Origin of the sequence: Arthrobacter sp. RAF14 (genome assembly GCF_052114185.1) — a bacterium.
Taxonomy (GTDB): Bacteria; Actinomycetota; Actinomycetes; order Actinomycetales; family Micrococcaceae; genus Arthrobacter_E.
Map to the genome: position 1 here is coordinate 279931 of NZ_JBFREG010000001.1, position 55525 is coordinate 335455.

The window sequence follows — 55525 nt, forward strand, 5'->3', positions numbered from 1 at the left end:
CGCCCGACGACGGTGTTGCGGCGCCGGGCTGCTGGGCCCCGGACCCGTCGGCGCCGGGCAGGGGCACGGCGGGGCCGGACCCCTCGGAGCCGCCCGCGGGGATGCCGGGGATGGTCGGCGTGCCGGCGCCCGGTGCCGGGGTGGCCGGGGCGGAGGGCTTCGGCGTGCCGGGCGCGGGGCTCGGCGAAGGCGAGGAACAGGTGAAGAGGATGGGGAGGCAGAAGGCTGCGGGCTGGGATTCGGGGGCCTGGGCGGCGCCGAGGGCGAGGGGTGTCACCAGCACGGCGCCGGCCAGCAGCGCTCCGAGCCCGCGGCGGCGTGGCTGAGTCATGAGGCGGGTTCCCCCTGGGGATCGGGACTCCGTTTCATCCAGGCGGCCACCAGCACGCCACCCGTCCCGGCCAGCAGCATGCCGACCAGGAATCCGCCGAGGTTCACGCCCACCAAGGAGTACAGGGCCAGCGCCAAGGCGATGATGCCGTAGAAGACGTGGTGGTCCGGCATGGTCATCGCCAGGATGCCCAGCAGGAACAAGGCCAGGGGGATGACCGTGGCCTGGAATCCTTCGATACCGAGCTGCACGTGCAGATGGCCGATGTCGAGCTGTCCGGAGAAGAACATCTCCACGCCGCCCAGGGCCACGAGCAGGCCGCCGACGAAGGGGCGTTGCTTCCGCCAGGTCCGGAAATCACCTCCGCTGGCGGCGGCGGTGTCCATGGACGGGGCCGTAGTCTCCGCGGGGGAGTCGCCCGCCGGAACCGAGCCGTCCGCCGCGGGCGAGGAGGTCATAGCGGAGGCGCTCGCGGGGCCGGCGACCCGCCGGTTCGGCTGGGAAGCGCTGCCGCGGAGGGCCCGGCGTCGGGCTCCCGGTGCCATTCCGTCCTCCGCCAGGGTGCCGTCGCCGCTCAGAAGCATCCCTTGGACCCGTCCGTCAGCTCCAGCTTCATTCCGGTGAGGGTGAAGACGGAGGCCTGGGTGCTCCAGGCGGTCTGCTCCAGGTTCTTGATGGTCACCGTGTCCGCGTCCTGGGCGAAGTCCCCGGGGGTGCCCTTCGCCGACGTGTTGACCGTGGAGGCGTCCACGCCGATCCGGATCTTGCCGAAGGAAGCGTCGCCCTTGAGGCCGGTCATGCCGATCTGGAGGTCGGAGGCGGAGGCGGGGTTCCCGCCGCCGCCGGCCTTGATGAGGACGCCGACCTTGCCGAGGGGGGTGTCGGTAGTGACGGCCTGGCAGAGGTCGCTCAGAGTGGCGCTCTTGATGTTGGCGATCGCCACGGTGTGGTTCTTGCCTTCCGTGTCCCGGGCGACTCCGGCGTACTGGGAGAAGCCGGTGCCCTCGAGCGATGAGGCGCCGATCTGGAATTGGCTGCCGGAGACGGCGAAGGAGACGGGGACGGCGCCCTGGGCGATGCCGCCCATGAGGGTGGTGGCGACGAGGGCCGCCGGGACTGCGACGAGCACGATGCGCCCGGCATGTGAAGAACTGATCTTACGGAGACGCTCAGACCTGGGGAATTTCATCGAACCTCCTGGAACGGGCGCCGACCCCTTCGGCGGCGCGCATGTGACGAAGATAACGTTCTTGTTGACTGCGAGTCAATAGAGGGGGGTGAGAGCGACGGCCCAGCCCGCTCGGAATGCGCCCGGAATGCCCCGTGTACCGGGATGACCAGCGCACCCGGGATGATCAGTACACTCAGAGAGTGTCCGAAGTGCAGCGCGTCCGTCTGAGTCCCGAGGAGCGCCGCGCTCAGTTGATCGCCGCCGGCGTGAACTTCCTGGCCGACCATTCCCTCGACGAACTGAGCATGGACGAACTGGCCCGCCAGGCCGGTGTCTCCCGGCCGCTCCTGTTCCACTATTTCGAGACCCGCCAGGGCATGCACCTCGCCGTGGTGACGAAGGCCAGGGACAGCCTCCTGGTCGCCACCGCGCCGCGCCTGGAGCTGCCTCCCCGCGAGCGGATCCACGAGACCCTGCTGCGGATCACCCACTTCGTGCAGCAGCACCGGGGCACCTTCTACTCGCTGGTCCGCGGCATCGCCAGTGGAGACCCCGCCGTGCGGACCGTGGTGGACGAGTCCCGGGAGCTCAACGCCGAACGGCTGCTGGACGCGTTCATCGAGCTGGGATTCGAGGACACGGCCATGCTGAGAGTGGCCCTGCGCGCCTGGGTCTCCTACGCGGAGGAGGCGCTGATCAGCCTTGCGATCGAGCGCGACGTCGACGCGGACGCCGTCGTGCGCTTCCTGGAAGCCGGGCTGAGGGGCATGGTCGGTGCGACTCGGGAACTTCAGGCGCCGGATTACGCTTAGCCGGTGCGGAGATTCCTGGCTGACCTGACGCCCCTGCGGGAGAGCCCCGCCTTCAAGCGACTCTGGATCGGGACCGCGGTGTCCAACGCGGGGAGCCAGCTCACGGTGGTGGCCCTCAGTCTGGAGGTCTACAAGATCACCCAGGAGAGCTCTTACGTGGGCCTGCTGAGCGTCTTCGCCCTGGTGCCTCTGGTGATCGCGGGGCTGTTCGGCGGGTCGATCGCGGACGTGTATGACCGCCGGACCGTCGCCATCGTGGCCTCCGCCGCCCTCTGGCTGAGCGCGGTGGGGCTCGCCGTGCAGGCGTGGTTGCACCTGGAGAACGTTTGGCTGCTCTTCGCGCTCGCGGCCGTGCAGAGTGCCGCGCTGGGCATCAACGCCCCGGCCCGCTCGGCCATGATCCCGCTCCTGGTCCGGCCGGAACTGCTGGCCTCCGCCAATGCGCTCAACATGATCACCTTCGGCCTCGCCACCATGGTGGGGCCGCTTCTGGGTGGCTTTCTGGTGGCGTCCGTCGGTTTCGAATGGACCTACACGGTGGATGCGATCAGCTACTTCGTGGTCATGTGGGCGCTGTTCAGCCTGCCCGCCATGCCGCCGGAGGGCGCGCCCCGCACGGTGGGCGTGACCAGTGTGCTGGAAGGTTTCCGTTTTCTCGGAACCCGCCCCAACGTCCGCATGACGTTCATCCTGGACCTGATCGCGATGATCGCCTGTCAGCCGAGGGCGCTCCTTCCCGCCATCGGCGCCGTGATGCTCGGGGGTGGGGAGACCACGGTGGGCATCCTCCTGGCAGCCTTCGCGCTGGGATCCTTCCTGGCCGGCCTGTTCAGCGGACCTCTCAACCACGTGCGGAAGCAGGGCGCCGCGGTGGTGTTCTCCGTCATGGCCTGGGGCGCGAGTCTCGGCGCGTTCGGTCTCATGGTGGTCCTGGCCGGCGACGGCGGCCGCCAGGGGGTCACGGTCTGGCTCGTGCCGGCCGCGCTCTGCTGTGCCGCGGCCGGGGTGGCGGACTCCATCAGCGCGGTGTTCCGCAGCACGATCCTCCAGGCCGCCACCCCGGATGAGTTCCGGGGCCGTCTCCAGGGCGTCTTCATCGTGGTAGTGGCCGGCGGGCCGCGGCTGGGGGACATGCTGGCCGGTGGCGCCACCACCTGGTTCCGTGAGGGCTGGGTCCTGCTGATCGGTGGGATGGTGTGCATCGCGGCCACCTGGGCGGTGTCCCGGGCGCAGCGCGGATTCCTCGACTACGACGCGCGGAACCCGGTGCCCTGAACGCACGTTGGTGAATAGTAGAGACCAGCCGCCCGCCCGGAACCGTCCGGGGCTTTCGCGAGTGAGGAGCCACCCGTGCACAACCATCACAACGGCCTGAAGACCGCCGCGCTCTTCGGAGTGCTGTGGGCGGTGCTTCTGGGGCTCGGTGCGCTGATCGGCTTCTGGACGCGCAGCGCCGCCCCGATCTGGATCATGGCGCTGATCGGTGTGGGCACCACCTTCTACAGCTACTGGAACAGCGACAAGATCGCCATCCGTTCCATGCAGGCCGTGGAGATCCCGGAGTCGCAGGCCCCCGAGCTGTACCGCGTGGTGCGGGAGCTGTCCCAGTCGGCCGGGCAGCCGATGCCGCGGATCTACATCTCACCCACCATGACGCCCAACGCCTTTGCCACGGGTCGCAATCCGCAGCATGCCGCCGTCTGCGTGACGAACGGCATCGTCCAGCTGCTGAATGACCGGGAGCTGCGCGGCGTTCTGGGCCACGAGCTCATGCATGTCTACAACCGGGACATCCTGACCTCGTCGGTCGCCGCGGCGGTGGCCGGGGTGATCACCTCGGTGGCTCAGTTCATGATGTTCTTCGGCGGCGGCAGCCGGGACGGGGAACGGAACATGAACCCCCTCGCCGCCATCGCCATGGCGCTGCTGGCGCCGTTCGCCGCGTCCCTCATCCAGATGGCGATCTCCCGGACCCGGGAGTACGACGCCGATGAGGACGGTGCGAAGCTCACCGGCGATCCGCTGGCGCTCGCCTCCGCCCTGAGCAAGATCGAGCGCGGCGTCAGCCAGTACCCGCTCCCGGCGGAGCAGACGCTCGTGAACACCTCGCACCTCATGATCGCCAACCCGTTCCGGGGCGCCAACGTGGCCAAGCTGTTCGCCACCCACCCGCCGATGCGGGAGCGCATCGCCCGCCTGGAGCGCATGGCCGGCCGCTAGCCTCCCGCCGTCTCGCGAGAAGCCAGTTGAGCACAGTCCCGGAGGCCGGGACTGTGCTCAACTGGCTTCTCGCGGCGGGGAATCCTAGGAGAGCGGGGAATCCTAGGAGAAGAGCCCCTGGCCCACGTACTCGCCGGGCTTGATCCCGGGCGGCACCGCGAACAGGCCGGAGCCGGTGTGCTTCAGGTATTCGACACTCAGCCGGTCGCTGCGGGCCAACTGATTCTGCATGGGCACGAACTGCGTGCGGGGGTCCTTGACGAAGGCGATGAAGAACAGCCCGGCGTCCAGGCGGCCCAGCGAGTCGTTGCCGTCCGTGAAGTTGAAGCCGCGGCGGAGCATCTTCACGCCCTTGTTCGTGGCCGCGTGAGCCAGCCTGACGTGGGAGTCCATCGCGATCAGCGGCGCGTCGCCCCGGCCCTTGGCCTCGAAGTTCGGCTCGGTGAACTCCTGGCCGCCGGAGAGCGGGGCACCGGTGGACTTGGTCCGCCCGATCACGGCCTCCTGTTCGCCGAGCGACGTCCGGTCCCAGACCTCGATGTGCATGCGGATCCGGCGGGCGACCAAGTAGCTGCCGCCGGCCATCCACTGTTCGCCGGGCTTGCCGCCGGGGGCCACCCACACGTGCTCGGCCAGCTGCTCCGGCTCCTCCGCTTTGAGGTTGGCGGTGCCGTCCTTGAACCCGAAGAGATTGCGGGGTGTCTGCTGGCTGGTGGAGGTGGAGGACGTCCGCCCGAAGCCCAGCTGGGACCAGCGCAGCCGGGCGCGGCCGAAGGCGATGCGGGACAGGTTGCGGATCGCGTGGACGGCCACTTGCGGGTCGTCGGCGCAGGCCTGGATGACCAGATCGCCACCCGTGCGCTGTGGTTCCAGCTGATCGCCCGGGAAGTGCGGGAGCTCGATGAGCGCTTCCGGAAGGCGGCCGGACAGACCGAAGCGCGGCGCGCCGTCGTCGGTCACGAAGAAGGAGCGACCGAAGCCGAAGGTGATCGTCAGGTTCGACGCGGAGAGGCCCATGGCCTCGCCGGTGTCCGACGGCGGGGCCTCGTAGTCGCCGCCCACGGCGCCGCCCTCCCCGGCCTCCCGGCCGGCCGTCATGGCTTCCGCGGCCGCGGTCCAGTCCTTGAGGAGGCCGATCACGTCGTCGCGGCTCGTGGCGGTGACGTCGAAGGATGCGATGTGCAGGCGGTCCTGGACGGGCGTCACGATCCCGGCCTGGTGGTCGCCGTGGAAGGGGGCGACGGCGCTGACGGCCGGCTGCGCGTCGGCCTCGGACGGGCGCGTGGCGGCGTAGCTCGCGGCGGCGCCGAGGGCGCCCGCCCCGACGAGGGAGGCCGTGGTGAGGAGCCCCCGCCGGGTGACCCTGGGACCGGCGGAAGACGACGGAACGCCCGCCGTCTCCTGGGAGGTGATCTCCTGGGAGGCGGCGGGCGGGACCGGGGTGGAATCCTGCTCCGGCATGGTCAGAGGACCACCGCGGCGGTCAGCTGACCCAGTGGCTCGCCGAGGGCGTCCACGAGGGCCGCGAGCTGCTTGACCTGGTCCGGGGTCAGCTCGTTGTAGTACTTGAAGCCGTCGCCCACCTTGTACTTGTCCAGCTCGGCCTGCAGGGCTGCGAAGCGCTGGTCGAGGGTCTTGGCCAGCTCGGGCTTCTTCAGGGTCACCACGGGGCGCAGGTTCTGGTAGGCGATCCGGGCGCCGTCGACGTTGGCCTGGAAGTCCCAGAGGTCGGTGTGGGACCAGATCTCCTCTTCACCGGTCACCTTGCCGGTGGCCACCTCGTCCAGGAGCTCCTTGGCGCCGTTGCCGAGCTTGTCCGGGGTGAGCGTCAGCGTGCGGGTGCGCTCGAAGAGCGTCTGGGTGTCCGCCACGAGCTTCTGGGACAGCTTCTGGCGCTCGGCCGCGGTCAATGCGGTGTAGCCCTTCGGCGGGAACAGGTCCTTCTCGGCCTTGTGCCAGCCGGTCCACTGCTGGCCCTTCTCCAGGTCCGCCTCACGGAGGTCGAGGCTCGGGTCGAGGTCGCCGAACGACTCGGCCACGGGCTCGATGCGCTCCCAGTGCATGCGCACCGAGGCGTAGAGGCTGCGCGCCTTCGCGGCATCACCGGAGGCGTAGGCGGCGGCGAAGGCTTTGGTGCCGGTCAGCAGCTGCTCGGTCTGGTCCTTGACGTAGGAGACGTACTGCTTGGTGGCGGTGTCCAGGAGGGCTTTGGTGTCCGAGTCCACGGAGGCGGTGGTCCCGGAGGCCTCCACCGTGAACGCGGCACGGATGCCCTCACCCTGCATGCCGGGCTTGCAGGCCGTGAGGTACTTGCCCTCGGGTGCGGTCACCACGAGCTTGCGGGACAGGCCCGGGCCGATGTTCTCGACTTCGCCCACGATCCGCAGACCGTCCTCGGCCAGAAGGTAGAACTCGGTGACCTGCTGGCCGTCGTTCTTCACATCGAACGTCAGGTGGCCGCTCTTGGCCGTTGCAGCGCTGAGCTTGCACTCCTTGTCCGTGCTGCTCACGGAGATGGGCCCGTCGGTGGCGCCGGCGGCCGGCTTGGCGTTGTCGGTGCAGGCGGTCAGCGCCAGAGGGGCGACGACGGCGAGGGCCGCGAGGGAGCTGAGGGCGCGGCGGGAGGGAGCGGGCATGACTGTCCTTGGAGAGTTCTGGAGGAAGGGGATCAGGAAGTGGGGGCGACGGCGCGGGGGACGCCCGGCGTCGCGTCGGTGGGGACGCTCTGCGCCGCCGGCCGCGAGGGGGCGGCCTTGCGGGCGGCCTGGGCGCGGCGGTAGTTGCGCAGGTAGAAGTACAGGGTGGGGACCACGTAGACCCACCACGCGATCGCTTCCAGCCAGGTGGTGGCCGGGGAGAAGTTGAAGGTGCCCTTGAGGAGCGTGCCGTACCAGGAGTCCGGCGGGATGGCGCCGGAGACGTCGAAGGCCAGGCTGTGCAGGCCGGGGACCAGGCCGGCTTCCTGAAGGTCGTGGATGCCGTAGGAGAGCACTCCGGCGGCCACCAGGATCAGGAAGATGCCGGTCACCGTGAAGAACTTGCCGAGGTTGATCTTGAGGACGCCGCGGTGCAGCAGGTACCCGAGCAGGACGGCGACGGCCAGTCCGAGGACCGCGCCGAGCAGCGGGACGGTGCTTTCGCCGGTCGCCTGCGCGGCGGCCCAGAGGAAGAGGGCGGTTTCCAGGCCTTCACGGCCCACGGAGAGAGCGCCCACCAGGATGATGCCCCAGGCGGCGCCGGTGGCGGCGGCGTCGATTTTGCCGTGCAGTTCGGAGCCGAGCGTCCGCGCGGTGCGGGCCATCCAGAAGACCATCCAGGTGACCATGCCGACGGCGATGATCGAGAGCGATCCGCCGATGGCCTCCTGCGCCTCGAACGTCAGGCCGCGCGGCCCGAAGGTCAGGAGGGCGCCGAAAGCGATGGAAACGGTGACGGCGGCGCCGATTCCGATCCAGAGCTTCGGCAGGAGGCGGGAGCGTCCGGTCTTGACTAGGTAGGCCATGAGGATCACGACCACGAGGGTCGCTTCGAGGCCTTCGCGCAGACCGATCAGGAAGTTCCCGAGCATGCTGGATTCCTTGCTGTGTATGGGGAGCAGCGCGGCCCGGGGAGGGGTGCGCCGAGCAGAACATTACTCTCTCGGCTGAATTATGCAAACTTTATGTTGGCTATTGAAGTCAGGTGAGCTTGGCCTGTGCTGGCGGGCGGCATTGTGGCGGTGTCCGCCCTTCGCGAGACGCCACTTGGGCACAGTGCAAGGCCCCCGCACCGTGCCCAAGTGGCGTCTCGCGAAGGGCGACTGCGGAAACGGCGACGGCGGGCGCCTCCCGCGTAGGGAGGCACCCGCCGTCGTCGTCCGGCTGAGGTGCGGCGCGAGTGCGCCGACCGGATTAGCTGCGGAAGTTCACGAACTGGAGGTCGACTTCCTCGAAGTTCTTCAGCAGGGCCATGGTGGCCTGGAGGTCATCACGGGACTTGGAGGTCACGCGCAGCTCGTCGCCCTGGATCTGGGACTTGACGGACTTGGGGGCCTCGTCGCGGATGAGCTTGTTGATCTTCTTGGCGATGTCCTGCTCGATGCCTTCCTTGATGGAGGCTTCGATGCGGTACTCCTTGCCGGAGGGGAAGGGCTCGCCGGCGTCGAGGGACTTCAGGGAGATGCCGCGCTTGATGAGCTTGGACTCGAAGACGTCCAGGACGGCCTTCACTCGGTCCTCGGAGTTGGCCTTCATGAGGATCTTCTCGCCGCTGAAATCGATCTCGGCGCCGACGCCCTTGAAGTCGTAGCGCTGGGCGATCTCCTTCTGGGACTGGTTGAGGGCGTTGGCAACCTCTTGCTTGTCTACCTTGCTGACAACGTCGAACGTGGACTCGCCGGCCATGATTCTCCTTAGGCGGTGGATGGATTTCTTCCCCAAGTTTAAGGCCTCGGCCCGCGGAGCGCTCGGGAAAGCCCGCCCGGGTCTCACAGTTCACTCTCAGCTGATCCCTGGGCGGAACTCAAGCGGGCCGTGGAGAGTTGCCTCAGTAGGAACTCCACAGGGGATCCAGGATTCAGTGAAGGCAGGAGAAGTCATGACGGCGGAACGCAAGAAGTACGCGGTCCCAGCCTCGAACGGCAGGACGGGCGGTTGGACTGCCACCGCGATCAAGGGCGCTTCTGCGGCACTGGCATCGGCCGCCGTGGTGGCCGCTTCGGTGGCGTTCGCCCCGCAGGCCGCGCCGCAGGCCCGGGTGAACGGCATCCACGCCGACCTTCAGCGGGCGGTGGAGCTCAAGCAGCTCACCCCAGAGCAGGCCGCCCGCTTCGAAGAGCGCATGAGCCGCACGATCCTGGGCTCAGGCGAGGGCTCCGGCGAGGACGAGAATCAGGTCTGATCCGCCGTCCGAAGGGCCTGACGAGGCCCGATTCGATTCTGCGGAGAATCTTCTGTAAAGTTGTCTTGCTTCCACTCGCCGGAAACGACGGAGGGAAGTGCTTCTTCGTGAAGCTCGGCAGATTACCCGAGCGGCCAAAGGGGGCTGACTGTAAATCAGCTGGCACTGCCTACGGGGGTTCGAATCCCTCATCTGCCACCACGGAAAGGCCCGGAACCACATGGTTCCGGGCCTTTCGTGTTTCCTGGGGCGGGCCGCAGGCAATCGGCGCCGCCAGAGGCGCGGAACGGTTAGGAACGACCGAAGCGATCCTTGTGGAGATCGTCGATGGACCTGAGCCCGCGGTAGATCCCTATCAGGATCATCATGAATCCCAGGAATGAGATTGCTCCGGCGACGAGCGCCAGAATGGTTGCCATGCCGAGAGTACCGAAGGGGCTGGACCCCAGGCGCCCGGTGGCGGTGAGAAAAGAGATCACGCCGGATCCGATTGCTCCGATGAAGATCAGGATAATTCCGCTGAGGAACGCAGAACTCGATCCGTGCATGACGGTACCCCCAAGGTCCTAGTGCAGTGAGTGACGGCAGAAGCCTATCCGGATCTCAGCGCACGGCGGCCTTGTGACTCCTAAATGCGGTCGGAGGATTCAGTTCTCCAGCGCGTAGCCGTCCAGGTGGTGGACCAGACGGCGGCCCAGGCCGCCGTCGAGCTGGATCCAGAGCGTGGTGCGGTCGTGCGTCATGCCGTCCACATGCCCGACGATGCGGTCACCGCGCTGGTCTGCGAGAGCGATCGGCTGACCCGACGGGATTTCAGGCCAGAGGTGGTTGATTTCAGCGGTGCCCAGTGCACTCACGGCAGTCTCCTTTGCTGCTTGTTCTCTTCTTGATGCCCTTATTTTCCAGGAGCTGAATGAATGGCGGGTGAACATCTGCCGTGAATTGGCCCGCAGGTCGCCTTCGGCTTTCGTCCACATGCGATGCGCATTTCCTTGTGCCGGATCGTCGGATCGCCGAGCATGAATCCCATGAACACCCCGACCCTGGACACCGACGCTCTGGTGCTCCGTCTGCGCACCGCCGGCTGCGTCTTCGCCGAGGAGGAGGCCGCCATCCTGGAGGAGAGTGCGCTGGACGAGGCGCATCTCCTGCGCCTGTGTGAGCGGCGGGAACAGGGCGAGCCGCTGGAGCAGCTCGTCGGCTGGGTGGATTTCGGCGGTCTGCGGCTTTCCGTGGGGCCCGGCGTCTTCATCCCTCGGCAGCGGACCCTCTTCCTGGCCGGGCTGGCGCTCGCCGCTGCGCGGGAGCATTCCCACCCTGTAGTGCTGGAGGCTTTCGCCGGAGCGGCTCCTGTGGCCGCCTGGGTGGCGCACCACCTTCCCGGGTCGACGGTTCATGCGAGCGACGCCGACGCCGTCGCGCTGGCACATGCGGAGCGGAACCTCGGTTCCGGGGCCGCGGTGTCGCGGGGGACGGTGCTTTCCGCGGTGCCGCCGCGATTCCTCGGCGCCGTGGACGTCCTGGCTGCTGTCCCGCCCTACGTGCCGGAGGCGGAGGCCGCGTTCATGTCCCGCGAGTCCCGCGAACACGAACCCGGCGCGGCCGTTTACGCCGGCCCGGACGGGCTTGACTTCGTCCGGGCCGTGATCACCGAGGCGGGCCCGTGGCTCAGTCCCGCGGGGCGGATTCTGCTGGAGATGAACCGTGAACAGCTCGCCGCAGCGGCCGCTCACGCCGAAGAGGCCGGATACGTCGTGGAGCGCTTCGTCGCGGAGGACCGGCACACCGGGGTGCTGTGCCTGTCCCGGTCCGGGTCTTCCCCACTAAGTTACTGACAAGTAACATAAGGGCATGCACCTCATCTTCCGGACCCTCTGGCTGCTGTTCGCCTCGCGTCGCCGTTCACCGTTGAGCATCTGGGACACGTCCAGCCTGCCGATGCGTGCCCTGCCGACCGACGTGGATATCGCCGTCCACATCAACAACGGCATGTATTTCTCCCTGATGGATCTGGGCCGTTTCGACCTCATGGTCCGGGCCGGGGTGTGGGAGCGCATGCGCAGGAAGGGGTGGAGCCCCGTGGTCTCCGCCCAGACCATCAGCTACCGCAAGTCGGTCAGGCTGTGGCAGCGGTACACCATCGAATCCCGCATCATCGGTCTGGACGCCAAAGCCATCTACTTCGAACAGCGCATGGTCGCCGACGGCGAGATCTACGCCCGGGCCTACATGGCCACGCGGCTGGTCCACCGGGGACGTCCGGTGAGCAACGAGGAGATCATCGCCGAGGTCGGTCCCGTGCCCGAGGACCTCGTGCTGCCGGAATGGATCCACGAGTGGCGTTCGCAGGTCGCGCTGCCGGGGTCCCGCACGCCCACGCCGCACGAGTGGTGAGTGCCCCAGGACTCACCGTCCGACGTCGCGGGCTCGCAGGATGAGCGCGGCCAGGACCATCAGGACGATCGTCCCGCCCCACAGCCCGGCACAGACGCCCCAGTCGACCCCGTTGCTGAACGGGTCCGAGCCGAAGAACCAGTGGTACGGCGAGAAGTCCAGCAGCCACTTCGCGGAGTCGCTCTGTTTGCCCACGGCGTTGAAGATGTAGCCGAGCACCGCCACGGCGGCGCCGAGCATGAGGCCGTGCACGCGTCGGCCCTTCAGCGCACCGCCGAGCAGCGCCGCCGCGGCGCTCAGCGCCAGCAGTCCCGCATAGCCGAGGGCCGCACCCGCGACCTTGCCCAGGTCCAGGCCCAGCTGAGACGGTCCGTTGAGCACGGCCACGGCGCAGTACATGACCAGGACCAGGAACAGCAGCCGGGCCAGGATGGCCAAGGCGCGCCCCGCCACCAGCTGCACCCGCGTCACGCCATGGGCCAAGGTCAGTTCCAGCAGCCCGGACTCCTCGTCACCGCCGACGGCGGAGGCGCCCCATGCGATGGTGGCCATGCTGAGCAGCAGGAAACCCAGCAGCCCGAACAGCGTCGACTGCGTGTACCCCGGACCGCTGCCGAGCTGGTCGTAGTTCAGGGTCCGGACGAGTTGGGTCGGCAGCGACTTCAGCAGCTGCTGCATCTGCCCGTTGCCCACCATCGACGGGAACAAGGGCAGGTAGAGGGCCGCCGCAGCGACGAGGCCGATGGCCCAGGCGAGTGTCGCCCGCCAGCTGTCCACCACGCCGCGCGTGAAGATCGCGAACATCTCAGGACTCCTTCCGTGCGTGCCGCTCATGGCGGCCGCCCTGCCCGTCCGGAGCCGCGGGCCCCGCGGGCTCTGGGTGCGTGCCGTACAGCGTCAGCACCGCTTCCTCCAGGTCGGGCTCTTCCAGCACGACGTCGGTGACCGGCAGGGCGGCGAGCGCCGCGAGCAGGGGACGGACGCCGTCGTGCACGGTCGCCTCCAGCCGTCCGTCGGGCAGAGAGCGCAGACCGTCGACGCCGGGCACCTCGCCCAGCCGCCGCACGGCGTCTTCCCGCACCTGATCGCCGTCCTCAAGCCGCACACGCAGGGTGCGGACCGCATTGGCGCGCAGCTCCTCGACGCTCGCATCGGCGACGATCGCGCCGGCGCGGAGGATCGCCACCCGGTCCGCGCTCTGCTGGAGTTCGCTCAGCACATGGGAGCTGAGCAGCACGGAGCGCCCGTCCGCACGGACCTCGGCGACCATCGCGAGGAACTCCTGCTGGAGCAGAGGGTCCAGGCCGCTGGTGGGCTCGTCGAGAATGAGGAGTTCGGGGTCGTGCATGAAGGCCTGGATGAGTCCGAGCTTCTGCTTGTTGCCTTTGGAGAGCTCGCGGACCTGCTTGTCCAGCGGGACGTTGAGCCGATCGGCCAGTTCCTCGATCCGCCCGTGGCGCACGGGGCCGCTCAGCCGGGCGAAGTGGTGGAGAAGCTTGCGGCCCGTGACCCGGGACTCCAGGATCAGCTCGCCGGGCAGATAACCGATCCGGCGGCGGAGCCCGGGGCCGGCGTGCCGGGGGTCTTCGCCCAGGACGCGCAGGGTGCCGCTGCTGGGTCTGATGATGTCCACCAGGCATCTCAGGGTGGTGGTCTTCCCGGCGCCGTTGGGTCCGATCAGGCCGAGGACGGAACCCGGCGGCAGCTCGAAGCTGAGCCCGTGGAGCACTTCATTGCGGGCGAAGGACTTGTGCAGGGATTCGACGCTGATGCTGGGAGAGGGTGTGGATGACATGTCAGGCCTCCTGAGGGTCATCGGGGTCCGGGGTGGTGGCCTCCCGGTAGGCCGTGAGGAAGGCGTCCGTGGTGTAGAAGCCGTGGGTGTAGAGCTCCAGGCCGGGGGCGCCGATCCGTTGGATGACGCTCTGCCAGTCGCCGTCCACGCCGAGGGTCTCGGCGGCGAACGGGCCGAAGGCGAGCGACCCGACGCTGGTGAGAGCGGTGAGGACGGCGATGCCGCGGACATCGGCGAAGGGCCGGACCGTCCCGTCCTCGATGCCGCTGCGGATCACCGCCTCGCTCAGTTCCACGAGGTGACGGAAGAGCGAGGCGCTGGTGGCGGTGCCTTCCAGGAGGGCCTGGCGGAGGTAGTCCATCTCCAGTGCGTAGCCCTGCGGGTTGCGATTGAACTCCTCCATGAGGTGTTTGAGTCCGCCGGGCTGCATCTTGCTGCTGGCCCGTGCGCTGGCGACGCCCAGAACCTGCTCGTCGCAGGCCTCGCGCAGGCCGACTGTGGAGCCGAAGTGGTGGATGAGCAGTCCGGGGCTGACTCCGGCCTCTGCGGCGATGGCGCGCAGGCTCGTTTTGGCGAAGCCGTCGCGGGCGTAGAGCCGGATGGCCGAGTCCCGGATGCGGGCCTTGGTGGTGAGATCATCCTGAGGTGCTGAACGCATGTTTAAGATACTAAACACGTGTTCAAAAGATGGGAAGAGGTGTGGTCTACGGCCCGGTCCGGCCGCCCGTTCTCACCTGGACGCATGGCCCTCGCCCGGCCGGGAATCCGCACCGGGCCGCACCGCCCGGCGGTCACGCCCAGAGCGGAAAGCCGCTCGCCATGGTGGCCAGCCGCCGTCGGGGTGGCTACCGTGGAGACATGGCTACCGTAGACATCACCGGAGAACAGTTCACCGAGACCATCCAGGGCAACGACATCGTCCTGGTGGACTTCTGGGCCGATTGGTGCCGTCCGTGCAAGATGTTCGCACCCAACTACGCCGCGGTCTCGGAGAAGCACCCCGACGTCTTCTTCGCCAAGGTGGACACCGAGACGGAGCAGCAGCTCTCGGCCGAGGCGGGCATCACCTCGATCCCCACCCTCATGGCATTCCGTGAGCAGGTTCTGGTCTTCTCGCAGCCCGGCGCCATGTCCGCCCCGCAGCTCGAACAGCTCGTGGAGGCCGTGAAGGGCCTGGACATGACCGAGGTCCACGCGCAGGTGGCCAAGGCGCAGGCACAGGCTGAAGCCGGCGAGTCCGAGCAGGCCTGACCCCCGAATTTCCGGACCGACGGCCCGGCGAGCGTCCTGACGGGCGCCGCCGGGCCGTCGTCGTCCGTGGGCCGGCGAGGGCGGCCTTCTAGACTGTCCGCATGAGTCTCACCCCCGAGCAGGACGAGCAGGGCCGGCCCGGCCGCAGCCGGATCGCCACCGCGGCCATGACCATCGGCGGGTTCGTCCTGCTGCTCTGGGTGATCGAGGCGGTGGACACCGTCATGGGGCACCGCCTCGATTCGTTCGGGATCAGGCCATGGAACCCGGGCGGGCTGAGCGGAATCCTGTTCGCACCGCTGCTCCATCTGGGCTGGAGCCACCTGATCGCCAACACGGGGCCGTTGCTCGTGCTCGGTTTCGTGATCCTGCTGTCCGGGGTGGGGGCCTGGCTGCGCGTCACGGCGGTCGTCTGGCTCGTGGGCGGCCTCGGGACCTGGCTCACGGGTGGACCCGGTTCGCTGCACCTCGGCGCCTCCGGCCTGGTGTTCGGATGGATCGTCTATCTGGTCCTGCGCGGGGTCTTCACTCGGAGCCTGATCCAGATCGCGCTCGGTGTGGTGATCCTCCTGGCCTATGGAGCCATCCTCTGGGGCGTCTTCCCTGGGCAGACCGGGATCTCCTGGCAGGGGCATCTCTTCGGAGCGATCGGCGGAGGCCTGGCCGCCCGACTGGAAAAGCCCAGGAGGGACAGCCCGGAGGTCTGGTCGCCGACACGTACCAACCAGTAACCTGCCTCACATGGATTCCTACACCGCCGGGGACGCCAGCGTCCCTCTGCTGAACCGGACCATCGGCGCCGACTTCGAAGCCATGGTCCAGCGATTCCCCGACCGGGAGGCGCTCATCGAGGCGGGCCTCCCCGGGCATCCGCCGCGCCGGTGGACCTACCGCGAACTGAACGACGACGTCGACCTCCTGGCACGTGCGCTCCTGGCCGTGGGAGTCGGCGTGGGGGAGCGGGTGGGCATCTGGAGCGCCAATTGCGCTGAGTGGACCATCCTTCAGTACGCGACGGCGAAGATCGGGGCCATCCTGGTCAACGTGAACCCGGCGTACCGCACGCATGAACTGGAGTTCGTGGCCCGGCAGAACGGCATGCGAATGCTCGTGCTGGCTCCGGACGACCGGAACAGCGACTACGTGGCGATGTCCCGTGCGGCCGTGGAGCGCTGTCCTGAGCTGCGAGAACTCGTGTTTCTGCCCGGCAATGCCGAAAGCGATCCGCAGCTGCGGCTCCAAGCCGGCGCCCCGCAGAGTCCAGGGGAGCGGAGCTGGAGCGGGCTGCTGGAGGAGGCCGCTGCCGTCGCGCCCGAGGCGCTCGCGGAGCGGATGGCGGGCCTGGATCCGCAGGATCCCATCAACATCCAGTACACCTCCGGCACCACGGGTTTCCCCAAGGGGGCCACCCTCACGCACCACAACATCCTCAACAACGGCCACCAGATCGGCGCCCTGCTGAAGTACACCGAGGAGGACAAGGTGGTCATCCCGGTGCCGTTCTATCACTGCTTCGGCATGGTGATCGGGAACCTCAACATCTTCTCCTACGGCGGCACGGCCATCATCCCGTCGCGATCCTTCAACCCGGCGGCGGCTCTGCGCGCGGTCCAGGAATTCCGGGCCACCTCCCTGTACGGCGTGCCGACCATGTTCATCGCCGAGCTGGCGCTGCCGGACTTCGACAGCTACGGGCTCGACACCCTGCGGACCGGCGTCATGGCGGGGTCTCTGTGTCCCATCGAGGTGATGAAGCGCGTGATCGAGCAGATGCACATGAAAGATGTGGCCATCTGCTACGGCATGACCGAGACGTCGCCGGTGTCCACCATGACCCGTGACGGGGACACCCTGGCGCAGCGCACCGAGTCGGTGGGCCGGACCATGCCGCATTGCGAGAGCCGGATCATCGATCCTCTGAGCGGCGAGGTGGTTCCGCGCGGGGAGATCGGCGAGCTGTGCACCCGTGGATACGTGGTCATGAAGGGCTACTGGGACCAGCCGGACAAGACCGCGGAAGCCATCGACCCGGACGGCTGGATGCACACCGGCGACCTGGCCCGGATGGATCAGGACGGCTACGTGGTGGTGGAAGGCCGGATCAAGGACCTGGTGATCCGTGGTGGCGAGAACATCTACCCGCGGGAGATCGAGGAGTTCCTGTATCAGCATCCGGAGGTGCAGGACGTGCAGGTGATCGGCGTCCCGGACGAGAAGTACGGCGAGGAGCTCATGGCCTGCGTCATCCTGAGGCCGGGAGCCGAAGTCCTGACGGTGGAGGCGCTCCGGGAGTACTGCACGGGCCGCCTGGCGCATTACAAGATCCCGCGGTACCTGGAGATCCGGGAGAGTTTCCCCATGACCGTCTCCGGCAAGATCCGGAAGGTGGAGATGCGGGAGGAGGCCGTGCGGAGGCTGGGGCTGTAGGGCTGGGGTGGTTCAGGGGTGCTTCAGGACATCGAAGCGGACTTCGCCCTGGCAGATGGACGTGATCCGGATCCGGTATCCCCAGAACTCCAGTTCGTCGCCGAGCTTGGCATCCTTGAAGTCGATGTCCTTTCCCGGTGTCGGCTCCTCGACATCGAAGGTGATGCTGGCAGTGGCGGGTGTCCGCGTGAGGTCCACCGTGTAGATCCCGCCAGCCGGGGTCTGCCCCGCACCCCCGGGATGCTGCGGCAGAGCCGGGAACACCGCGTGGGCGGACTGCCGGAGGGCGTAGGCGCCCTGGGAGGTGCAGCTGGGGTTCTGGGCCATGGGAGTGCTTTCCTTCGGTTGTGGGGCAGGATTGGAGGGGGACGCGCACGCGGACGCCCCCAGAGTCAGGGCCACGGCCAGAGCGGCGGACGTGAGGGCCCGCCTCATCCGGTGATCACCGCGTTTCCGAACATGGACTCGTACTGCTCCTTGGTGATGTGGAGAGGCTCCTTATGAGGTCCCCAGGGGTTCTGCAGCACGAGTTTTCCAGAGTCGTCCACTCCTGTCACGAAGAATTCGTGGCCGGCCACGTAACCGTCCGGTGCCCCGGGAGGAGCCTCGCCGTGCGTGCCGATGATGACCGGACGGCCCGCGTCGGCGGCCTTCCACACGTCTGATGAACTATGCGTCTCGGACAGGTTTCCGTCGGTCAGGTACTTCATGGCGTCCGTGCCGTAGTTGCCTTCGATGGCGCGGTAGTTGCCTGGCTCATACCGCTTGTCATCCGGTGCGCCAGGATTCACCGGATCGTTCGCGTCGTCCTCGTTGTAGACCTGGGCGAGGGCCTTCTCCACGTACATGGGCCACGTGCCGCCGGCATTTCCCTTGGCGCCCTGGGGGTTGCCGTTCGCGTCGGCCGGAACGTCCTTGGTGACGGTGACCCAGCGTTCGTGGCCACCGTCGTTCAGCTTCACCGAAACCGTGCCGTTGCCGTTGTCGGTGACATGGTCGCGGGCCCAGTTCGGGTCCTGGTTGATCAGCGATCCCAGTCCCGCCATCACCACGCAGTCACCGTATCCGCCCTGCCGGATGTCGAGGATGGATTGAGAGGAAGAGATCACGGGACCCTGAGGCGTGACCCAGCCCTTCGGGGTCTGAGGACCGCCGTCCGGGTTGGCGGCGTCGCCGGCGGCGATGCCGTCCGGTTGCGCCCAGGAGATCTGGGCCTTGACCCGTTCCATCTGTTCGGGGGAGGCCTTGGCGAGCAGCTGGTCCAGGACGGCCTGCCGTTCGAACGCGGTGGTGCCCTCCCAGTTGAACAGGCCCTTCCCGTCGGAGGCGAGGCCGTGCCCGAGGGCCTTCAGCTCGTCGTCCGACAGTGTGCCGAGGAGCTGGTCGAGCTGCGCCGGAGTCAACCCGTCCAGTGCTTTGCGCAGGTCCTCGACGTCGGAGTCGTTGCCTTTGAAGAAGTTGTCCGAGTCGGCTGCCGCGTGGATCTTGTCCTGGAGTTCCTTGAGGCGCTCTTCCGAAAGATCGGGCTTCCCGCGAACCGGACAGCGAGGGACGGAGTGGTCCGGGCGGTCGCTCAGGATGTAACCCGTGCCATTTCCGGGAGGTGCTGCGCCGCTACCCGAGGAACCGCCCCGGCTGGCGGTCTCCTGTTCGTCGGCATTGCGGAGGATGGCACGCTCCGCCGTGCCCAGCAGGGTCCGTGCCTCGGCCAGCGCCTTGCGGTGGTTCGCCGACCAGTCCGCCCTGAACTGCCGACCGTCCGGACCGGTCCACTGCCGCGCCGCTTCGATGTTCTGACTCAGCGTGGCATCCAGTCGGGACAAGGTCTCACGGGAGGTCTTGAACCGTTGCCCCAGCTGTCGCAGCGCCGAGACATCGGCGCCATAGAACGTCCCCACGCGGTTCCTCCAGAGGTTGGTGTTATTCACACTGTAGAGTCCGGAACCGGTGGTGGGAAATGGGGAGCGCTGCCCATCTGGCGGTAGAGGAGGGTCAGACCGCTTCGGCGTCCTCGATCAGCGTCCCGACCAGTCCCCGGAGTTCCTCCGCCTCCACGTTCGCGCCGAAGGCGGGATGGCCGGGCTCGAGCAGCTCTCCGGCGGCGAGCGGGTTCAGGATCACCGGGTCGAAGCCGAGTGCGTCGACCAGGGTGGCGACCGCCTCCAGGTCCTCCTCCCGGTCACCTGCGACGGCGATCGCTTTGCGGCCGGGTGTGCCGGCGAGCAGGGCGCCCTCGTCCAGGTCGTGGTAACCCATGTGGTTGAAGGCCTTCACCACGCGGGACTCCGGCAGGAACTCCTGCACGATCTCGCTGGTGGAGGTGGCCGGGTTCCGCAGATCCTCCCGCAAGCCGTCCGTCTCCCACCAGTAGTTCATGGCGTCGATCACCGGTTTGCCGCGGAGCTCGTCCACCGGAAGGCTCCGGTACTTGCCCAGAGGTAGTGCGAGGATGACCAGATCCGCCTGGCGGGCCGCCTCCTCCGGGCGCACCGCGATGGCGCCGGGAGCCAGGACGGCCGTGATGAGGGAGATCTTGCCGGGGTCGCCGGAGCCTGAGATCAGGACGCGATAACCGGCGGCGACAGCCAGCCGGGCCAGGACGGTGCCCACCTTCCCGGCGCCGAGGATGCCGAGGGTGAGGGGGTTCTCCTGCTGTGCCGTCATGGCCGGGTGCCTTCCGCTGTGCCGATAGAATTGACATGTCAATAATCCGCTCCTACAGTTGACGTGTCAACTTGGGAGGAATCATGGCCCACGCACAGCGTCACCCCGGATCCGCCGGGAGGCACCTGCCCACCACGGAGGAACTGCGCATCTGGCGGAACTATCTGGAGACTGCAGAAGCCCTGCAGGCTCGGCTCGCGACTCGCTTTCTGAGCGAGACCGCTCTGTCCGCGGGTGACTACCAGGTCCTCCTGGCGCTGAGCGAGGCGGAGGGGAAGACTCTGCGGTCCTCCGAACTCGCGGGCCTGGTCGGCTGGGAGCGCAGTCGTCTTTCGCATCACCTGGGCCGGATGGAGAAGCGCGGGCTCATCAGCCGGAACACCTGCGCCGGCGAAGCGCGGGGCATTGACGTCCGCGCCACGGATCTCGGCCTGGAGACCTTCCGGGCGGCCTCCGTCCCCCACCTGCGGGCCGTTCACGAGCTGTTCGTCGATGCTTTCACGCCGGAGGAGCTCGCCGACGTCGGCCGGCTCACCGGCGCCCTGCGCCGGAACCTCGGACTCGGCCGGGATGGGACGGACCAGGACGGCGTCGGCCAGGACGGCCGGCCGTGAGCGGGGGCGAAGCCGTGCCCGGCGTGCGGCGCGCCGCCGTCGTCGTCATCGGGGCGGGGCAGGCCGGCCTGTCCGCAGGCCACCACCTGAAACGCCAGGGTTTCGCGAGCGCGCTCACGGACCCTGAGGCGGAGCGCACCTTCGTGATGCTCGACGCCGAGGAACGCCCGGGCGGGGCCTGGCAGCACCGCTGGGCGTCACTGACGATGGCGACGGTCAACAACATCTTCGATCTGCCCGGCCTCCGGCAGCCCGCGACCGATCCGGCCACGCCGAGTCGCTCAGCGGTCCCGGCATACTTCACCGCTTTCGAGGAGGCCGAGAATCTGCCGATCGTCCGGCCTGTCACGGTGCGTTCCGTGTCCCGGGCCGATGACGGTCCGGACGGCGAGCTGTTGATCGAGACCAGCGCCGGTCCGTGGCTCGCCCGCGCGGTGATCAACGCCAGTGGCACCTGGACCAACCCGGTCCTGCCGGACTACCCGGGGCAGGACCGTTTCCTCGGCCGCCAGCTGCACACCAGGGACTACACCTCCCTGGAGGAATTCGCGGGGCTCCGGGTGGCGGTGGTCGGGGGAGGGATCTCGGCGGTGCAGCAGCTGGAGGAGATCTCCCGGGTGGCCACTGTCCTCTGGTACACCCGGCGCGAACCGGTGTTCCGGGGCTCGGGCTTCAGCCCGGAGGTGGAGGGGCGGGAGACCATCGAGAAGGTCACCGCCGACGCCGAAGCAGGGAACCCGACCGGCAGCATCGTCTCTTACACCCAGCTCGCCTGGACGCCTTATGCCCTCGCCGCCAAGGCACGCGGAGCCCTGGAACGCCGGCCGATGTTCACTGCGATCGAACCTTACGGGGTGCGGGAAGCGGACGGGTCCTTCACCGGAGTGGACGTGATCCTGTGGGCCACGGGATTCCGCCCGGCCCTGGCTCATCTGGATCCGCTGGGGCTGCGCAACGAGCGCGGCGGGATCGAGGTCCGGGGCACGCAGGTGGTGGCCGAACCGCGGGTGCACCTGATCGGTTTCGGGCCCTCGCAATCCACTGTCGGCGCCAACCGGGCCGGGCGGGAAGCCGTCACGGGGATCATGCGTCTGCTGGACCGGGAGCGGGTCGCCGCGGCGGGCTGATCTCGGGGGTGCCGACTCCTGGGCGCTGATTTCCAGGGTGCTGATTTCAGCGTCGCGGGAGCGTACCGTGGCAGGAGGGCACGCTTGCACCGAGGAGAGGAACCCGTGATGGCCGACGCGAAGAGCCCGGGACCGCTGGACGTGACGTTCACCGCCACGCTGCTGACGAGTCCCGCCAAGGGCGGCTGGACCTATGTGCAGATGGAGGGCTCGGCGGAATACTTCGGGACCCGTGGGCTGGTGCGGGTCAGCGGAACCGTGGACGGCGAGCCGTTCGAAACCTCCTTCATGGCTCTCGGCGACGGCACACACAAACTCCCGGTCAGCGCGGCGCTGCGCGAGAGGATCGGCAAGAACACCGGGGACGACGTGACGGTGCATCTGAGTGAACGCAGGCCGTGACGCGAGCTGAGGTGCACGGCGCGGGCGCCGGGTTTCACCGGAGCTGATGTGGACCAGCGACGCTGGCAGGAGTCGGCCATCGGGCCGGTGGAGCCGCTTGTCAGTGGTTCCGGTGGTCCTGGATCGTCATCTTCGGGCCGAAACGCGGTGCCCGGACGCCTGCCGCATAGAGCATCCGGACCACCCGTTGCCGCTGCCCTTCCCAGGGCGCGAGCAGGCGCAGCATCCCGGCGTCGTCCGTCCGTTCGCCTGTGAGCGCGAAGCCCACGAACTTGGCCAGGTGGAAGTCGCCCACGGCCACGGAATCGGGATCGGCATGCGTGCGCTGGGTGACCTCGGCGGCCGTCCACACCCCGATGCCCGGAATGCTCTGAAGCCCTGCAGCGGCCTCGGCGGCACTCTTCGACGCCAGCCGTTCCAGGCCCGATGCCGACCGCAGCGCCCGCAGGACCGTTGCGGAACGCTGGGGGCCCACGCCGGCACGGTGCCACTCCCAGGAGGGCACGCGCAGCCATTGATCGGACGACGGCGCCACCATCAGCCCGGCGGGAGCCACCCGGCCCGCTTCCGGAGCGGGTGAGCCGAAACGGCGCACCAGGTAGCGGTAGCCCCGGCGGGCCTCGAGCGTGGTGACCTTCTGTTCCAGGATGGTCGGCACGAGTGCCTCGACGATCCGGCCGGTGGCGGGTGCCCGCAGGCCAGGGTTCCGTCGTCGCGCCTCACGGACCAGGGGAGGCAGCGAGGAGTGGAACGGGTCGGCGTCGAAGGAGTCCCAGTCATCGGTGAGCCCGAGAAGGGCGGGAACGGCGGCGATGGCGTGCGCTGCACCGTCACCCCAGGCCCGGGCGCGCAATTCGTCCCGCTGGTGGGTGAGCAGGAGGGATACCGTGCCTTCCGGGGTGCGGAACGCCATCCAGAGACCGCCCGGATGCGGGGCGAAGGCCGGATCGCCGTCGCCTCGCTGCAGCGGGAAACAGGTGGCCGCGAGCGAGTAGTGTGCGGGCGCTTCCCAGACCCCTTCGGCGTCGGCCATGACCGGGCGCGAGGCGGGTGCCGCAGGTCCGGAAACGTGGGACGCGGGGAGGACGGAGGTCACTGCAGCATCATGTCACGGGACACTGGACGATTCCTTTCGGTTCCTTGCGATGGCTGGGCTCTTTCGGGGGTTGGATCCTTTCTGTGGGGCGGCCTGCGCGGCGTCCGTCGGGCGTGATCCATCTGCGTTCACCGGAAGTCCCGGGAGGAGGTCTTGGCCCGCAGCGGGAGGGCTTCAAGCCGGTCCGCGACCAGATTGGTGACCCCTTCCTTGCTCCGCTCCACCAGGCCGCGGACCACCATGGCCTTGGCGCTCTGTGCCACACGCCGGTAGCGGGTCCACACCCCGATGCTGCACACCACGTTGAGGATCCCGGTTTCGTCCTCGAGATTCATGAAGGTGATGCCCTGCGCGGTCTGGGGTCTCTGGCGGTGGGTCACCAGCCCCGCGACCTCGACCCGGGTGCCGTCCTCCGCGGTGCGCAGAGCCGTGATCCGGAGGACTCCGCGCGCATCGAGAGGCCCCCGGGCATGCCGGACCGGGTGGTCGTCCGTGGCGATCCCGGTGGCCCACAGCTCGTACGCCACAGCCTCCTCGTCCCCCAGCTCCGGCAGGAGCGGCGGCTGGATGTACGGTTGCGTGCCGGGGAGCTGGCCGGGCCGTTCGAGCGCGGCCGAACCGGCCTGCCAGAGAGCCTCCCGTCGGCTGAGCCCCAGGGACTCGAAGGCCCCGGCCGAGGCGAGGGCCTCCAGCTGTTCCGCTGTGAGACCGGTGCGGCGGGAGAGATCCGTCAGGGTACGGAACGGGCCGTTCGTTTCACGCTCGACGACGATGCGCTCCGCGCGGTCCTTGCCGATGCCCGTGACGCTCGCGATGCCGAGCCGCACGGCGTGGGATCCGTCCCGGCGGTGTGCCGCGCCCTCGTCCGGAGCTTCCGGATCGAAAGGGCCGGCCTTCGGCTGGAGGTCGTCCAGGCAGGAGTCGAGTCCGCGGGATGGGGAGGGCCTCCCGGTGATGTGGTGGCCGGGGTCCGCGCCGTCCTCCGGTTCGCCGTCGTCCGGTTCCAGGCAGGCATCCGCCCGGGAGCGCAGGATGTCCGGGCGGAGTACCCGCACCCCGTGCCGGCGGGCGTCCGCCACCAAGGTCTGCGGCGAGTAGAAGCCCATGGGCTGAGCCCTCAGCAGCGCCGCGAGGAAAGCCCCGGGGTAATGCAGCTTGAGCCAGGAGCTCGCGTAGACGAGCAGGGCGAAGCTCAGCGAATGCGACTCTGCGAAACCGAAGTTGGCGAATGCCTTGATCTGCAGATAAATGGTCTGGGCCTCTTCGGGGCCCAACCCGTTCTCCGCCATGCCGGCGAAGAGCTTCTTCTTCAGGCTGTCGATCTTCTCGATCCCGCGCTTGGACCCCATGGCCCGGCGCAGGAGATCGGCGTCCTCGGCGCTGCACCCGCCGATCGCCATGGCCATCTGCATGAGCTGTTCCTGGAACAGCGGCACGCCGAGGGTCCGTTTGAGGACCGGCTCGAGGAGAGGGTGCGGGTAGGTCTCCTTCTCTTCCCCGGCACGGCGCCGAATGTAGGGGTGGACGGCGCCGCCCTGGATGGGACCGGGCCGGATGAGTGCGATCTCGACGACCAGATCGTAGAACTCCCGCGGACGCAGGCGAGGCAGGGTGCTCATCTGCGCCCGGGACTCCACCTGGAACACCCCCACCGAATCGGCCCGGCACAGCATGTCGTAGACGGCGGCCTCCTCTTTCGGCAGATCGGCGAGGGTCCAGCGTTCGCCGAAGTTCTCCTCCACCAGGTCGAAGCAGTACTGCAGCGCCGCGAGCATCCCCAGGCCGAGAAGGTCGAATTTGACGAGTCCCATCCACTCGCAGTCGTCCTTGTCCCATTGCAGGACCGTGCGGTTCTCCATGCGCGCGTGCTCGATCGGCACCACCTCGCCCACGGGGCGTTCGGTCAGGACCATGCCGCCCGAGTGGATGCCGAGGTGCCGCGGATAACCGAGCAGCTGCTCCGCCAAGGCGAGGACGTGCACCGGAATGACGGCGTCGTCCGGCTCCTCTCCGGATGACCTGGATCTGGACCGCTGCTCCGTTGTCCTGTTCCGGGCGGTAGGGGCCTGGCTCGCACTGTCTTGATCCGCGGCGCCCGCCGCCGTGGCGCCGGAGCCTGCCCCATCCGGACCCGTGGCGGACTCCCGTGCCTCCGCCAGGGCGTCCCAGCGATTCAGCTGTTTGGACCAGGCATCCTGTTGTCCCTGGCTGTAGCCGAACGCCTTGGCCACGTCCCGCACCGCGTTCTTGGGCCGGTAGCTGATGACGTTCGCCACCTGTGCCGCATTGGCCCGCCCGTATTTGGCATAGACGTGCTGGATGACCTCCTCGCGCCGGTCCGAGTCGAAGTCGACGTCGATGTCCGGCTCTTCCTCTCGCAGGCTCGACAGGAAACGCTCGAAGGGCAGTCGGTACATGATGCTGTCCACGGCCGTGATGCCGAGGAAATAGCAGGCGGCGGAATTCGCGGCGGAACCCCGGCCCTGGCAGAGGATGCCCCGGCTCTTCGCGAACTGGGTGATCTCATGGACGATCAGGAAGTAGCCCGGGAAGTCCTTCTTCTCGATCACGGCCAGCTCCTGTGCCACTCGCTCCCGCACTTCCTCCTCCGGGGCGGGCCCGTGCCAGTCCGGCCCCGAGGTGCCGTACCGGTCCGTGATGCCCTGGTCCACCAGTTCGCGCAGGTACGACATGGGGGTGTGCCCGGCGGGGACGTCCTGTTTCGGCAGCCTGGGACGGGCCGCGCGGAGGGAGAAGGACAGCTCGTCGGCAAGGCGCACCGTGTTCTCCACCGCTCCCGGATACCGCGCGAAGCGCCGCGCCATCTCCGCACCACTCCTCAGATGCGCCCCATCGCTCGCGGGGAGCCAGCCGTCCATCTCATCGAGACTCCGCCGCGCCCGCACGGCGGCGAGGGCCGTGGCCAGTGGATGGCGCGACGGCTGTGCGAAATGGACGGCGTTCGTGGCGACGCAGGGCAGCCCCAGACGGTCCGCGATCGCGGCGAGGGCGTCATTGTGCGCGCTGTCGAGAGGATTGCCGTGGTCGAACAGCTCGACGGCGACCCCTTCCGGTCCGAAGCGCTCGACCAGGCGGCGCACGGCATGTTCGGCGGCTGCTTCCGGGCTGCGGAACCCGGCGCCCTCATCGGCTCCTGTGAGAGCCCGGCGGACGGCACCCTTGCGGCAGCCCGTGAGTACCACGGCGTGACCGCGGAGCCGCACGGCGAGGTCGTCGAGATCGAACACGGGACGGCCCTTCTCCGCGCCGTTTGCGAGCTGCGCCTGGGTGATGGCCCCGGCGAGGCGGTGGTACCCCTCCTCGCCCCGGGCCAGCACCAGGAGATGTTCGCCTTCGGGATCGGCCACACCGTTCTGCGGGGCGCTCAGGCCCAGCGAGAGTTCCGCGCCGAAGACCGTCCTCAGCCCGTAGGCTTCGGCGGCCTCGGCCAGCCGCACCACTCCGTAGAAGCCGTCATGGTCCGTGATGGCCAGGGCATGCAGGCCCAGCCGGACGGCCTCCTCGACGAGCTCTTCCGGGGAGGAGGCCCCGTCCAGGAAGCTGTAGTGGGAATGGACGTGCAGTTCGGCGTACGGAACGGTGTCCCCGGGCGCAGCGGGCCGCTCCGGAGGTCCGCTCCGCGCGCCGGCCGCTTCCGCCGTCGCGCCGTCGTCCTCTCCGGAGTCTTCGGAGCCGGCGTCCGGCGCAAGCAGCCGCGGCAGTGGGATGTACGGGCCGCGTTTGTGCGACCAGGCGGGGCTGTCCCCGCCGTCGCGCTCGATCGGGGCCCGGCCGGCTCCGGTGCGCTTGGCCTGTCGTTTCCCGGCACGCTGGACCTCCGTGCCCTCGAGGATGTCATGGAGCTGCTGCCATGGCATCGAGGGGTTGTTCCAGCCCACTGTCTTCTCCTTTCCGTTGTTCAGAGTGGCTGCCCCGCCTGCTCACGCTGCTAGTCGTACCGGGCTTCCGCCCACCATTGGCCGCCCTCACCGAGCAGAAGCCAGGCCTCGTTCTCGCTGTCGAGGATCTGAAATCGCTCGGCCTGACGGCTCGCCTCCGCATCCCACCAGCGCTGCCGCAGCAGCCAGGGACCGGCCCAGCCCACGACGGCCCGGCGCAGGGCACGGGGACCGGGGGAGAACCAGGCCGGCGGTGTGGCCAGGTCCCCGCGTTCCCCGACGTGCAGGGTCCCGGAATGCTCATCCAGCAGCCGTACCGGCAGTGGCTCGGGGAACACCGTGGCCGGCAAGGGATCCGGGACGGCTCCGGGCCAGGGCCGTGCAGCGCGGGCTGCCGTGCCGGACGGGGCCTCCTCACCCCAGGGCACCAGCAGGCTGCGTTCCGCCAGAAGCCGCCCGCCGCCCGGCACGGGGTGCAGCACGGAGCCGTGGCCCAGCATGGTCTGAAGCCGTCGGAGGCCGTGGTCGAGGCGCTCGTCCACGCCGCCGAACAACGCCTGCCCACGGCGGCCCAGCAGGTCCACGGCGTCCGGGACGATCCTGATCTGGACGATGGGCGCCCCCAGGGCTTCGTCCGTCATCCGCCACCGGGCGCCGGGAGCGGAGGCGCTCGCAGCTCCAGTCCTCCGGCGTGCTGCGTTCGGCCCGCCGGAGGACTGGAGCTGCCAGCGGACGCGGTCCACCACGTCACCCGCGCCGAAATGATGCGGGTGCCCCCAGCTCCGCTCGGAGCGGTGCCCGGCGTCGTCCGTGATGCTCACCCGCAAAGTCGTGCAGGCGAGGCCCTGACGGCGCAGCCGTTCGACGAATTCCTCCGCAGTCGGCCGCAGGGCGAAGGCGATCTGGTCCACCCGGTCCAGACCAGGCTCGAAAGTGACGGTCCGGTCCTGCGGAGGAGGAGGGATCCGCGGCACGATCCCGCGGGGGTCCTGACCGCGGGCACAGGCGTGCGCCAGATACCCTTCGGCGCCGAACCGGGAACGGACGTCCGCGGGCGAGAGCGCCGCGAGGCCGCCCAGAGTCTGGATCCCGAGGCGGATCAGCAGCGAAACGAGTCGGGGTTCCCCCAGGACCGTGACCGGAATGCCCGCAAGGAACGCGGGGGAGTCCCCCTCATCCACGATGAACAGCGGCGAGAGTTCCGTGGTGCTGCGGGCGGCTTGTTCGGCCGCGAACACCGAATCGGCGATCCCGGCCCTGGCCTCGAGCCCCAGCCGTGCAGCCGCTTCCAGGGCGGCGCCGACCGCGGCCTCCTCGCTCCCGTAATACCGGACGGCACCCCGGGCCCGGATGACGCACAGGCCCGGCCGCAGGATCTGCACCCCGGGGAGGGAGGCTTCGAGAGCGGTGACGACCGGCTCGAACTCCCGGGAGTCCCGGGCGGGATCGGCGTGCAGCGTCACGATTTCGGGACAGCGGGCCTGTGCTTCGCGCACCCGGATGCCCCGGACCACCCCGGCGGCTCTGGCTTCGGAGGAGCAGACGGCGATGAGGCCCTTCTCCAGGAGCGCCGCGGGGACGCGTTCCGGGATCTCCTCTGCCAGCTGCGCGGCGACCAGGGGCCAGTCCGGAAACCATACGATGAGCGCCCGGGGGACACCGGACGGCGTTCCGTTGCTCACGGCGCGACCTGAACGAGCGCAGGGCGACTGCCGGCCGTCGTGGCGTGTGGGGCTCGGGACGCTGAGTGTCCACCGGTGCCCTGCCGCGTTCCGGAGCCGTCCACAGTGCTGGAGCCGTCCACAGTGCTGGAGGAGTCCGTCGTGCCGGAGGAGTCCAGAGCCGCAAGGTCCAGGACCGCGGTCCTGGTGCGCCCACGGTGCTGGAGTTCCAGTTCCACCCGGTGCCGCCTCAGATGACCATGCCCGTCCCCAAGTCCCTCCCAGCGCGATCCGCGCACCCGGAGCAGCCCCTCGCTCTGCGGCCAGGGGCCGAGCACCAGGAGCGTCCCGCCGCGTTCGCGCAACCGCGAGGCAAGGCGCGCAGCGTCTCCCGGGGTGACCCGCGCGGAAGGCCGTACCAGCAGCACCGGCAGGACGTCCGCGAGGGTCGAGATGACGGGGAGCCAGTCCGGCCCGGTGTCCGGGACCAGGACGAACCGTTCAAGGGCGACGCCGAAGCCCGCGGCGGCCTCGGCGCCGAACCCGGGGATTCCTGCCGCACCGCACCACTGACCGTTCGCGGACGGCCCGGCGAGGAGTGCCATGGCCACCGAGAGCGGAGTCTCGAGCGAATACGCCGCACCACCCCGCAAACCAGAGGGGAAAAGCCCCCGAAGGCCCGGAATCACGGGGTGGAAGCCCTCTCTGTTGCCCCGTCCCTGCATCACGTGAATGCGTTCCTGAAGCGCGCGCAGACCGTCCTCCGCGGAGGCGGTGGAGACGGAGCTGAGCGGGAGCGGCATTCCTTCATTATTCGAAAGTATGTTCGATTAAGTCAATCGGGCGAAGTGTCCCCCGGACGGTTTCCACTGGGCGGCCGCCCAGCTCTCGATGCGGCTCACGGGAGCCTCTCCACAGGCTCCCGTGACCTTGGATTTCCACATCCCTCCCATCGCCTCCGCGCCGTCAGTGCCAGCGGATAGAGTTGATGCCATGAAGTACGCGGAGTCCGTCCTGGACCTGATCGGCAACACGCCCCTCATCAAGCTCAATCACGTGACGGAGGGCATCGAAGCCACCGTCCTGGTCAAGCTCGAATACCTCAACCCTGGCGGTTCCATCAAGGACCGTATCGCGGCCAAGATGGTCGCGGAGGCGGAGGCGAGCGGGAAGCTCCAGCCCGGCGGCACCATCGTGGAGCCCACCAGCGGCAATACCGGCGTGGGCCTGGCCCTCGTGGCCCAGCAGAAGGGCTACAAGTGCATCTTCGTGGTCCCGGACAAGGTGGGCGAGGACAAGCGCGCCGTCCTGGAGGCCTACGGCGCGGAAGTCGTGGTGACCCCCACGTCCGTGGCCCCGGACAGCCCTCAGAGCTACTACGGGGTGTCGGACCGCCTGGTCCGCGAGATCCCCGGCGCCTACAAGCCGGACCAGTTCTCCAACCCCGCCGCCCCCGGCAGCCACTACGAATCCACCGGTCCAGAGATCTGGCAGGACACCGACGGCAAGATCACCCATGTGGTGATCGGCGCGGGCACCGGCGGCACCATCACCGGCACCGGCCGGTATCTCAAGGAGGTCTCCGCGGATCGTCCCGAGGCGGAGGGCGGCCAGGTCAAGGTCATCGGCGCGGACCCGGAGGGCTCCGTGTACTCCGGTGGCACGGGACGCCCGTACTTCGTCGAGGGCGTGGGCGAGGACATGTGGCCCGGCAACTATGACAAGTCCGTGCCGGATGAGGTCATCGCCGTCTCCGACGCGGACTCCTTCGCCATGACCCGCCGACTCGCCCGTGAAGAGGGCCTCCTGGTGGGCGGTTCCAGCGGCATGGCCGTGGTCGCCGCGCTGCGTGCGGCGAAGGGCCTCCCGAAGGACGCCGTGGTGGTGGTGATCCTCCCGGACTCCGGGCGCGGCTACCTCGCCAAGATCTTCAACGACCAGTGGATGCGTTCCTACGGCTTCCTGCCGGGCGCCGAAGAAGACACCGTGGGCGCGATTCTGGAGTCCAAGAAGGGCTCCATGCCGGACCTGGTCCACATCCACCCCAACGAATCCGTCCGTGACGTCATCAACATCATGAACGAATACGGCGTGGACCACATCCCGGTGCTCTCCGCCGAACCGCCGGTGGTGATGGGTGAGGTCCTGGGCTCCGTGGATGAGCGGACCCTGACCAGCAAGCTCTTCCGCGGCGAAGCCAAGATGACGGACAAGATCGCGGATCACATGGGGGAGAAGCTGCCCGTGATCGGTTCGCTCGAGTCCATCTCCGCGGCCCGTGCCCTGCTCTCCGAGTCGGACACCATCATGGTGACCTTCGTCGGAGCCCCCGTGGGCATCGTGACCCGTCACGATCTCCTCGCCTACCTCAGCAACTAGTGCCCACCGGCAAATGCCTCATGGAAGGGAAAAATCATGTCCCACGCAGCTGACCGCACCGCGGGCTTCAACACCACCGCAGTCCACGCGGGTCAGGCCTTCGAGCCCCGGACCGGCGCCGTGGTTCCGCCCCTGCACTTCTCCTCCACCTATGCCCAGGACGGGATCGGCGGCCTGCGCGACGGCTACGAATACGGCCGTGGCGGCAACCCCACCCGGGATGCACTCCAGGAGCAGCTGGCCGCCGTCGAGGGCGGAAAGTACGCCTACTCCTTCGGTTCCGGTCTGGCTGCGGAGGACGCCCTGATCCGGGCCCTCTGCCGTCCGGGGGACCACATCGTGCTGGGCAACGACGCCTACGGCGGCACGTACCGCCTGATCTCCCGCATCCACGGAGACTGGGGCATCGGGAACACCGCGGTGAACCTGGCCGATCCGGACGCCACCGCCCATGCCGTGCGCGACAACCAGACCCGGCTGCTCTGGGTGGAGACCCCCTCGAACCCCATGATGCGCATCAGTGACATCGCGGCGCTCGCGGACATCGCTCACGACGCCGGCGCCCTCCTGGTGGTGGACAACACCTTCGCTTCGCCGTACCTGCAGAACCCGCTCGCACTGGGCGCCGACATCGTCATCCACTCCACCACCAAGTACATCGGCGGGCACTCCGATGTGGTGGGCGGGGCCGTGGTGCTCAACGACGAAGAGCTGGCGCAGAAGGTGCAGTTCCTGCAGTTCGCCGCCGGTGGTGTCTCGGGCCCGATGGACGCGTTCCTCACCACCCGCGGCCTGAAGACGCTGGGCGTGCGCATGGACCGGCACTGCGAGAACGGCCAGGCCGTGGCCGAATGGCTGCTCACCCGTCCCGAGGTGGAGGCCGTGCTGTACCCGGGCCTGCCGGATCACCCCGGACACGAGCTCGCCGCGAAGCAGATGCGCGGTTTCGGTGGCATGGTGTCCGTGCAGTTCAAGGGCGGCGCCGAGGCAGCCCGCAAGGTGGCCGAGTCCACCCGTGTGTTCACGCTGGCGGAGTCCCTGGGCGGCATCGAGTCCCTCATGAACTACCCCGCCGAGATGACCCACGCCTCCGTCAAGGGCACCGAGCTGGCCGTCCCGGACAACCTACTGCGCCTCTCCTGCGGCATTGAGGACGTCGAGGATCTCCTGGCGGACCTGGAGCAGGCCTTCGCCCAGCTCTGAGACCGTCGGACTCCGGCACGAAGCGCCGGTCGAGCACGCTGATCCCCCAGGACGGTGCTCGGCCGGCGTTGTGCGTTGAGAGGGTGCCCGGAGGGCGCCGAACCGGCCGTTGATATCGTTGCCGGATGGCGGCGGGCAGGTCTGGAATCTTTCTCAACGGGTCCTACGGGGTGGGCAAGACCTCGGTGCTTGACCACCTCGGAGATCGTTTCGCGGAGGCAGAGCTGCCTTTTGCTCTGTTCGACGTCGATTGGTTCCACCGTTCATGGCCTGTGGCTGAGGGCGATCCGAGAAACGTGCTGGTCGAGGCCGAGAACCTGCGAGCCGTGTGGCACAACTATCAGCGCAGCGGTCCGAAGACGCCGATCATCGCGGGAGTCATCGAAACGGTTCAGGATCAGGAACGGTATGAGGAGTGTTTCGGCGTCGAGCTGTTCGTGGTGCACCTGACGGCCTCACCGGAAGTCGCTGCCGAAAGACTCCGGGGCAGGTACCCGGCTGCCCGGAACCACGCCCTGAACTGGCACCTCGACAATCATCAGGCACTCGCCGCACGTCTTGGCGATGAAAGCCCTCATGACGCGGTCATCGACACCGACGACATGACGCCGGAGCGCGTCGCTTCAGTGGTCTTCGGAACGTTCACGTCGAGGACCTGCGCCTAGCCCGCAGCTTGGGGGTGGAGGCCACTGCTAGATCGAGCCCCCGGCCCGCTGCCTTGCGAGATTTGAGGCGTCTGCCCTGAATCCAGGACGTAGCAAGAATGAAGGTTGAGTCCGGGCGGTCTCCTAGGACGCCTGACGTGGAACCGTCCGTCCCTCTACTGCGCCGGTCCCGGAGGGGAGGGCTGCGGCCAGGTGCCGCTCAGGAGTCGCGTGGCTTCGTCGGCGATCAACCTCCGATAGTGGTCGCGCTCGACGCCCAGTGCTGGGCTCCACTCCTCCCACTCGGTCACGGCGAGGACCATCGGTTGAAGGGTCTCGGGGAAACCGAGCTCGATCCAGCCGTGGAACCAGATTTTCCGCCCGACAACCTCTGGTTCCAGAGTTCCATCCGCGATCTGCTCGCACCACCAGCGAACCAGATCCCACCGCTCGAGGGCCGTGTCGAGCGGGTTAGCCGGTACAAGGTCCAACTCGGCCGCGACGTCGTGGAACAGATCATGAGCCTCGCCTTCCTCCCGCCGAGAGAGACCTGCCAGCAGGGAGAGCGATGGCGAGTCCACGCCGTCGAGCAGAGCCTTCAAACCGGCAGCGATCAGCACGTCCGCGCCGACATGTATGTTGAGCACTTCGCTGATAGCGAGCATTCGGAGACTCCTGAGCGCATTCACGGGATGAGTCTGCCACCCCGGACTACCGAGGCGTCAGTCATCCCTCGTCAGAGAGTTCACGCTGTCCAGCACCGTAAGTGGTGGCATCTCGAAGCCGGTCGCTCGGAGGCCTGACCAGTTGAGTCCGACGAGGATTCCATCGCGGTCAAGGCCTGGGAGCCAAGCCTCCATCCACCGCTTCAGCGGCAGCGAAATCAGCTCGAAGTCGCGGTACGCGGGGACCGACGTGATGACGCGTTCCGCACGGCTGAGCAGCGACCAGAATGGCATGGTTCGGTGACCGTCGGAGCCTTCAGGGGCTGGGAATCCGTTCTGATCACGAACAGTCCACACCTCTTGATGCTCGATGACCTCCCGGTAGAACGCGCTCGCGTGCGCGGCACTGATGCTCACAGAACACATCCTTGCAGAATGCGGGGCGGACCAGCCGGCCTGCGCGCTGAACGCCTGGAGTCTAGGCTGGCCATGAGCGCGACGCCGGCACGCGAGTGACTGCGACAAGAAGGTCGCCCTGCGGGGTTCCAAGCGTCGGTGAGCAGCAGAACGGCCTTCGCCAAGGTCTGGAACGACGACGTCCCACAGATGAGGAGTCCACGGAATGACCAGCACCTCTTTCACCGCAGGATCACCCTGCTGGATCGAAACGCTTCAACCCGACCCCGGCGTCGCGGCGTCCTTCTACGGTGAGCTGTTCGGCTGGACGTTCGATGAGGCGGGAACGGGCGGCTCCTGCCTGGCGCGTCTTGACGGGAGACGCGTGGCCGGCGTCGCCCAGGCACCGCCGATGCTCGATCGAGGTGCCTGGGTCATGTACGTCCTGGTGGCCGATCTCGATGGCACCGTGGACGCAGTCCAGGAGGCCGGAGGAACCGTTCTTGCCGGACCCCTGGAAGCGGGAAATGGTGAACGCGCGGCGCTTTTCACGGACCCGGCAGGCGCGGCGTTCGGGGCACGCGAAGGCAGCGCGCCGACCGTCAGCGAAGCCGTCGACGTGCCCAACACCTGGCAGATGAGTGCGCTGCACACCCCTGACATCGGAGCGGCGCAGACGTTCTACGCCACGGTCTTCGGCTGGCACCTGGACCCGATGCCGGGTGCGGCCCTCCGCCTGTGGCGTCTGGGAGGCAGCACGCGCAAGGCAGCTGATCCGAACCTTCCCGACGATGTCGTCGCCGTGGCCTCGGAAACCCCGGGCGCCTCCGGCGTGCCGACCCATTGGGCGATCAATATGCAGGTCTCCGACGCCGATGACTTCGCCGACCGCGTCGTCGAACTCGGCGGGTCGATCCTCATGCCACCGACGGACGCGCCGGGTTTCCGGAACGCGCTGATCGCCGACCCCAGTGGCGGAGTTCTGGCGGTCAGCCAGATCGTCAGGTGATGTGGCGGCCGGGCGCCGCCGGGCAGGCGGTTCTCTGCTGTCGGCAGAGAACTTCACAGTGGTGAGAGCGCGGCCGCCTCAGTCGGTGTGCTCCGGCGCTGCTGCCTTCTGCGGCACCACGACGATCTGCACATCGTCCTCGTAGACGATCCGGCCGGGATCATCCGAGTGGAACAGCTCGCAGGCGACGTCGTAGCGGCGCAGGAGGTCCACGTAGAAACCGACCCTGGCCAGCAGGTGTTCGGCGGTGGCCTTGAACCAGGCTTGAGCCGCCGGATTCGCGACGGGATCGTAAACCGACTTCTCCGGCGTCGGATAGGCGGCGTCGTAGTAGTCATTGGCGCTGCGCCAGGACGCCCAGTCGTCGGGATTGAGGTGGCCCTGCTTCGCCAGACGGTTGGCCAGGGCAAAGATCCCAAGATGGATCCCCGTGCTGTCGGGCACCGGGGACTGGTAGCGGAGGAACCTCTGACTCATATCGACCAGCCAAGCAGAGAGTGGGCCGGTGCGCCCGGAACGCGATGAGTGTCGTGCGGCGCCGATCGCGACCGGCCGAGCATGCGTTCAGAGCGAATGCTCGTCGATCCGTACGCTGATCAGGCGTTTGGTCGCCCGGGTCTGAGCGACGTAGAGGTCCCTCAGCCCAGCGTCGCCAGCCTTCTGGATTCGGTCCGGATCGAGGATGATCACGGTGTCGAATTCGAGGCCGCGTGCTTCGGGAGCCGGGATGATGGAGACGTTCAACTCCGTGGCGTATTCGGCGAGCATCGGCATGTGGTCAGTTGGGCAGATGATGCCGATCAATTCGCCGGGGTGTTTGCGCTCAACTTCCGCCGTGAGAGTGCCGAGGGTCTGTCGGACGTGGTGAGGCGCAGTCACAACCGTTCGAGGGGACTCCCCATGGCGGAGCGAACGGGAGAGGCGCTGATCGGGAGCGATCTTGGCAAGCAGATGCTCTGTCGACTGCAGGATTTCCGCGGTCGTACGGTAGTTCACGCTCAGCCGATGGTGCGAAAACCGTTCCTCGACAAAGGGCGCCAGCACGTCGCTCCACGCTTGAGCTGGTGGCGTGGTGGGACCGGCCTGCGCCAGATCACCCACGATCGTCATCGAACGGCCAGGGCATCGCCGCATGAGGGTTCGCCACTGCATCGGGGAGAGCTGCTGCGCCTCATCGACGACGATGTGCCCGAAGGTCTGTTCCGGGGGACCATCGATGAGTGCGTGAGCTTCATCGAGAAGTGCGAGGTCAGCTTGGCTCCAGGGATCGGAAGCTGAGATGAACAGCTTGGAGATGTCGGCGTGATCGACAGGCGGAAGTGCTCTTGCCAGAGCGGTGGAGTCGCTGAGCAAACCGCGCAGAACGTCACCGGCATCCAGCCGGGGCCACACCTGCGCGATGGTTTGATCGATGACCGGGTCCTCCAGCAGATCGTCACGGACGAGGTCCCAGTCGATTCCCCTTTCCCGGTCGGCCACGTCAGCGTTCACCTGGCCAGCGGTGCCGGTGAAACGGTCAAGGTCGATTCCGAGAAGCGATTGGAGTTCCTCTTCGAACTCGGATTCCTCCTTGGCCATGCGGATCTCCAGCTCACGGACCACGGCGTCGACGATGTACTCGATGAACACGTCGCGGCCTTGGTTGTGGCCGGCACCGCCGTCCAGCGCCTGGCGCCGGGCGGTGTCGACCTGCACCGCGTCGAGGACGACTGTGTCGGCCCCGGCGCGCAGAGTGAGTGGCACACCGTGTGGTTGGTGCTGCTGCACCCGGCGGGCCAACGCGTCGGCCAGTGCGGCATCACCCTTGAGCCGCGCAAGACGGTCAGGTTCGGTCCGGGTGGCGTCAACAGACAGCAGATCACTCATGGTTGCCAGGTGCACGTCGTTCTCGCCCAAAGAGGGAAGGACGCCAGAAATGTAGGAAAGGAAGCGTCGGTTCGGACCGAAAACGAGTACGCCGCGATCCGCGATTTCGGGAAAGGCGTAGAGAACATAGGCTGCCCGATGCAACGCCACGACCGTTTTTCCGGTGCCTGGGCCGCCGTCCACCACCGTGATTCCGCGATGAGATGAGCGGACGATTCGATCCTGCTCTTTCTGCAAGGTCCCCGCCGCTTCCTGCATCCGACCGGTCCTGGCCGAGCTCAACGCTGCGACCAGCGGACCATCGCCCACCAGGTCCTCGTCAAGTGGTGCGGTGCCATCCAGGATCTCGTCCGTCAGGTCGAGCACGAGGCGCCTCTTCAATCGGATATGGCGTCGCCTACGCACACCCATCGGAGTGGCCAAGGTCGCCGAATAGAACGGTGCAGCCGCTGCGGCCCGCCAATCGATCAATGCCGGTTCGCCGGAGTCGTGGCGCAGCCCCAGCCTGCCGATGTGCAGGGGCGTGCCGCCGTCCGAAAAGTCGATTCGGCCGAAACAGAGCGACGATTCGGCCGCCGTCAGTTTGGCGATACTCTCGGTCAGCCGGGCGGCTTCCACATCGCGGAGGAAGCGGTCGCTCGTGTCGCTTGATGAGTCAGCCAGCACCCTTTTCATCGCGAAACGTTTCTCGGTCACTTCCGCGTCGACAATCTCGAACATCTCGTCCACCGCTGACTGTTCTTCGGCCATCTGTCTCGTCGCGTCCCATTGCTCGCTCATCGAACCTCCCGCTCTCTGTCCGCGAACAACTATGACGAGCCGATTTTCAAAACACAACGTTGATCTTGAGGTCCGAATGTGGCCTCGAGCAGCACCCGCAATGCTGCCTCACCTGCGGAAATACGGGGTTGCCTGGGGGCCGGAACTGTGGCCTCTCAGTGTCGCCGCGGTCGCTGAGAGGTCCTCGAGTCCTTACGCCCTCTTTGAATTTCCGCCCGGTCCCGGCCGGGATTCGAAGGTCCGACGATAGGCCGTGGGAGTGAGCCCGGTCTGCGCGGCAAGGTGTTTGCGGAGGTTGGCGGTCGTCCCCAGCCCACTTCGGTCCGCGACCTGGTCCACCGAATAGTCGGTCTGTTCGAGCAGCCGGCGGGCGTGCTCCAGTCTGATGGCACTCAGCCATTGGAGCGGTGTGCAGCCGAGTTCTGCTCTGAAGCGACGGTGGAGCGTCGCGACGCTCAGGGAGGCGCGGGAGGCGACGTCGGAAACCGTGATCGCTTCGGTCGCATGCCGTTCAGCCCAGTCGAGAGCCGTCGCCAGATCACTTTCGGCTTCTTTGGGGATCGGGCGGTCGATGAACTGCTGCTGCCCTCCGGGCCGGTGGCCCGGGAAGACCAGCCGACGTGCGACGGCGGACGCGACGTCCGCTCCGTGGTCTTTCCGGATGACATGCAGCGCCAGGTCGAGTGCGGCCGCGCTGCCGGCCGAGGTGAGGATGTCGCCGTCGTCGACGAAGAGGACCGCTTCGTCGAGGTCGACCAGCGGGTAACGGGTGCGGAACTCGTCAGCCCACTGCCAGTGAACCGTCGCGCGGCGACCTGTCAGCACGCCTGCCTCCGCCAGTGTGAAGGCGCCGCTGCACATGCCCAGCAGGCGTGCACCCCGCTCATGAGCCCGGGCGATCGCGCTGAGCACCTCGGGATGGTGGGGCATCGACGTGTCGGGGCGGTTGGGCACGATGACGGTCGTCGCGTCGTCGAGGGCTGCGAGATCCGCGATGCCGGACATTCTGAAAAATCCCTGGCGCATCCGGACCGTCTGATGCGCGGAGCACAGCCGGAAATCATAAAGCAGGCCGCCGACCTCGGGGCGGTCGATTCCCAGGACTTCGGTGAGACACGCGAGTTCGAAGGGGTTCGATCCCTCGTCGACTAAGGCGACCACGGTTTCCGGTCGAGAGAATTGTTGCGACATGCGCCATTTATTGCACTTTCTCCTGCGTTCAGCAATCTGGACGATGGAAGACATGAAGCATCAGAGCGTCAACATCGACACCGTCCTCGGCTCCTTCCAGGAGCTGTGGAGCCCCCGAATCCTCACGCACGTCAACGACTGGGATGTCCGTCTGGCCAAGGTCGAAGGATCGTTCGTCTGGCACGCTCACCCGGACACGGACGAGTTGTTCATCGTGCTGGACGGCGCCCTCGATATCCACCTCCGGGAGTCGGGAGAGGAACACGCCGTGCATCTCGAGCGGAACGATGTCTTCGTCGTCCCGCGAGGAGTCATGCACTGCCCTCAGTCGTCGGAAGGGGCGACGATCATGCTGTTCGAACCGACCGGCACGTTGAGCACGGGGGACTATGAGGGGGAGATCCCGGACCACGTCACGTCGACCACGGGGCTGCCGGCCTGAGGCGGATTTTCTGCCCCTCGCTGCACAGGACGCCGGTCGAGCGCCGCGCCCCCGAAGAGGAACGCGCGACACAAACAGCAAGCAGCCTCGTGACCGCAGAGTCCCGTTCTCGCAGGAAAATCATCGCAAGAATGGTCGCAATGACCGGCGATACGTAGTAGACGGGCATCACGATGCTGTATTCGCCGTGCTGGAATGCGACCATCAGCAAGATGTAGCTGAAGACACTGACACAGGCGAGCACTACCAGTCGCCGGATGCTGACCGGCAAGCTGAGCCCCTTTCCTGAATTTCGGACGCGGAAGGCCAGCGGAACCATGAGCAAGGCCCCATTGCCGAAGGACACGCAGGTCGTGAGCAATGGATCAAAACCATGATCGATCGCGACTTTGTCACACAACATCGCGCAGACCGAACACACCGAACCGCCGATGGCATAGCCCAAGCCGAGGAGGGACGGCTTCTTCTGGCCGCGGCCGGTCACATAGACGAGCGCCGGAGCCACGGCAACGAGGATACCTCCCACGAGTTGCAGAGGTTTCGATTGTTCACTCAGCACGAAGATCCCAAAGCCCCAGGTCAGGAATATCCGGAATCGGCTGACTGTCGTGGAGATGGCGACTTCCAACTTCGCGTCTGCACGGTTGCTGAACCAAGCGTATGCGCCCCAGAAAAGACCGGCGACGGCGGAAGCCACGAAGGACTCCCAGGACAGGTGACTCCTCAGTGCGCCGATGATCCCCAGCGGAATCGACAGGGCGAAGCACGCGAGTTGGAAGACGAACGTGTATCCCTCGGTAACGGCCACCTCCCGCAGATTCGACCGGTGCCAGATCTTCTCCACAGCGGCGGCCACGGCCGATCCGAGGCTCAGGACGATGGCGAGGCCGCCGACTCCGATCACTGAGGCCTCCCGCTTGCTGAGATATTCGGGCAAACCGAGAGTCCCTTGAGGTGATGTCGGCGAACGCTGAGACGCGATGGGGCAGTCCACGCGCGGTCCGTCGAATTCGCTGCAGTCGTCACATACACCTCTACGCTTCCGGAAGGTTCGATCACTCCCCGCGGAGCTTCGATGGGCAGAACCACACAACCGGCGGATGGTGACGATTTCATGGCATCCGGGTAAACGCGAGACGAATATGCAAATGTCGGACATGCGGGGCGACGCAGAGCGAATTCCCCAGCACCGAGGTTCCGTGACCGTGAGCTTGCCCGTAGGGCGGATCGGATTTCGAAGGGTCAGCATCCTTCTTCGCGACACCTCCACAACCCCGTGCAACTGGTCTGTCACCGGTACTGACAGTCCGGAGAATTCTGGAAAGCCCGGCCAGGCTGCCACAGATACTCTCGACGCTGTGCCGCGCTTCAGAACCTTTCGAATGCCGAAGTCGGGGAAGTCTCAGCGGTGTGCACCCCAGGAATGCCAGTCCGTCCTGTGGAAGAGCCGAATCTCGAGAGGATGACCAGGACCATGAGTATGGAAATGCAGCCGCAGGGGCCGCCGATGCAGGAGCCGGTGCATCTTGTCAGCATCGGGAATGTGCATGTCACCGACCAAGCAGTGGTGACCCCGGCAGGCACCTGGCCCCTTGCTCAGGTCAATGTGACCACAACCGACCAGACATCGACCACCACGCATACCCCGGCCTGGGCGATCGTGATGGTCGTCCTCTTCATCTGGTTCTTCCTTCTGAGCCTGCTGTTCCTCTTCGCCAAAGAGACGCGCGTCAGTGGCTTCGTGGCCGTTCATATCCAGTGCGGCGGCTACTCGTACACCGAACAGGTGCCGGTGCATTCAGCCGCTGAGCGTGCCGAGATTCTCCGTCGGGCGCTGTACGTGCAGGGCCTCATCGGACGAGCCCGGAGCATGGGCTGAAGCCCTGTCGAATCAGATCTCTGGATCCGTCCAAAAAGCGAAACGCCAGGCGAGCGCGGTGCCCCCTCACCGGGGACACCGCGCTCACCTGGCATCTCACGCGGAGGAGCGGGGCTAGCCTGAGATGCCCGGCCGGCCGTTCTCCTCACAACCGGTCAGACGACGGCGGAAGGTCGGGTCCTGCTCGGCCGTGATCTCCACGTCGTACCAGCCGTTCTTCGTCTCCCAGCCGAGCGACTTGCGGGCCCCCGGCTTGAGGCGCACCGTGGTGGCCCGGTCCCGGTACTGCAGCGAGGTCAGCCGCAGCGTCACGACCGCGGTGCCGTTGTTCCGCAGCTCCAGGTGCAGCGAGTCGCCCGTGCGGCGATCCACGGCGACGTCGACGCCGGCCGCGGCGCCCGCCGTCGTGCCCTTGAGCTCGTACTGGAAGCGGTTCGGGCCGGTCACGATCAGGTCGACCTTGCCGTTCGGCGCGGGAAGGCGGACGGTCTCCGCGGACTTCACGTCCACGTGCCGCGGCTCGGTGACTTCGCCCGCGTAGCCGTACACGGTGAAGTGCGTGGAGCGGGTCCCGGTGTTGCGCAGTGACAGTTCGACGCCGTCGTCGTGCAGGGAAGCGGAGACCCTCGGGCGGTAGGGGAGCGCCCGCGCCGGCCGGGCGCCGCGCTCCTGGATCGGAGCCACCTGAGCCACCGGGGGAACCGGGTGCCAGCGGCCGACCGCAGCCGGAACGGGCGCCGGGTGGTCGAGCTGGGGCGGGGTCCCGCCCGCCGTGAAGTCGAAGACACCGGTGAGATCGCCGCAGACCTCGCGCCGCCAGGCGGAGATGTTCGGCTCCTGCACATCCGTCCAGCGCTCCAGGAACCGCAGCACGGAGGTGTGGTCGAAGATCTCGGAGCTGACGTGCCCGCCGATGGTCCAGGGGGAGACCACGGTCATGGGCACGCGCGGGCCCAGGCCGATGGGGCGTGCGGTGGTCCAGTCGGTCGATTCGCCCGAGGCCGGGCGGGGCTGGACGGGCGGCGGGACGTGGTCGAAGTAGCCGTCGTTCTCATCGAAGTTCAGGAAGATCGCGGTGCTGTCCCAGGTCTCCGGGTTGCTCGCGACGATGTCCAGCATCCGGTAGACGAAGTTGGCGCTGCCGACGGGGGTGGAGGAACTGGGGTGCTCCGAGTCGGCGGCGGACGGGACCAGCCAGCTGACCTGCGGGAGCGTGCCGCCGGTGATGTCCGAGGCGAAGCGTTCCAGCAGCGTGTCCGGCCGTCCGCGGTGCATGGCCTTGTCGAACAGGGCCTGGTCCGCCTTGCTCAGGCGGGCACGGCCGGCCTCCAGCTGCGCGAGCAGGCGGTCCTGCTCGGCGGGGATTTTGCCGTGCAGGGAGTCGTAGAACTCCTCGGTGGTGCGGAAGTTCCCGTCAACGGTCGCGAGCATGGTGTGCCCGATTCTCTTGAAGGTCTGGAAGTATTCCACGGCGTTGTCCGTGAAGTTGTCCCAGTCCTGGTAGATCCGCCAGGACACCCCGGCGTTTTCGAGGCGTTCGGGGTACGTGGTCCAGTCGTAGCCGCCATGAGCGTAGTCGTACGCCGCGTTGGTGACGGCGCGCTGCGTGGAACCGGGTTCGTAACCCGTGGTGCCGCTCCAGAGGTAGGTGCGGTTGGGGTTGGTGGAGCCGTTCACGGAGCAGTGATAGGCGTCGCAGATGGTGAACGTGTCCGCGAGCTCGTACTGCAGGGGGATGTCCGCGCGCTCGTAGAACGTCATGGTGGACGGGCCCTTCGCGGGGATCCACTGATCACACCAGCCGTTGTTCCAGGCCTTGGTGGTGCCGGCGAAGGAGTGGTCCAGCGCGCCGAGGTACTGGATGTCCGAATCCGGCCGGCCGGCCAGCTCCGCGGCCTTGCGGAGGGAGAACGGCAGGACCGTCTCGCCGGTGGGGCGGGCTTGTTCATACATGCTCTTCCCGCTGGGCAGGCGGGTGATGGAGCGGTCGCCGTAGCCGCGGACGCCGCGCAGCGAGCCGAAGTAGTGGTCGAAGGAGCGGTTCTCCTGCATCAGGATCACCACGTGCTTGATCGACTGCAAGCCACCCGGGCGGACGGGTCGGGCCATGGCGGCCTGCACCGACGGCGGCAGGAGGGAGCCCGCGGCGGCCAGCGCGGTGGCGGCGGCGGTGGCGCCCAGGAAGCCGCGGCGGGAGAGGCCCGGGGTATCGGGGGAGGTGTTGTCGTCCGGGGAAGCGGGAGGTAGCGACGTCATGCGAATGCCTTCCGTGAGGGGTTGGGACCTCCCACGCTAGAAGGTCCCGGTGAACCCACGGTGACTTGTCTGTACATCTTCCGGCAACCACCCGAACAGAACTGCGCGGTGCCCCTCTCAGCACGCGAACCGCCAGTTGTGGCCCGTATCCGAGGTGGATACGGGCCACAACGCCGAACCACCAGGCGATCTCGACCAGCACGATGCCCACGGCCGCCACTCCGAACGCCGTCCAGAGCTGCGCCGGGCCCCCGATCTCCAGCTGGAGCACCGAACGTGCGCCGGGGAAGGCGAACATCGCCACGGTCCCGCCGATCATGGCGGCCAGCAGCAGCGCCTTCCACCAGGTGTACGGCCGGGCCACGATCGCCAGCACCCACAGGGCGATGGTCATGAGGGTCAGCAGCGCCGCGGTCGAACTCTGCGCCTGCGGCACGGCATCGCCGCGGACCATCAGATAGGACACGAATGCCGCGATGCCGACCACGACGCCGGCCGGCAGCGCCCGCCGCAGCACCCGGGAGGCGAAACCCGGCTGTGCCCGGTCATGGTTGGGCGCCAGGGAGAGGACGAAGGCGGGCAGGCCGATCGTGAACCACCCCACGATGGTGACATGGCGGGGCAGGAACGGGTACGGCACCTGATCCAGGCCGATCAGCCCGGGCAGTCCCACCAGAATGGCCAGCAGCACGGAGTAGACCGTCTTGGTCAGGAACAGGGTGGCGACGCGCTCGATGTTGCCGATCACCCGCCGCCCCTCGGCCACCACGTGCGGCAGGGTCGCGAAGGAGTTGTCCAGCAGCACGATCTGGGCCACGGCCCGGGTGGCGGGGCTGCCCGCACCCATGGCGACCCCGATGTCCGCGTCCTTGAGGGCCAGCACGTCATTGACGCCGTCGCCGGTCATGGCCACGGTGTGTCCCTTGGACTGGAGGGCCTTGACCATGGCCCGCTTCTGATCCGGGGTGACGCGCCCGAAGACGGTCCCGCTCGTCACTTCGTCGGCCAGGGCGTCCGGGTCTGCGGGGAGGGTCCGGGCGTCCACGGTGCGCTCCGCGCCGGCCAGATGCAGGGAACGGGCCACGGCGCCGACGGAATCGGCGTTGTCCCCGGAGATCACCTTGACCTCCACGTGCTGTCCTGCGAAGTACTCCAGGGTCGCGGGGGCCTCGGCGCGGACCTTCTGTTCCAGGACCACGAGGGCGGCGGGAGCCAGGAACGTGGTGGAGTCCAGCTCGCGGGCACGGGCCAGCAGCAGCACGCGCAGGCCGGTGGAGCCGAAGCGGTCCGTCTCCCGCCGCCAGAGTTCCAGCCCGGCCACGCCCGCGGCTTCGGCGGCGTCCAGGAGGACGTCCGGAGCACCGAGGAGCCAGCTGCCGGAGGCGTCCGCGGCCGCGTCGCCGTGGAAGGTGGCGCCGCTGTACTTCCGGCTGGAGGCGAAGGGCAGGGTCTCGGCGACCTCCCAGGCCGGGGCCGTCGGGTAGGCCTCACGGATGGCCTCCATGGAGGCGTTGGGCCGCGGGTCGCTCGCCGCCAGCGCCGCCAGGGCTGAGGCGGCCAGCTGGCGGGCGGCTCCGTCGGCGCCGGGGGTGGTGGCGTCGTCGTCCGCGGGGAGTGTTCCCGGCACCTCGACGGAACCCAGCCGCATGGCGTTCTCCGTGAGCGTGCCCGTCTTGTCCGCGCACACCACGTCCACGCGGGCCAGGCCCTCGATGGCGGGCAGTTCGTTGACCAGGCACTGGCGGCGGCCCAGGCGGATGACGCCCACGGCGAAGGCGATGGTGGTCATGAGCACCAGGCCCTCCGGGACCATGGGGACCAGGGCCGCGACCATGCCGCGCAGCGCGTCCGGCAGGGCCTGGTTCCCGGAGAGCTGGTTGTAGATGGAGAGTGCGCCGGCGGGGAGGAGCAGCCAGGTGATGACCTTGAGGATCTTGTTGATGCCGTTGCGCAGTTCCGAGTTCACCAGGGTGAACTTGCTGGCTTCCGCGGAGAGCCTGGCGGCGTAGGCTTCGGAGCCGACCTTGGTGGCCCGGTACAGGCCGGTGCCGGAGGACACGAAACTGCCGGAGAGGACCTCGTCCCCGGGGGCTTTGACGAGGGCGTCCGATTCGCCAGTGAGCAGGGATTCGTCCACTTCCAGGCCGGAGGCTTCGAGGACTTCGCCGTCCACCATGACCTGGTCGCCGGGGCCGATCTCGATCAGATCGTCCCGGACCACGTCCTCGGGGGCGATGTCCTGACCGGTGCCGTCACGGCGAACGCGGGGCTTGGCCTGCCCGACGATCGCCAGACGGTCCAGGGTGCGCTTGGCCCGGATCTCCTGGATGATGCCGACGACGCTGTTCGCAATGATCAGGAGGCCGAACGCCGCGTCGATGAAGTATCCGGTGGACACCACGATCGCGGCCAGGACGGCGAAGATCGCGTTGATCCGGGTGAAGACGTTGGCCCGGACGATCTGCCACGTGCTGCGTCCGGTGGAGTCCTCGGTCCGGTTGACGGCGCCGGCCGCCACGCGTTCGGCCACTTGCGCGGTCGTCAGGCCGGTCAGGGGCACGCCGGGACGGTCATCGAGGGTCTGCACAGTGCTCACGAAGCCCAGCTTATTCGCGACCCCTGGAGCGCGCCTCGGAGTGGGGGTGGAGATGTGGGTGCACCTGAAGGCTGACTTTCCTTCCCCTGTGTGCTCAGTTGTCGCGGGTCTTTGGCGGAAACACCCGCGACAACTGAGCGCACAACGGAGGAGCGGAGGATCCAGCCCGAGGATGCTTGCGTTTCACGCGCTCTGCGGATGAGGCGCCGCCGGCCTGACTGACCGTTCAGCCAGGGCGATGGCAAACCTGGAGGGCATCCGGGCGGCCAACGCGGCGAGGAGAGAGTTCGCCGTTCCATCGACGATGTCGGGTCGGTCGGAGCGAAGTGCCTTCAGCGCGGCGTGGACGACATTCTCGGGGGTGCGCCGCTTGCCCACTGACGCATTCTCCCCGGCCACGTCGAAGAACGCGGTGTCCGTGGCTCCCGGGCACACCGCCAGCACGCGGACGCCCGTTCCGCGTGTTTCCTCCCAGAGTGCCCGGCTGAAGGACAGGACGTAGCTTTTCGTCGCCGCATAGACAGCCATATGAGGGACCGGCTGGAACGCCGCCGTGCTGGCGATGTTGATGATCGTCCCGGTGCGTCGGCTCAGCATTCCCGGCAGAAGGCGGGCCGTGAGTTCGGTGAGGGCCGTGACGTTCACCGCGATCTGAGTCGATGCGAGCGCGGGATCGCTCGCGCCGAGGTCGCCGTGCAGGCCGAGCCCCGCGTTGTTGATCAGACCATCGATCACGAGGTCCTTGCTGCGCAAGGTCTGGACGAGCGCGTCGGCCGCGCCGGGAGTGCTCAAGTCGGCAGGGACGCACTGCACATCGGCGCCGGTCTGCGAACGGATTTCTTCGGCCAGGCGCTCAAGGACCTCACCCCTGCGGGCGACGAGAACAAGGTCTCCGCCGTCCAGGGCGATCCGGTGGGCGAAAGCCCGTCCGATACCTGACGAAGCTCCGGTGATCAGCACGCGTTGATTCTGAAAATGGGGGTGCACGATGACTCGTTTCATTAATTAGACCGGGCGGTACGTTTAATTAATAGCGTAGCCTGGATGGCATGACAAGCCCTGCCTCTCCCACTTCGTCCAGCCGAGGCGTGGGCCGCCCGCCTGGCGCGACCAGCCGTGGCGTGGCCTCACGGGACCGGATCATCGAGGCGGCAGCGGGGGTCTTCGCCGCCGTAGGCTATGACCGTGCCACGATGGCGCAGATCGTTGAGGCCAGCGGGCTGACGAAGGGGTCGGTCTACTTTCACTTCGCCAGTAAGGAAGCCCTGGCCGTCGAGGTTCTGACGCGCAAACAGGCCGCCTGGCTTGAGCGTGTGCGGACTCGTCTTGCGGCGGCGGCGCCCGGGCTGGAGCGCTTGGAGGCCCTGTTGCCGGCGATGCTCGAACTGCATCGGGAGGACCCGGATGCCTGGGCCATCTCCCGCCTCAGTCAGCATCTGGCCGAAGTTCCCGAGACCCGCGCGACTGCGGCCGAGCTGAACCGTGCCTGGGTTGATGAGGTCGCCGCGCTGATCGCACAGACGCAAGCCTCGGGCCGGGCATCCTCTCAGGTGGAGGCGCGCACTCTTGCTCTGGTGATGGTGAGCGCTTTTGACGGCTTGAAGAAGACCGTGCAGTTGCTCGAGGACTCTTCGCAGCGCTCGGAGGACGAGCTGGCTGCCGGGGGTGCGGTTCTGCTGGAGATGATGCGAGCTGTGCTCCGCACCGACGGGTTCTAGGCGGCCAAACCCGCAATGGATCTGAGCGCACGACGCTCAGGCGGACGACGACGCCGGCTCAGGCCATGCGGTCCAGCTCGGCGAGCGTCACCTCATGGAGGAGGGGCTCACCACGCGCAGCCCGGGCGGCTTCCGCGATGGCACTGCCCGCCAGCCTCTCCAGCTCCGTGCCCAGGGAGCCGGCGATGTGCGGGGTGAGGACGACGTTCGGCAAGGCGTAGAGCGGTGAGTCCTCCGGGAGCACCCAGGGCGTGGTGACGTCGAGGATCGCGTCGATGTCGCCCCGGGCCAGGCGCTCGGTCAGGGCTTCCTGGTCCACGAGCTCGCCCCGTGCCGTGTTGATGAAGGTTGCTCCGGGCCTGAGGGTGTTCAGCAGCTCCCGGCTGATCATCCCGGCCGTGCTGGGCAGGGATGGCGCGTGGAGGGAGACGATGTCACTCGTGGCCACGAGTTCGTCCAGGGGCAGAAGCGTGGCGCCCAGGGACTCCGCCTCCGCCGCGCTCAGATACGGGTCCGCGACGCACAGTTCCAGGGAGAAGGGCTGCAGCAGCCTCAACGCGTGCCGCCCGATCCGGGAGGCCCCGATGATCCCCACCCGCCGGCGATGATTGCCCATGCCCGGGAACAGGGTGAGAGGGTCCACCCCCGCACGCTCCCGGTGCAGCATGCCGCTGAGCCGGAAGACCTTCTTGTTGGCCAGCAGGATCATGGCCACGGTGTACTCCGCCACCGGGATGGCGTTGTCGTCCGCCGCGGAGGTGACCTTGATCCCGCGTTCCCAGCATTCCCGCGCCAGGTGGGGCTTCACGGTCCCGGCGGCGTGGTGGATGGAGCGGAGCCTTGGCGCCCGGTCCAGCACGGCGGAGTCGATCCAGGCCGTGCCCCAGCACGTGAACAGGCCGTCCACCTGGGACAGGACGTCGAGTGCTTCCGGGGAGGTGAACTCCGTCAGCGGGGTCCCGGCTACCAGAGTGAGCTCCGGCGGAAGATTCCGCAGGACCTCGGCCGGGAAGAACTGCCCGGCCGTGGCCACAGGCATGGCCAGGGCGACGCGATACGGGGAGGAGCCGGGACGGGCGCTGCTTGAGATGTTCATCGCTCTCCACTGAACGCTCTGACGTTCAGATGCACAACCAGGCGAACAGAGGCGAACGCCCGAAGGTGGCGTCCCCTCAGCCGGACTTCACCCGCGTGCCGTGGCAGGAGACGTGGCGGACCGCGGCATGACCTCCGGGTATCACAGCGGCCCCAGCACGTCGTGAGGAGGTGCATCCAGCTGGAGGGAGTCGAGGATGGCCAGCAATTGCCTCTCCTCGTACTGGAAATGAGATTCCATGATGGCGGCGATGCCGTCGAGGCGGGAGGCCAGGTGTTTCGGGGAATCAGCGCTCGTCACGGCCGATTCCAGGTCTTCCAGCAGCTGGGAGATCAGGCCGTGATCTTCGGTCAGTTTCCGCAGCACTCCGGTCAGTTCCGGATGTGCCTCCTCGATGGCTGGGAACAACCGGCGGTCCTCTCCCTGATGGTGACCCGTCAGAGCAGTGCAGAATCCGTGACAGAACAACAGGATGTCCCGGCTTGCAGGCCCGTCCTCCGCTCCGGATTCCAAGGAGGTCCGGGCGACCTGCAGCGCTGTGCGGAGCCGCTGGTGCACCTCCCGCAACTCGTCACCCCAGGCGATCAATCGGTCGGTCTCCTGCTGATTCCCGCCGGGGGCAAGAGGCGATGCCGTCACGAGGGAGATCCTTCCGAGCGGGTGTCCGCCGCAGCGGCGAACCGGGCCAGGAGCCCGCGTTCGAGTGCCACCCAGCATTCGCCGTCGGCATCGACGGCGAGTCCGTGAGGCTCCGACTCGGGAGTCTTCAACCCAACCGTGCTGATCCGCCCTCCCGTGGTGATGATCCCGACCCCGTTGCCGCCCCATTCGGTGAACCACAGATGGCCGTCGCCCGCGCTGATGGCGTGAGGGAGGGCGGTCCGGTCGGGGAGCTGGTATTCCGTGATCCGGCCGTCCGTCGTGATGCGGCCGATGTTGCCTGCGGCGATCTCCGTGAACCACAGGGCGCCGTCCGGGCCCGTGGTGATGCCCACCGGGCCGGAGTCGGCGGTGGGCACCGCGTAATGGTCCACCTCGCCGTCGGTGGTCATCCGTCCGATCGCATTGGCCCGGTTCATGGTGAACCACAGGGCTCCGTCCGGACCGGTCGTGATCGCCGAGGGGAAGCATTCGGTGAACGGCAGGGGGAATTCGGAAAGGGTGCCGTCCGCCGCCAGGCGCCCGATGCGGTCGGTCACGGTCTCGGTGAACCAGACGGCGTCATCCGGCCCGAGGGTGAGACCGTAAGGGCCACAGGCATCCAAGGGGTACTCGGTCAGCGCGCCGTCAGTAGTGATCCTCCCGATCCGGTGCGCCCGGTACTCGGTGAACCAGAGAGCTCCATCGGGTCCGTTCGTGAGCACCGTCGGACCGCAATCGGGATCGAGATCGTAGGTATGCGGGGTGCCCTCAGGGTTCAGCCGTCCGATTCCGCCGCTCCCTTCGAGGGTGTACCAGACGCCGCCGTCAGGGCCGATGGTGATGCCGTAAGGCCCCGAGCCGGGGACCGGGATCTCCTCGATGAGGACCGGGTGTGGGGAAGTCACGAATTTCTCCTGTCATGTCTCGGGCACAACGCATCTGTCCTGATCAACCCTCCCCGAGGATCCCGATCTGAGCAACGATGCGTTCCGTCAGGTCACCAGCGGAGACGATGCCGCCCTGCTCGGCGACGGGCCCGTCCCGGAGCGCAGCCCCTACAGCGCGAGGCCGGCCGGGAGCTGCGTCCGCGTGGACTGGCGCGGCACGAACTGCGGGGAGAGCGCCACGCGCTCGCGGGCGCAGAAGCCGTCCCGGACCCGCTGGAGGCACAGGCTCGCCGCCCGGTGACCCAGCTCGAACTTCGGCGGCGCCACGGCGCTGAGGGGAAGGAGCCCCAGGGAGGCGATCTCGTCGTCGTAAGCCACCACCTCCACGTCCTCCGGGACCCGGACGCCCTGCTCCAGGAACAGCTCGGTGAGGGCGAGCGCGCAGCCGTCGTTGTGCACCAGCACGCCGCGGATGCCTTCGGCCCGGCAGCTCTCGGCGAGACGGGCGAGGGCGGAACGGTGCGCCTCGTGGCCATGCGCCGAGGAGGGGATCCGCACCACGTGCGGCGAGTGGCCGGTGAGTTCGAGAGCCCGGCGGTACCCGGCCTCGATGGGAGGAGAATTGGGGCTGTCCTCCAGGATGCCGAGGGCGACCGGTCCGCCGCTGGACTGGACCCAGCGCCGCACCAGCCGCTCGGTGCCGCGCACATGATCGGTGAACACGGAGTCCCACGGCCCCGGATCCAGCACGTTCTCCAGAGGCCGTTCGACCAGGACCACGGGGATCCGGGCGTCGTAGAGCGCCTCCAGCGTGGGGGTGGGGCCGTCGTCGGCCCCCAGCGGCGTGATCAGCAGGCCATCGATCGGTGAGGCGAGGAAGCGCTTGAGCAGCCGCAGTTCCTCCTCGGGGTCATAGCCGCTCACGCCGAGCACCAGGCGGGCGCCCGCCTGCTGGGCGGCCCGGCCTGCTCCCTTGATGATGAGCGAGAAGTAATACTGCGAGGTGGGGACCAGGAGCCCGATCGTGAGCTGGCTGGGGGCGGCCGGCCGGAAGGCTGGGGCGCCGCCCGGGAGGCCGTCATCCGCGGGGACCGCCCCGCCGTGGACACGCCGCAGCACGCCGCGGCGCTCCAGGGTGGCCAGATCGCGCCGGAGAGTCATGCCGGACACGCCGACCTTCTCCGCGAACTCGGTCGCCATCAGCTTGCCGGCGAGTGTGAGCTCCTGCTGAATGAGTGCGTGCCGCTCCTCGGCGTGCATGATTCCCCTTCGGGTGTTCAGTTTCTTTCAGATGAACGAAGTTTCTTCCAACTGAACAGGGCCGCCCCTAGCGTGGTCAAGAGCTGTCCGGGGTCTGACCGTCCAGCGCCGCCATCGGCGGGGCTCCCCGGCGCATGGAAAGGGTGAGTGGACAGGTGAACGACGACGCCGCGCAGCGCCGCGCGTACTGGTTCGGCTTCGCGGACCGGCAGCTTCTCGCGGTGCGGCCGTACTTCTCGCCGGGCCATGCGCTGCTGAGACTTCCCGGACGCCCGGCGTTCTCCGGGGTCCGCTCCGACGAACTCGAAGGATTCGCCCGCACCTTCCTCCTGGCCGCCCTCCGGGTCGCGGGCTCCGGCGGCGATGATCCGCACGGGCACCTGGACTGGTACCGTCCCGGCCTGCTGGCGGGCGCCACGCGCGGGTTGCCCGACGAGTCCTGGAACCCCGTGCTCAGCGGGACCCAGGCCCTGGTGGAGGCCGCCTCCGTGGCGATCGGACTCCAGCTGACCCGGCCCTGGCTCTGGGACCGACTGGAACCGCAGGAACAGGACGTGGTGGCCTCCTGGCTTCAGGGCGCCGGAACGGCTGAACCCTGGGACAACAACTGGGTCCTGTTCAATGCTCATGTGGCCGAGTTCCTGGCCGGCGTGGGGCGCGACCACAACCCGGATCACATCACGCAGGCTCTGGACCGGATCGAGGACTGGTACGTGGGTGGAGGCTGGTACCGGGACGGGGACAACGGCGGGACCGGTGACTTCTTCGACTACTACTGCGGCTGGGCACTCCACCTGTACCCCCTGCTCTGGTGCCGTTTCGCGGCCGACCGTGCCGCCGGCGAGCCCCACCCCTGGGCGGCCGGGCGGCTGCCCCGCTACCGGGAGCGCCTGAGCCGATTCCTGCGGGAGTACCCGGCCTTCTTCGGCGGGGGCGGAGAACCCGTGTTTCACGGGCGGTCCCTCACCTACCGCTTCGCGGCGGCCGCGCCGCTCGCTCTGGGAGCCCTCTTCCTGGGCCCGGAGGACCCCGGCGGCGACGCCGGATCACTGGCGAGGGCCGGAACCCTGGCCACGGCCACCCTGCGACACTTCGACACCGACGAGGCGTTCCCCGGTGGTGTGGCCTGCCTGGGCTGGCAGGCACCGTACGAGCCCATGATCCAGAACTACTCCGGCCCGGGCTCCCCGTACTGGTCCTCCAAGGCGTTCCTGGCGCTCCTGCTTCCGGGCGACAGCCCCTTCTGGAACAGCCCCACGGGCGAAGCGCCCGGCATCCCGGAGGAGCCGGTCCTTCTGTCCGCCCCGGGGTTCCTGCTACACCGTGGGGCGGACGGCATCGCCCAGCTGGCCAATCACGGCAGCGACAAGCACTACGGTCCCGGGAGCGACAACGCCCTCTACAGCCGCTTCGCCTATTCCAGCCACACCGGTCCGCTGCGGCTGTCCGGTCAGGGCCTCGGCAGCGGCACCGATCCGGCCCCGGCCGAGGCGGTGGACAATCATCCGGCCGTCCTCGACGTCACCGGCCGCGCCTCCTGGCGCACCCGGATCCACCGTCTGGAGGTCAGGTCCGGATCAGGAGCCGCCGCGGCCGCGAGCTTCCACCGGCCCGTCTGGACGGTGTCGGAGGACGAAGCGGAGCAGCCCCTCACGGTCGCCACCGGCACGACGGCGCACGGCGGCTACCAGCTGCGGGTGCACCGGGTCTGGCTGCCGCCGGAGCCCGAGCCGGAGCCCGGCGACCGCCGTGCCGGCTGGAGCCTGCGGGAGGGCGGCTGGGCCACCACGCCCGGTGTCCACGGCACGTTCTGGCCGCTCACGGCGACCGCGCCCGAACACGCCGGTGAGACGACGGCGGGCGGGGGCGGCGCCGTCGTCGTCGGGGAAATGCGCGGGACCACCGCCTTCGGCGAGGCGAGGTGCCCCACCGTCACCGCCCCGCTGGACGGGCCCATGACCCCGGACGGCGCAGTGACGCTGCGCGCCTCCGTGCATCACCTCGGGCTGGAGGAGCCGCGGCACCGTCCCGGGCCCGTCACTCTGACGGAGTCGGGGGAGTGGGTGCGGGCCTCGGTCCGGATGCTCCCCGTGGATCACTCCGCCGGGGAGCCCTTCACGCTCGAGCTGGAGTTCAGGACACCCGGGAACTGAAGAATCCGCGGGTCGCCGAGGAGAAGCGCGCCCAGAGCAGCAGCGCGATCCCCAGGACGGCCAGCACGAGCACCACCACGAGGGTTCCGCCCACGCCTCCCGCGGAGGTCTGGGAGAACTCCGGCTTGCCCCACTGGATGATCCCGGACACGAACGCCACCGTGAGCAGAATCCCGCCGAGCAACGGCAGGATGCCCCGCAGCCACAGGTTCCGCGCGGAATCCCGGAGCGTGTTCCGGAATGTCCAGACGCAGGCGAACGCGGTGATGGCGTAGTAGAAGGCGATGAAGACCGTCACGGCGTTGGCCGAGTCGATCATGACGTTGGCGCCCAGGAACGTCAGCACCAGGTAGTAGATCCCAGCGGCCCCGAAGACCACCCAGGAGACCGTGCGGGGAGCCTGGGTGGAGGGTTCCACGCGACCCAGCCGTGCGGGCAGCGCACCCTCGCGGCCCATGGCCAGCAGGCTCCGGGTCACGGGCAGCACCGTCGCCTGAGCGCCGGAGAGGATCGAGCCCAGCAGAGAGAGCAGCACCACCCAGCCCCAGGGCCCCAGAGCCGTCTCACGCAGCGCGCCCATGACGTCCCCGGAGTTGTCGGGATTGCCCAGGCCGATGCCCGTGATGTCCGTCGAGGCGAACATCATGAGCAGGACCGTCAGCGCCAGGTAGATCAGGCCCAGCGCCACCGTGGACAGCAGCGCGCCACGGCCCGGGGTGCGGGCGGGGTCGTCGCTCTCCTCATTGAGCGAGAAGCAGGTGTCCCAGCCCCAGAAGAGGAAGATGGCCAGGAGCACGCCCTGCCAGAGCCGGGACGGATCCTGAAGAGCCGCACCCAGATCGAACCAGCCCCAGTGGAAGACCTCGGACGCGCCGTCGCGGACCACGCCCACCACCAAGGCGATCGCCAGGACGCCCAGGGCGATGTACTGCACATAGGTCAGGGTTCGCTGGACGTTCTCGCCGATCCGGATGCCGAGTGAGTTGACCCCGCACATGGCGGCCATGATGAGCAGCGCGGTCGGGACGGTCAGCCAGGGGGAGACCTCCCAGGATCCCCGGGAGATCAGCGCCCACAGGTACTGGGCGGCGACGTGGCCCAGGTTCACCAGCACCACCACGCTCGCCACGGCCGTGGCGAAGCCCGCGGCCCAGCCGCTGTACGGGCCGAACGCACGCCGCACCCAGGCGAAGGAGGTCCCGCAATCGGGTTCACGGGCGTTCAGCTCGCGGAACGCCAGAGCCACCAGCAGCACGGGGGCGAAGCCCAGCACGAGTGCGAGGGGGGCGAAGTCGCCCACCCGGGAGACGATCAGGCCCAGCGTCACGGACAGGGCGAAGACCGGGGCGGTGGAGGCCATGCCCAGCATGGTCAGATCGCCCAGGTCCAGGATCCCGGCCCGGAGGCCCTTCGGCTTGACGGCAATCGTGGCCTGCCGGCCGCCGTCGGTGATGCCCTGACGGCTCATGCCGCACCTCCTGTGAACGCGTGAGCGGCTTCGGCTTCCAGTTCCGCGGCGGTGGGCGCCGGGGCGTCGATGATGTTGGGCACGAAGCGGCAGAAGAAGTCCGTGACGGGCCCGTCCGACTCGCGGATGCCGCAGCCGACGGACTCGCCGCCCACCACCCAGAGACCCAGGACCGGGTGGCTGCCGTCGAAGTCCGGAAGCTCCTGGTACTGCTGATAGCACCAGCCCTCACGCCCGTAGTCGCCGGGCTGCT

53 protein-coding genes, 1 tRNA gene and 1 pseudogene (2 of these 55 running past the window's edge) are annotated in these 55525 nt (G+C 68.2%); 21 read left to right on the forward strand and 34 right to left on the reverse strand.

Going from position 1 to position 55525, the window contains the following annotated elements:
- The 3 genes in view from AB4Y75_RS01340 to AB4Y75_RS01350 are tightly spaced (at most 29 nt apart) and all read right to left on the reverse strand, a layout consistent with a single transcriptional unit that may run on beyond the window.
- On the reverse strand, positions 1–331 hold the beginning of the coding sequence (locus AB4Y75_RS01340; protein WP_441434121.1) for a hypothetical protein. 494 nt of this gene lie to the left of the window's left edge; the window shows 331 of its 825 coding nt (coding positions 1–331); it begins with the start codon at positions 329–331; the stop codon falls past the left edge of the window.
- Complete coding sequence (locus AB4Y75_RS01345; protein ID WP_441434122.1) at positions 328–876, reverse strand: DUF6114 domain-containing protein; 549 nt, start codon at positions 874–876, stop codon at positions 328–330. Before AB4Y75_RS01345 ends, AB4Y75_RS01340 begins: the two co-directional genes overlap by 4 nt.
- A gap of 29 nt (positions 877–905) precedes the next feature.
- Positions 906–1520: a DUF6230 family protein gene (locus AB4Y75_RS01350; RefSeq protein ID WP_441434123.1), complete on the reverse strand. Its 615-nt coding sequence runs from the start codon at positions 1518–1520 to the stop codon at positions 906–908.
- Positions 1521–1702: 182 nt separating this feature from the next.
- On the opposite strand from AB4Y75_RS01350, the gene AB4Y75_RS01355 reads away from it, so the two are divergent.
- The 3 genes from AB4Y75_RS01355 to htpX all read left to right on the forward strand — a co-directional run bounded on the left by AB4Y75_RS01355 (position 1703) and on the right by htpX (position 4534).
- Positions 1703–2314, forward strand: coding sequence for a TetR/AcrR family transcriptional regulator (locus AB4Y75_RS01355; protein ID WP_441434124.1), 612 nt, complete (start codon positions 1703–1705; stop codon positions 2312–2314).
- A 3-nt stretch (positions 2315–2317) separates the two neighbouring features.
- Positions 2318–3589: an MFS transporter gene (locus tag AB4Y75_RS01360; protein WP_441434125.1), complete on the forward strand. Its 1272-nt coding sequence runs from the start codon at positions 2318–2320 to the stop codon at positions 3587–3589.
- Positions 3590–3664: 75 nt separating this feature from the next.
- Positions 3665–4534 carry a zinc metalloprotease HtpX gene (htpX, locus tag AB4Y75_RS01365; protein WP_441434126.1) on the forward strand — a complete coding sequence of 290 codons (870 nt, stop codon included), beginning with the start codon at positions 3665–3667 and terminating at the stop codon, positions 4532–4534.
- A 102-nt stretch (positions 4535–4636) separates the two neighbouring features.
- On the opposite strand, the gene efeB is transcribed toward htpX, so the two are convergent.
- The 4 genes from efeB to AB4Y75_RS01385 form a co-directional block, all read right to left on the reverse strand.
- On the reverse strand, positions 4637–5995 hold the full coding sequence (efeB, locus tag AB4Y75_RS01370) for an iron uptake transporter deferrochelatase/peroxidase subunit (protein WP_441434127.1): 1359 nt from the start codon (positions 5993–5995) through the stop codon (positions 4637–4639).
- A 2-nt stretch (positions 5996–5997) separates the two neighbouring features.
- Positions 5998–7170 (reverse strand): iron uptake system protein EfeO, encoded by a 1173-nt coding sequence (gene efeO / locus AB4Y75_RS01375; protein ID WP_441434128.1) that lies wholly within the window; start codon positions 7168–7170, stop codon positions 5998–6000.
- A gap of 32 nt (positions 7171–7202) precedes the next feature.
- Entirely contained in the window at positions 7203–8102 is a 900-nt protein-coding gene (efeU, locus tag AB4Y75_RS01380; RefSeq protein ID WP_441434129.1) for an iron uptake transporter permease EfeU, read from the reverse strand.
- A gap of 322 nt (positions 8103–8424) precedes the next feature.
- Positions 8425–8916 (reverse strand): YajQ family cyclic di-GMP-binding protein, encoded by a 492-nt coding sequence (locus AB4Y75_RS01385; RefSeq protein WP_441434130.1) that lies wholly within the window; start codon positions 8914–8916, stop codon positions 8425–8427.
- A gap of 193 nt (positions 8917–9109) precedes the next feature.
- On the opposite strand from AB4Y75_RS01385, the gene AB4Y75_RS01390 reads away from it, so the two are divergent.
- Both AB4Y75_RS01390 and AB4Y75_RS01395 read left to right on the forward strand, forming a co-directional pair.
- Complete coding sequence (locus AB4Y75_RS01390; RefSeq protein WP_441434131.1) at positions 9110–9412, forward strand: hypothetical protein; 303 nt, start codon at positions 9110–9112, stop codon at positions 9410–9412.
- A 116-nt stretch (positions 9413–9528) separates the two neighbouring features.
- Positions 9529–9613: transfer RNA gene (locus AB4Y75_RS01395), tRNA-Tyr, on the forward strand.
- Positions 9614–9702: 89 nt separating this feature from the next.
- Here AB4Y75_RS01395 and AB4Y75_RS01400 read toward each other — a convergent pair.
- Together AB4Y75_RS01400 and AB4Y75_RS01405 are read right to left on the reverse strand one after the other, a co-directional pair.
- The gene (locus AB4Y75_RS01400) at positions 9703–9960 is read right to left on the reverse strand and encodes a hypothetical protein (RefSeq protein WP_441434132.1); all 258 of its coding nucleotides are present in this window, start codon (positions 9958–9960) and stop codon (positions 9703–9705) included.
- Positions 9961–10059: 99 nt separating this feature from the next.
- Entirely contained in the window at positions 10060–10269 is a 210-nt protein-coding gene (locus tag AB4Y75_RS01405; protein WP_441434133.1) for a hypothetical protein, read from the reverse strand.
- A 171-nt stretch (positions 10270–10440) separates the two neighbouring features.
- On the opposite strand from AB4Y75_RS01405, the gene AB4Y75_RS01410 reads away from it, so the two are divergent.
- Both AB4Y75_RS01410 and AB4Y75_RS01415 read left to right on the forward strand, forming a co-directional pair.
- Complete coding sequence (locus AB4Y75_RS01410) at positions 10441–11247, forward strand: N5-glutamine methyltransferase family protein (RefSeq protein ID WP_441434134.1); 807 nt, start codon at positions 10441–10443, stop codon at positions 11245–11247.
- Positions 11248–11263: 16 nt separating this feature from the next.
- On the forward strand, positions 11264–11806 hold the full coding sequence (locus AB4Y75_RS01415; RefSeq protein WP_441434135.1) for an acyl-CoA thioesterase: 543 nt from the start codon (positions 11264–11266) through the stop codon (positions 11804–11806).
- Positions 11807–11818: 12 nt separating this feature from the next.
- On the opposite strand, the gene AB4Y75_RS01420 is transcribed toward AB4Y75_RS01415, so the two are convergent.
- From AB4Y75_RS01420 to AB4Y75_RS01430, 3 genes are read right to left on the reverse strand one after another with little or no spacing between them, the layout of a single operon-like run.
- The gene (locus tag AB4Y75_RS01420) at positions 11819–12610 is read right to left on the reverse strand and encodes an ABC transporter permease subunit (RefSeq protein ID WP_441434136.1); all 792 of its coding nucleotides are present in this window, start codon (positions 12608–12610) and stop codon (positions 11819–11821) included.
- A 1-nt stretch (position 12611) separates the two neighbouring features.
- Positions 12612–13601, reverse strand: coding sequence for an ABC transporter ATP-binding protein (locus tag AB4Y75_RS01425; protein WP_441434137.1), 990 nt, complete (start codon positions 13599–13601; stop codon positions 12612–12614).
- A 1-nt stretch (position 13602) separates the two neighbouring features.
- Entirely contained in the window at positions 13603–14259 is a 657-nt protein-coding gene (locus AB4Y75_RS01430; RefSeq protein WP_441434138.1) for a TetR family transcriptional regulator, read from the reverse strand.
- 200 nt (positions 14260–14459) lie between these two features.
- Between AB4Y75_RS01430 and AB4Y75_RS01435 the strand changes: the two genes are divergently transcribed.
- From AB4Y75_RS01435 to AB4Y75_RS01445, 3 genes are all read left to right on the forward strand, one after another.
- Positions 14460–14852, forward strand: a complete 393-nt coding sequence (locus AB4Y75_RS01435; RefSeq protein ID WP_441434139.1) for a thioredoxin family protein — start codon at positions 14460–14462, stop codon at positions 14850–14852.
- Positions 14853–14953: 101 nt separating this feature from the next.
- Positions 14954–15583 carry a rhomboid family intramembrane serine protease gene (locus AB4Y75_RS01440; protein ID WP_441434140.1) on the forward strand — a complete coding sequence of 210 codons (630 nt, stop codon included), beginning with the start codon at positions 14954–14956 and terminating at the stop codon, positions 15581–15583.
- A gap of 10 nt (positions 15584–15593) precedes the next feature.
- On the forward strand, positions 15594–17279 hold the full coding sequence (locus AB4Y75_RS01445) for an AMP-binding protein (protein ID WP_441434141.1): 1686 nt from the start codon (positions 15594–15596) through the stop codon (positions 17277–17279).
- Between the two features lie 12 nt (positions 17280–17291).
- Here AB4Y75_RS01445 and AB4Y75_RS01450 read toward each other — a convergent pair whose 3' ends face one another.
- From AB4Y75_RS01450 to AB4Y75_RS01460, 3 genes are all read right to left on the reverse strand, one after another.
- Positions 17292–17606 carry a hypothetical protein gene (locus AB4Y75_RS01450; RefSeq protein ID WP_441434142.1) on the reverse strand — a complete coding sequence of 105 codons (315 nt, stop codon included), beginning with the start codon at positions 17604–17606 and terminating at the stop codon, positions 17292–17294.
- 104 nt (positions 17607–17710) lie between these two features.
- On the reverse strand, positions 17711–19177 hold the full coding sequence (locus AB4Y75_RS01455; protein ID WP_441434143.1) for a C2 family cysteine protease: 1467 nt from the start codon (positions 19175–19177) through the stop codon (positions 17711–17713).
- A 94-nt stretch (positions 19178–19271) separates the two neighbouring features.
- The gene (locus AB4Y75_RS01460; RefSeq protein ID WP_441434144.1) at positions 19272–19943 is read right to left on the reverse strand and encodes an NADPH-dependent F420 reductase; all 672 of its coding nucleotides are present in this window, start codon (positions 19941–19943) and stop codon (positions 19272–19274) included.
- Positions 19944–20026: 83 nt separating this feature from the next.
- Here AB4Y75_RS01460 and AB4Y75_RS01465 point away from each other — a divergent pair, with 83 nt between their 5' ends.
- From AB4Y75_RS01465 to AB4Y75_RS01475, 3 genes are all read left to right on the forward strand, one after another.
- Entirely contained in the window at positions 20027–20557 is a 531-nt protein-coding gene (locus AB4Y75_RS01465) for a MarR family winged helix-turn-helix transcriptional regulator (RefSeq protein WP_441434145.1), read from the forward strand.
- On the forward strand, positions 20554–21684 hold the full coding sequence (locus AB4Y75_RS01470) for an NAD(P)-binding domain-containing protein (RefSeq protein ID WP_441434146.1): 1131 nt from the start codon (positions 20554–20556) through the stop codon (positions 21682–21684). The genes AB4Y75_RS01465 and AB4Y75_RS01470 overlap by 4 nt, the downstream gene beginning before the upstream one ends.
- Positions 21685–21792: 108 nt before the next feature.
- A complete protein-coding gene (locus tag AB4Y75_RS01475; RefSeq protein ID WP_441434147.1) occupies positions 21793–22086 on the forward strand; it encodes a DUF1905 domain-containing protein in 294 nt (97 codons plus the stop codon).
- A gap of 100 nt (positions 22087–22186) precedes the next feature.
- On the opposite strand, the gene AB4Y75_RS01480 is transcribed toward AB4Y75_RS01475, so the two are convergent.
- From AB4Y75_RS01480 to AB4Y75_RS01495, 4 genes are all read right to left on the reverse strand, one after another.
- Positions 22187–23119 carry a DNA-3-methyladenine glycosylase family protein gene (locus tag AB4Y75_RS01480; protein ID WP_441435236.1) on the reverse strand — a complete coding sequence of 311 codons (933 nt, stop codon included), beginning with the start codon at positions 23117–23119 and terminating at the stop codon, positions 22187–22189.
- A 191-nt stretch (positions 23120–23310) separates the two neighbouring features.
- Positions 23311–27081: an error-prone DNA polymerase gene (locus AB4Y75_RS01485; RefSeq protein ID WP_441434148.1), complete on the reverse strand. Its 3771-nt coding sequence runs from the start codon at positions 27079–27081 to the stop codon at positions 23311–23313.
- 50 nt (positions 27082–27131) lie between these two features.
- On the reverse strand, positions 27132–28763 hold the full coding sequence (locus AB4Y75_RS01490; RefSeq protein WP_441434149.1) for a DNA polymerase Y family protein: 1632 nt from the start codon (positions 28761–28763) through the stop codon (positions 27132–27134).
- Positions 28760–29545: a hypothetical protein gene (locus tag AB4Y75_RS01495; RefSeq protein WP_441434150.1), complete on the reverse strand. Its 786-nt coding sequence runs from the start codon at positions 29543–29545 to the stop codon at positions 28760–28762. Before AB4Y75_RS01495 ends, AB4Y75_RS01490 begins: the two co-directional genes overlap by 4 nt.
- 190 nt (positions 29546–29735) lie before the next feature.
- Here AB4Y75_RS01495 and AB4Y75_RS01500 point away from each other — a divergent pair, with 190 nt between their 5' ends.
- The 3 genes from AB4Y75_RS01500 to AB4Y75_RS01510 all read left to right on the forward strand — a co-directional run bounded on the left by AB4Y75_RS01500 (position 29736) and on the right by AB4Y75_RS01510 (position 32989).
- Complete coding sequence (locus AB4Y75_RS01500; protein ID WP_441434151.1) at positions 29736–31121, forward strand: cystathionine beta-synthase; 1386 nt, start codon at positions 29736–29738, stop codon at positions 31119–31121.
- A gap of 36 nt (positions 31122–31157) precedes the next feature.
- The gene (locus tag AB4Y75_RS01505) at positions 31158–32324 is read left to right on the forward strand and encodes a cystathionine gamma-synthase (protein WP_441434152.1); all 1167 of its coding nucleotides are present in this window, start codon (positions 31158–31160) and stop codon (positions 32322–32324) included.
- A 125-nt stretch (positions 32325–32449) separates the two neighbouring features.
- Complete coding sequence (locus tag AB4Y75_RS01510; RefSeq protein WP_441434153.1) at positions 32450–32989, forward strand: AAA family ATPase; 540 nt, start codon at positions 32450–32452, stop codon at positions 32987–32989.
- Between the two features lie 155 nt (positions 32990–33144).
- Here AB4Y75_RS01510 and AB4Y75_RS01515 read toward each other — a convergent pair whose 3' ends face one another.
- Together AB4Y75_RS01515 and AB4Y75_RS01520 are read right to left on the reverse strand one after the other, a co-directional pair.
- Complete coding sequence (locus tag AB4Y75_RS01515) at positions 33145–33633, reverse strand: hypothetical protein (protein WP_441434154.1); 489 nt, start codon at positions 33631–33633, stop codon at positions 33145–33147.
- A 57-nt stretch (positions 33634–33690) separates the two neighbouring features.
- The gene (locus tag AB4Y75_RS01520) at positions 33691–34050 is read right to left on the reverse strand and encodes a DUF2750 domain-containing protein (protein ID WP_441434155.1); all 360 of its coding nucleotides are present in this window, start codon (positions 34048–34050) and stop codon (positions 33691–33693) included.
- A gap of 205 nt (positions 34051–34255) precedes the next feature.
- Here AB4Y75_RS01520 and AB4Y75_RS01525 point away from each other — a divergent pair, with 205 nt between their 5' ends.
- Positions 34256–35038 carry a VOC family protein gene (locus AB4Y75_RS01525; RefSeq protein ID WP_441434156.1) on the forward strand — a complete coding sequence of 261 codons (783 nt, stop codon included), beginning with the start codon at positions 34256–34258 and terminating at the stop codon, positions 35036–35038.
- A 78-nt stretch (positions 35039–35116) separates the two neighbouring features.
- Here AB4Y75_RS01525 and AB4Y75_RS01530 read toward each other — a convergent pair whose 3' ends face one another.
- The 3 genes from AB4Y75_RS01530 to AB4Y75_RS01540 all read right to left on the reverse strand — a co-directional run bounded on the left by AB4Y75_RS01530 (position 35117) and on the right by AB4Y75_RS01540 (position 38929).
- Positions 35117–35515: a hypothetical protein gene (locus tag AB4Y75_RS01530; RefSeq protein ID WP_441434157.1), complete on the reverse strand. Its 399-nt coding sequence runs from the start codon at positions 35513–35515 to the stop codon at positions 35117–35119.
- 87 nt (positions 35516–35602) lie between these two features.
- A complete protein-coding gene (locus tag AB4Y75_RS01535; RefSeq protein ID WP_441434158.1) occupies positions 35603–37684 on the reverse strand; it encodes a HelD family protein in 2082 nt (693 codons plus the stop codon).
- Between the two features lie 192 nt (positions 37685–37876).
- Entirely contained in the window at positions 37877–38929 is a 1053-nt protein-coding gene (locus AB4Y75_RS01540) for a GlxA family transcriptional regulator (RefSeq protein WP_441434159.1), read from the reverse strand.
- On the opposite strand from AB4Y75_RS01540, the gene AB4Y75_RS01545 reads away from it, so the two are divergent.
- Positions 38928–39317 (forward strand): cupin domain-containing protein, encoded by a 390-nt coding sequence (locus AB4Y75_RS01545; protein ID WP_441434160.1) that lies wholly within the window; start codon positions 38928–38930, stop codon positions 39315–39317. The genes AB4Y75_RS01540 and AB4Y75_RS01545 overlap by 2 nt on opposite strands.
- On the opposite strand, the gene AB4Y75_RS01550 is transcribed toward AB4Y75_RS01545, so the two are convergent.
- On the reverse strand, positions 39289–40254 hold the full coding sequence (locus AB4Y75_RS01550) for an EamA family transporter (protein ID WP_441434161.1): 966 nt from the start codon (positions 40252–40254) through the stop codon (positions 39289–39291). The genes AB4Y75_RS01545 and AB4Y75_RS01550 overlap by 29 nt on opposite strands.
- 537 nt (positions 40255–40791) lie before the next feature.
- Between AB4Y75_RS01550 and AB4Y75_RS01555 the strand changes: the two genes are divergently transcribed.
- Positions 40792–41196: a hypothetical protein gene (locus AB4Y75_RS01555; protein WP_441434162.1), complete on the forward strand. Its 405-nt coding sequence runs from the start codon at positions 40792–40794 to the stop codon at positions 41194–41196.
- Positions 41197–41310: 114 nt separating this feature from the next.
- Here the strand turns inward: AB4Y75_RS01555 and AB4Y75_RS01560 are convergent, their stop codons facing one another.
- The 3 genes and pseudogenes from AB4Y75_RS01560 to AB4Y75_RS01570 all read right to left on the reverse strand — a co-directional run bounded on the left by AB4Y75_RS01560 (position 41311) and on the right by AB4Y75_RS01570 (position 47008).
- The gene (locus AB4Y75_RS01560) at positions 41311–43452 is read right to left on the reverse strand and encodes a phosphocholine-specific phospholipase C (protein ID WP_441434163.1); all 2142 of its coding nucleotides are present in this window, start codon (positions 43450–43452) and stop codon (positions 41311–41313) included.
- A 682-nt stretch (positions 43453–44134) separates the two neighbouring features.
- A pseudogene (locus AB4Y75_RS01565) lies at positions 44135–46048 on the reverse strand (HAD-IC family P-type ATPase); the annotation flags it as partial.
- Positions 46049–46231: 183 nt separating this feature from the next.
- On the reverse strand, positions 46232–47008 hold the full coding sequence (locus tag AB4Y75_RS01570) for an SDR family NAD(P)-dependent oxidoreductase (protein ID WP_441434164.1): 777 nt from the start codon (positions 47006–47008) through the stop codon (positions 46232–46234).
- Between the two features lie 89 nt (positions 47009–47097).
- Between AB4Y75_RS01570 and AB4Y75_RS01575 the strand changes: the two genes are divergently transcribed.
- A complete protein-coding gene (locus AB4Y75_RS01575) occupies positions 47098–47766 on the forward strand; it encodes a TetR family transcriptional regulator (RefSeq protein ID WP_441434165.1) in 669 nt (222 codons plus the stop codon).
- A 58-nt stretch (positions 47767–47824) separates the two neighbouring features.
- On the opposite strand, the gene AB4Y75_RS01580 is transcribed toward AB4Y75_RS01575, so the two are convergent.
- From AB4Y75_RS01580 to AB4Y75_RS01595, 4 genes are all read right to left on the reverse strand, one after another.
- Positions 47825–48862: a hydroxyacid dehydrogenase gene (locus AB4Y75_RS01580; protein WP_441434166.1), complete on the reverse strand. Its 1038-nt coding sequence runs from the start codon at positions 48860–48862 to the stop codon at positions 47825–47827.
- A gap of 141 nt (positions 48863–49003) precedes the next feature.
- Positions 49004–49501, reverse strand: coding sequence for a hemerythrin domain-containing protein (locus AB4Y75_RS01585; RefSeq protein ID WP_441434167.1), 498 nt, complete (start codon positions 49499–49501; stop codon positions 49004–49006).
- On the reverse strand, positions 49498–50409 hold the full coding sequence (locus AB4Y75_RS01590) for a Vgb family protein (protein ID WP_441434168.1): 912 nt from the start codon (positions 50407–50409) through the stop codon (positions 49498–49500). Before AB4Y75_RS01590 ends, AB4Y75_RS01585 begins: the two co-directional genes overlap by 4 nt.
- Before the next feature lie 150 nt (positions 50410–50559).
- The gene (locus AB4Y75_RS01595) at positions 50560–51651 is read right to left on the reverse strand and encodes a substrate-binding domain-containing protein (protein WP_441434169.1); all 1092 of its coding nucleotides are present in this window, start codon (positions 51649–51651) and stop codon (positions 50560–50562) included.
- Between the two features lie 143 nt (positions 51652–51794).
- Between AB4Y75_RS01595 and AB4Y75_RS01600 the strand changes: the two genes are divergently transcribed.
- The gene (locus AB4Y75_RS01600; protein WP_441434170.1) at positions 51795–53804 is read left to right on the forward strand and encodes a DUF2264 domain-containing protein; all 2010 of its coding nucleotides are present in this window, start codon (positions 51795–51797) and stop codon (positions 53802–53804) included.
- Here AB4Y75_RS01600 and AB4Y75_RS01605 read toward each other — a convergent pair.
- Together AB4Y75_RS01605 and AB4Y75_RS01610 are read right to left on the reverse strand one after the other, a co-directional pair.
- A complete protein-coding gene (locus tag AB4Y75_RS01605; RefSeq protein ID WP_441434171.1) occupies positions 53785–55272 on the reverse strand; it encodes an APC family permease in 1488 nt (495 codons plus the stop codon). The two genes, AB4Y75_RS01600 and AB4Y75_RS01605, sit on opposite strands and share 20 nt — an antisense overlap.
- Positions 55269–55525, reverse strand: the 3' portion of a protein-coding gene (locus AB4Y75_RS01610) for a glutathionylspermidine synthase family protein (RefSeq protein WP_441434172.1). The gene runs 967 nt beyond the window's last position; the window shows 257 of its 1224 coding nt (coding positions 968–1224); the start codon falls outside the window, past its right edge; its stop codon occupies positions 55269–55271. The genes AB4Y75_RS01605 and AB4Y75_RS01610 overlap by 4 nt, the downstream gene beginning before the upstream one ends.

Coding starts and splice junctions, on each gene's coding strand:
- AB4Y75_RS01385 (WP_441434130.1), bottom strand. CDS start 8,916: ATGGCCGGCGAGTCCACGTTCGACGTTGTCAGCAAGGTAGACAAGCAA.
- AB4Y75_RS01465 (WP_441434145.1), top strand. CDS start 20,027: ATGGCCCACGCACAGCGTCACCCCGGATCCGCCGGGAGGCACCTGCCC.
- AB4Y75_RS01495 (WP_441434150.1), bottom strand. CDS start 29,545: ATGCCGCTCCCGCTCAGCTCCGTCTCCACCGCCTCCGCGGAGGACGGT.
- AB4Y75_RS01580 (WP_441434166.1), bottom strand. CDS start 48,862: ATGAACATCTCAAGCAGCGCCCGTCCCGGCTCCTCCCCGTATCGCGTC.
- AB4Y75_RS01420 (WP_441434136.1), bottom strand. CDS start 12,610: ATGTTCGCGATCTTCACGCGCGGCGTGGTGGACAGCTGGCGGGCGACA.
- AB4Y75_RS01545 (WP_441434160.1), top strand. CDS start 38,928: ATGAAGCATCAGAGCGTCAACATCGACACCGTCCTCGGCTCCTTCCAG.
- AB4Y75_RS01560 (WP_441434163.1), bottom strand. CDS start 43,452: ATGACGTCGCTACCTCCCGCTTCCCCGGACGACAACACCTCCCCCGAT.
- AB4Y75_RS01555 (WP_441434162.1), top strand. CDS start 40,792: ATGAGTATGGAAATGCAGCCGCAGGGGCCGCCGATGCAGGAGCCGGTG.
- AB4Y75_RS01400 (WP_441434132.1), bottom strand. CDS start 9,960: ATGCACGGATCGAGTTCTGCGTTCCTCAGCGGAATTATCCTGATCTTC.
- AB4Y75_RS01460 (WP_441434144.1), bottom strand. CDS start 19,943: ATGACGGCACAGCAGGAGAACCCCCTCACCCTCGGCATCCTCGGCGCC.
- AB4Y75_RS01435 (WP_441434139.1), top strand. CDS start 14,460: ATGGCTACCGTAGACATCACCGGAGAACAGTTCACCGAGACCATCCAG.
- AB4Y75_RS01475 (WP_441434147.1), top strand. CDS start 21,793: ATGGCCGACGCGAAGAGCCCGGGACCGCTGGACGTGACGTTCACCGCC.
- AB4Y75_RS01480 (WP_441435236.1), bottom strand. CDS start 23,119: ATGGCCGACGCCGAAGGGGTCTGGGAAGCGCCCGCACACTACTCGCTC.
- AB4Y75_RS01430 (WP_441434138.1), bottom strand. CDS start 14,259: ATGCGTTCAGCACCTCAGGATGATCTCACCACCAAGGCCCGCATCCGG.
- AB4Y75_RS01510 (WP_441434153.1), top strand. CDS start 32,450: ATGGCGGCGGGCAGGTCTGGAATCTTTCTCAACGGGTCCTACGGGGTG.
- AB4Y75_RS01525 (WP_441434156.1), top strand. CDS start 34,256: ATGACCAGCACCTCTTTCACCGCAGGATCACCCTGCTGGATCGAAACG.
- efeB (WP_441434127.1), bottom strand. CDS start 5,995: ATGCCGGAGCAGGATTCCACCCCGGTCCCGCCCGCCGCCTCCCAGGAG.
- efeO (WP_441434128.1), bottom strand. CDS start 7,170: ATGCCCGCTCCCTCCCGCCGCGCCCTCAGCTCCCTCGCGGCCCTCGCC.
- efeU (WP_441434129.1), bottom strand. CDS start 8,102: ATGCTCGGGAACTTCCTGATCGGTCTGCGCGAAGGCCTCGAAGCGACC.
- AB4Y75_RS01515 (WP_441434154.1), bottom strand. CDS start 33,633: ATGCTCGCTATCAGCGAAGTGCTCAACATACATGTCGGCGCGGACGTG.
- AB4Y75_RS01345 (WP_441434122.1), bottom strand. CDS start 876: ATGGCACCGGGAGCCCGACGCCGGGCCCTCCGCGGCAGCGCTTCCCAG.
- AB4Y75_RS01505 (WP_441434152.1), top strand. CDS start 31,158: ATGTCCCACGCAGCTGACCGCACCGCGGGCTTCAACACCACCGCAGTC.
- AB4Y75_RS01535 (WP_441434158.1), bottom strand. CDS start 37,684: ATGAGCGAGCAATGGGACGCGACGAGACAGATGGCCGAAGAACAGTCA.
- AB4Y75_RS01530 (WP_441434157.1), bottom strand. CDS start 35,515: ATGAGTCAGAGGTTCCTCCGCTACCAGTCCCCGGTGCCCGACAGCACG.
- AB4Y75_RS01595 (WP_441434169.1), bottom strand. CDS start 51,651: ATGCACGCCGAGGAGCGGCACGCACTCATTCAGCAGGAGCTCACACTC.
- AB4Y75_RS01415 (WP_441434135.1), top strand. CDS start 11,264: ATGCACCTCATCTTCCGGACCCTCTGGCTGCTGTTCGCCTCGCGTCGC.
- AB4Y75_RS01390 (WP_441434131.1), top strand. CDS start 9,110: ATGACGGCGGAACGCAAGAAGTACGCGGTCCCAGCCTCGAACGGCAGG.
- AB4Y75_RS01425 (WP_441434137.1), bottom strand. CDS start 13,601: ATGTCATCCACACCCTCTCCCAGCATCAGCGTCGAATCCCTGCACAAG.
- AB4Y75_RS01605 (WP_441434171.1), bottom strand. CDS start 55,272: ATGAGCCGTCAGGGCATCACCGACGGCGGCCGGCAGGCCACGATTGCC.
- AB4Y75_RS01350 (WP_441434123.1), bottom strand. CDS start 1,520: ATGAAATTCCCCAGGTCTGAGCGTCTCCGTAAGATCAGTTCTTCACAT.
- AB4Y75_RS01540 (WP_441434159.1), bottom strand. CDS start 38,929: ATGTCTTCCATCGTCCAGATTGCTGAACGCAGGAGAAAGTGCAATAAA.
- AB4Y75_RS01500 (WP_441434151.1), top strand. CDS start 29,736: ATGAAGTACGCGGAGTCCGTCCTGGACCTGATCGGCAACACGCCCCTC.
- AB4Y75_RS01575 (WP_441434165.1), top strand. CDS start 47,098: ATGACAAGCCCTGCCTCTCCCACTTCGTCCAGCCGAGGCGTGGGCCGC.
- AB4Y75_RS01450 (WP_441434142.1), bottom strand. CDS start 17,606: ATGGCCCAGAACCCCAGCTGCACCTCCCAGGGCGCCTACGCCCTCCGG.
- AB4Y75_RS01445 (WP_441434141.1), top strand. CDS start 15,594: ATGGATTCCTACACCGCCGGGGACGCCAGCGTCCCTCTGCTGAACCGG.
- AB4Y75_RS01410 (WP_441434134.1), top strand. CDS start 10,441: ATGAACACCCCGACCCTGGACACCGACGCTCTGGTGCTCCGTCTGCGC.
- AB4Y75_RS01440 (WP_441434140.1), top strand. CDS start 14,954: ATGAGTCTCACCCCCGAGCAGGACGAGCAGGGCCGGCCCGGCCGCAGC.